We start from the raw sequence: 54,233 nt of genomic DNA, 5'->3' as shown, positions 1-54,233 counted from the left end.
TCGTCTTCACCGCGGGGGTCGGCGAGAACAACTCCCTGCTGCGACGAAGGACCCTCGCGCGCCTGGAGCACTTCGGGGTGCACGTCGACCCCGACCGCAACGAGGTCGCCTCGAAGGAGCCGCGCCGGATCTCCCCGGACGGCTCCCCCGTCGCCGTGCTCGTCGTGCCGACGAACGAGGAGCTGGAGATCGCCAGGCAGACCGCCGCCGTGCTCTGAGCGCAGCTCGACGGGGATCCTGGCCGTCGGCGCTGCAGGATCCCCTTCGAATCGCACCTACCGGCCGAGCAGGGCGTCCTCGAGCGTGCGCGGGGCGTGACCCGTGAGCCGGGCGACGTGGTCCGTCGTTCGTGCGAGCTCCCCCGAGCCGATCGCCGTGTAGGTGCTCACCCACGCGTCGAGCTGCCACTGCTCGGTGGTCCACACCCGGCGCGACGCGTACGCCTCCTCGAGGGTCTGGTCCACGAAGGTGAACGGCCGGCCGAGCGCCGCCGTCATCCGCGCCGCGGCCTCGGTGAACGAGATCGCCTCCCTGCCGGTGAGCGGGTAGGTCGCTCCCGCGTGCGCATCGGGATCCCGCAGCACCGCCACCGCCGCGTCCGCGACGTCCGTCCTGGCGACCGCCGCGACCCTGCCGTCGCCGGCGGGCCCGCGGATCGCGCCGTCCTCCCCCGCGAACAGCGGGAAGAAGTCGAGGTAGAAGCTGTCCCGGAGGAAGGTCCAGCGCATCCCCGACTCCCGGATCGCCTGTTCGGTGTGCCAGTGGTCGCGCCCGAGCGTGAAGTCCGCGTCCGGAGCCGCGCCGTCGAAGCTCGTGTAGACGACATGGCGGACCCCGGCCTCGGCGGCGGCCCTGACCGCGGTCCGGTGCTGCTCGAGCCGGTCCTGCGCCTCCGCGCCCGAGACGAGGAGGAGCACGTCGACACCCTCGAGCGCCGATCGCATCGCGGCGTCGTCGGCGTATGCGGCGACGCGCACCGCCGGGCGCCCCTCGATCTCCGGCGCCCGGGTCGCGTCGCGGACCACCATCCGGCCGAGGTCGGCGCCCAGGAGACGCGCGACCCGGCCGCCGACGGCCCCGGTCGCGCCGGTCACGGCGATGGTTCCCACGGGGGCCCCAGCGCGCGGGCGTCCTCCCGCATTCCCGGCGCGCTGCACCGGGTGCCGCGCGCGCGGCCGGTCGGCACCCGGTTGCCCCCGGTTCCGGTCATACTGGCGCGATGCTCCGCCGGATCGTGCTCGCCTCGGCCGCGCTCGCCGCGGTGCTGACGGGCGCCTCCGCGACGGCGGGGTCGGCCGGCACGGCCGCGATCGCGGCGAGGACGACCGGCGCGGATCAGCCGACGCAGACGACCACGGCGACCGGCCACGACGTGTCCTACCCGCAGTGCGACAGGAGCCTGCCGCAGGTGGGTGACATCGCGGTCGTCGGGGTCAACGCGGGGACCGGGACGACCACCAACCCGTGCCTCGCCGAGCAGCTCGCCTGGGGCGACCGGACGGGTCCGGGCGGGCGGTCCCTGCCCGCGGACGTCTACGTCAACACCGCGAACCCCGGCCACCTCGGCGACTGGTGGCCCACCAGCGACCTGACCCGGCTCGGCACGCCCGTGAACGACCCGGCCGGGACGTGCTCAGGCGCCGAGGACGCCGCCTGCGCCTACGTGTACGGCTACTCCGTGGGCGTCGACGACCTGACCTCCCGCGGGGTGACGGACCCGTCGACGCGCACCTGGTGGCTCGACGTCGAGACGATGAACTCCTGGAGCTGGGACCGCCAGTCGAACCTCGCGGTGCTCGAGGGCATGGCGGCCGCGATCCGCGACTCCGGCGCCGACGTCGGCATCTACTCCACCAGCCGGCAGTGGCACCTCATCGTCGGCGACGCGACGCCCAGCGTCGGCCTCTCCGGGGCACCGAGCTGGATCGCGGGCGCGACGAGCCGCTCCGGTGCGCTCGCGAACTGCTCCGCCGGATCGCTCACCCCGGCCGGCCGCGTGCGGATGGTGCAGTGGGTGGAGCACGGGATCGACCACGACATCGCCTGCGGCGTCGGCGTGCGGGGTACCCAGCCGGTGGTGGAGGGCGACCTGTCCGTCGGATCGCGCCTCCTCGTGTCCCCCGGAGCGTGGGGACCGTCCGGCGTGGCCTTCCGGTACGCCTGGACCCGGGACGGGACCCCGATCCCGGGCGCCACCGGTGCCGCCTACGTCACGACGGACGCGGACGCGGGGTCCGACATCGCGGTCTCGGTCACGGGCAGCAGGCTCGGCGCACCCTCCCTCACGATGACGAGCCCGGCAGTGACCGTCACCGACCCGGAGGCGGAGGCCACGATGAACGCCTACCGCGCGATGCGGCTGGGCGAGTGACGCGGCGCTGACGCGTCTCCCACCCGCCCATCGGGTCGCTCTGGGAGGCTCGCGGGATGAGCGATCCCATCGACGAGTCCAGGGCCGACGTCGCGGACGTGCTCGACCAGGCCGAGCCACCCGCGTCCGAGCCGATCGAGGAGGCGCTCGAGGAGCGGGAGCGGATCGATGCCCGCGACCCCGAGCTGACCGGGCTCGAGGCCGAGGAGGCGGACGACTCCGGCCAGGCCTGATCCGCGAAAACCGGGCGAAACATCCGCCCGACAGACTGGCGGCATGACGCTGCTGGTCGTGAACGCCCGCCTCATCACGCTCGCCGGCTCCGGCTCCGGCTCCGGCTACCGCGAGCGCGGGTGGATGCGCGTCGAGGACGGCCGGATCGCGGCGATCGGCGACGGGGAGCCGCCGGTGGTGCCCGGCGCGGAGCTGCTCGACGTCGCCGGCGCGTTCGTCGCGCCCGGGTTCGTGTCCGCGCACAGCCACCTGTTCACCAGCGGCGCGCGCGGTCTCGGGGCCGAGGCGACCCTCTACGGCTGGTGCGACTCGATGCTCGGTCTCATGAGCCACGCCTCCCCCGAGGACTACTACTGGTCCTCCCTCCACGGCTCGCTCGACTTCATCGTGAACGGCACGACGACGGCGTTCGACTTCACCGACCCGCGCCTGCCGTGGGAGCCGATGGTCGACGGCGCGAAGACGGGCGCCGGCGAGCTCCGTCCCCTCGCGCAGCAGCTCGCCCAGATCGACGCCAAGGTCGACAGCGGCATCCGCTTCATCAACGCGGCGAGCCTCGACGACGCCGTCGGCACGGACGAGGAGGTGCTGGACCGGTTCGGGCTCATGGTCGAGTACTGCCGCGCACTCGACCAGGACCAGTGCCTCGGCGCCGCGATCATGGGGGCGGTGCAGTGGTCGCCGCGCACGAACGCGGCCGAGCTCGAGGTCGCCGCGATGCGCCGGTACGGCGTCATCAACGAGGCCCACTTCCTCGAGACCCGCGACGAGGTCGAGCTGCAGCGCTCCAAGTTCGCCCGGTACCGCGACGCGGGCGCGCTCGAGCTCGGCCTGATCTTCGGCCACTTCATCCAGACGACCCCGGAGATCATCGAGCAGGCGGCCGCCGGCGGTGCGCGGATGTCGTGGCAGCCCGCCTCCAACGGCCGGCTCGCCTCCGGCACCGCGGACATCGTGCGCATCAGAGCGGCGGGCATGCCGATCGGCATCGGCCTCGACGACCAGGCGTGCACGGACGTCTCCGACCCGTGGCAGAACATGCGCATGGGCCTCTACGCCGTGCGGGCGGCGACGGGCGACCCTCGCTCGGTGCTCCCGGAGGAGGTGCTGCGGATGGCCGTGCTCGGCTCCGCGGAGGTGCTCGGCATCGCCGATCGGGTCGGGAGCCTCGAGGTCGGCAAGTTCGCCGACTTCCTGGTCGTCGACCCGACGCGGCCCGACATGGGGCCGCTGTGGCATCCGGTCCGCAACTACGTGCTCTCGACCTCGCTGCGCAACCTCAAGCAGGTGTACATCGGCGGCCGGCTGGTGGCGGAGGACGGCGTGTCCACGAACCCCCTGGCGCCCCGGGCGGTCGCCGAGGTGCACCGGCGCATGCCGGCCGTCGCCGCCGAGTGGGGCCACCCCGCCTGAGCCCGGGTCGGGACGGCTCGGCGCGGGTCACCAGGCGATGCCGTACCCCGTGGTCCAGAGCGCGGCGGTCCCGACGCCGAGCAGGAGCCCGAGCAGCGCGGGCACGAAGCCGGACCGTCTCGTCGAGGTGCGGGCCAGGCCGATCAGCCCGAAGAGGATCGCGAGCGCGGTCGGCACGAAGCTGAGCACGAGCCCGACGAAGAGCGGGATGATGCCGACCGCGATCCCCACGAGGCCGAGCACGAGCGACGCCACCGCGATCCCGTTGGGGCGGGGAGCATCCGGGTCCAGCACGACCGTGGCGCCGCGCGTCTCTTCCTGGATCATCGCCCGATGGTCACCGACCAGCCTCCGCACCGGCTGGGCGGCGGATCAGTGCTCGTGCAGCGCTACGGGTGCAGCCGCTTCGGGACGAGGCGTCCGAGCGGACCGATCCCGAAGGCGGTCCCGGCCAGCCGGCCGGCCCGCGTCTCCCGCAGCCGGTCCGCGTTCATCCGCATCGTGTGGCCGGTCCTGCCGAGCGCGGCCGCGAACCGCGGGACGGAGGAGATCGCGCGGGTCGACACGGCGACGGCGAGCCGGGGCTCGAACCGCACCCGGCGGGTCCGCCCCAGCCGCATGGTGAGGTCGAGGTCGTCGTACACGCCGGGATCGGTGCGGTGCACGTCGCCCCGCACCTCCTCCCACACCGCGCGGCGCATCGCGAAGTTGGAGCCGTGCAGCGGGATCTGCCCGAGGGCGAGGCCGAAGAACCCGTAGTAGACCCCGTGGTAGCCGGCGGAGGCGACGAGCCGACGTGCCGGGCTGAGGTCGGCGAACACGCCCCGCCCCGTCACGGCCGCGAGCGCCGGATCGACCGCGAACACGCCGCGGATCTCGCGGAGCCAGTCCATCGGCGGCATCGAGTCCGCGTCGAGCCTGGCGATCAGGTCGCCGGTCGCGAGGTCGTAGCCCCTGGCGGCGGCCGCGGCGATGCCCGGCATGGACTCCGCCACCACGATGGCGCCCGCCGCCTCGGCCACGAGGGCCGTCTCACGGCTGGCGCCGTTGTCGACCACGAGGACCTCGTGCGGGCGCACATCCTGCCGCGCGAGGGCCTCCAGGCACAGGCCGAGGTACGGCGCGTCGTCGCGCACCGGCACGACCACGGAGATCCGGGGCGGGGTCACGTTCTCATTCAACCGCGCTCGGCGGAAGAATGGGTGGCCGACACCTTGGAGGATCCCATCCCCGCTTCGTCCGACGGCCGCGTTGCGGTCTACATCGACTTCGACAACATCGTCATCTCGCGCTACGACGAGGTGCACGGCCGCGGCGACTTCCAGCGCGACCGCCAGCGTGCGGCGGCCGGCTCCCTGAGCGAGGCGGAGTTCGCCGAGCGGCTGGAGGCGGCCACGGTCGACCTCGGCGCCGCGATCGACTTCGCCTCGAGCTTCGGCACCCTGGTGCTCACCCGGGCGTACGCCGACTGGTCCGCTCCGGTGAACGCCCGCTACCGGGGTCAGCTGGTCGGCCGCGCGGTCGACCTCGTGCAGCTGTTCCCTGCCGCCGCCTACGGCAAGAACGGGGCCGACATCCGGCTCGCGGTCGACGCGGTGGAGGACATGTTCCGCCTCCCGGACCTCACCCACGTCGTGATCGTCGCCGGCGACTCGGACTACATCGCGCTCGCGCAGCGCTGCAAGCGGCTCGGGCGGTACGTGGTGGCCGTCGGGGTCGCCGGGTCGACCAGCCGGGCGCTCGCCGCCGCCTGCGACGAGCTGGTCACCTACGACGCGCTCCCCGGCGCGAAGGAGGCGCCGCGCCCGAGCGAGGACGCCGAGCCGAAGGGACGACGCCGCGCCAAGCGGGCCGCCTCCCCCGAGCCGGAGCAGCCGCAGCAGCAGGACGACGAGGAGGACGAGGACCCCCAGGCGTCCGCGACCGCGCTCCTCACCCGGGCGCTGCGACTCGGCCACGACCGGGGCGGGGACGACGCGGACTGGCTCCACAACTCGCAGGTGAAGGAGCAGATGAAGCGCCTCGACCCGTCCTTCAGCGAGCGGCGGCTCGGCTACCGGTCGTTCTCGGACTTCCTGCGCTCCCGCGGTGACCTCGTCGAGCTGGACGAGAGCAGCACGGCACGGCTCGTGCGGCTCTCCGCCTGAGGCGTCAGACCTCGATCTCGCCGCCCACCTCGCGGAGGTGCTGGCGGAAGGTCCAGGTCGGGTCCGTCGCGCGGCGGGCGAGGTAGTCGGCGAACCGCAGCTGCTCGCGCAGCGAGGTGCCCGCACGCATCCGCTCCGCCTGCGCCTGTTCGGCGTCGCGGATGGACCGCGCGGCCGCGAGCACGGCCTGGGCGTGCACCGCCTCCACGAGCACCACCCCGTCGTCGTCCGCGACGACGAGGTCGCCCGCCTCGACCTCCCACTCCCCCAGGTGCACGGTCCGGTCGCGGTGCACGTGCTGCGGGAGGGGGCCCGTCGGCAGCGAGCCGAGGCTGTGCAGCGGGAGGCCGATCGCGAGGAGGTCGGCGGTGTCGCGGTGCAGCCCCCACACGACGATGCCCCCGAGACCCGCGCGCGCGGCCTCGAGCACGACGAGATCGCCGAGGCAGGCCTCGTCGGCGCGCCCGTCGTCGTCGACGAGCAGCACGTCGCCGGGCGCGGCGGCGTCGATCGCCTCGAGCAGCCGGTCGACGCTGCCGAGGTGCAGCGCGGGCGCGGCCGGCCCGGCGAACACGGCACCGGGCGCGAGCGGCCGGAGCGCCGCCGGCCCGCAGCGCACCTCGAGGCCGACCCGCATGCACCCGTCGGCGATGTGCGCACTCGTCAGGCCCTCGAGGTCCATGTCGGCACGCTAGCGCCCGTTCGATTCGAAGGGGATCCGGTGCGGCGAGCGCCGCAGCCGGTCAGGCGCCCCCGAAGAGCGCGACGAGCCCGGGCAGGACGATCATCGACGATCCCGCGACCGCGATCACGGCGAGGCCGAGTGCCCACGCGACCCGGGTCCTCGCGGCCGCACGCACCTCGCGCGTGAGGCGCGAGAACGCGAGCAGCACCTCCGCGCCGGCCTCGACGGTCGGCAGCCATGCCCCGGGGTCCTCGAAGCGGGCGACGAGGGCGCGCACCTCGTCCGCGCTCAGCCGGTCGGGCTGGGCGAGCAGGAAGCGCGGCAGGTGCTCGGCGCGGAGCACGGTCACGACCCGCGGAGCACGCCGGACCCGCAGGCGCTTGGCGCCGACGACGGCGATGATCGGCCGCACCGCCGGCGGGTCGGCGAGCACCGGCGCGACGATGCGGTCGACGCGCCGGCCCTCCGCCTCCGCCTTCTGCAGGATCGGGCGGCTCGAGCCGTTCACGAGGACGGTGCGGCCGGCCACCCAGACGGACGCGTCGACGTGATGCTTCGTGTTCACGGTGAAGACCCCGCCCTGGCCGACGACGAGGTGGTCGATGTCCGCACCGTTGCGGCCGACCGGCAGCGAGTGCAGCACCGTCCAGCCCTCCGGCAGGCCGGTCAGCCGTGCCGCGACGGCCCGCTCGCCGATCGCCCCCGCGTACCAGGGACGGGCGTCGGGCTCGACCGGGTCGCGGCCGACGAGCCGCTCGAGCGCGGTGCGCGGGCGTGCCGCCGCCTGCCGCAGCAGCACCTGCTCGATGAGCGCCTGCGCGGGCACGCGGTCGCGCATCGTCCCCGACGGTGCGGGGACCGCGCCGGCCGGGGCGGGCGCGGGGACGAGCTGGGTCATGCCCTGACGGTAGGAACCACGCGCCGCCTCCGGCAGACCCAGAGCGAGCGCCCCGCACCCGGGTGTCCTCCAGGAGGAGGACACCCGGGTACCCGTCAGTAGGCGACCGGGTCGCGGAGCAGCGGGCAGGTCATGCAGTGGCCGCCGCCCCGGCCACGGCCGAGCTCGGCGCCGCGGATGGTGCGCACGTCGATGCCCGCCGCCGCGAGCAGGTCGTTCGTGCGCGTGTTGCGGTCGTAGGCGAACACGACGCCGGGGCGCACGGCGACGACGTTGTTCGCGCTGTCCCACTGCTGCCGCTCGGCGGCGAAGTCGTCGCCGCCGGTGTTCACGACGTGCAGCCGGTCGAGCCGGAGCGCCGTGCGCACCACCTCGAGGAACGGTTCGCGCTCGAGGACGACCCGGAGCCCGGCGTCGCGGTCGGGCAGCAGCGTGAACGTCGTGACCTCGTCGACGATGGCGCGGTAGACCGTGACGACGTCCTCGGCGGCGAACGTGAGCACCGTGTCGAGGTGCATGGCGGCCCGCAGCTTCGGCATGCCCGCGACGATCACGCGCTCCGCCTGGCCGGTCGCGAACAGCGTCGTGGCGAGCTGACCGATCGCCTGCCGGCTGGATCGTTCGGACATCCCGATGAGCACCACGCCGCCCGGCCCTCCGGACCCGTCCGCCGGAGCGACGGGCATCACGTCGCCGCCCTCGAGCGTCGCGGAGCCCCAGGAGCGCTCGGGGTCCCCCCACAGCAGCCGGTCCTCGACCGGCGCGAAGTCCGGGTGGAACCGGTACACCGCCTTCATCAGCAGCGTCTCGTCGCGCCGGGCCCCGAAGAAGAGCGGATTGAGCGTGTAGCCCCCGCCGATCCAGCAGGTGGTGTCCCGCGTGTAGAGCATGTTCGGCAGCGGCGGCAGCAGGTAGTCGCTCGGCCTCCGGTCGGGGCCGGTGGGGTGGAGGTAGACGGGCCGGTCGTCGCCGGGTAGGTCCTCGACGGCCATGCCGCCGATGAGCAGCTCCGCGAGCCGGGTGTCCGGGAGGGATTCGAGGAACGCGCGCGTCGGTTCGACGAACAGCGGACCGACCTCGTCCGGGGTGACCTTGCGGTCGAGGAGCCAGTCGCGGGCGCCCGGCACGGCGAGCGTCCGCGCGAGCACGTCGTGGAGCTCGAGGACCTCGACGTCCTCCGCCTCGAGCGCGCGGACGAACGCGCGGTGGTCGCGCTGCGCCTCCTCCACCCAGAGGACGTCGTCGAACAGGAGCTCGTCGCGGTTGCCAGGGGTCAGGCGCTCGTGCGCGAGGCCCGGCCTGCAGACGAGCACGCGACGCAGCCGACCGACCTCGGACCAGGCACCGAACGCGACCATCGCCCCAGCCTGGCAGAGCGGCGCCGCGGGTCAGACGGTCGCGTCGTGGTCGGCCGTGGTGGGCGTCTCCGTGGTGGCGGCGAGCTTCAGGATCTCGCCCTCCGCGCGCGCCGCCCACTCGGTCAGGTCCTCCTCGGAGATCGAGCCGCGCGACTTCGGCAGCACGTTCAGCACGCAGAAGGTGCCGACGTTCTCGCCCTGCTCGTTCCTGATCGGCGCACCCGCGTAGAACCGGAGCTGCCCGAGGTCGTTCATCGGGCTGTCCTTGGTCCGCTCGTCGCGGAACGTGTTCTCGATGATCAGGGGCTCGTCGCCCTGCACCGTGTACTGGCAGACGGAGAGCTCGGCGGGCGCGGCGCGACCCTGCGGCGTGGTGTTCGCGATGAAGAACTGCCGGTCGCCGTCCATGAGGCTGATCCAGGCCGCGTCGGCGCCGAAGTGGGCCTTCGCCTCCTGCGCCAGCCGGTTCAGGGCCTCGTGGCCGCCAGGAGCCGCCATCAGCCGCTCCCCCGGCTTCCACTGCCACTCGTGCTCGGCGAGCTCGTGCTGGAAGCGGTAGGGGTCGAGGGCGCGGGCCTCGTCGAGCGCGGGCGCGCAGACGTCGGCGAACACGTCGGACCACTGTGCGTACAGGGCGGGCGAGCCGTACGGCCGCCCGGGCTCCGCGGGCGGCGCCGTGTGCTCGAGGAACTGGAACCCGTCGTACCGCCCCACCAGCTCGCGCGTGACGGCGTTCAGCAGGTCGGCGCGGCGCTGACCGAGGCGAGCCGCGACCCCGCGGTACTCGGGCAGCGAGTCGACGTCCTGGATGCCGGCGATCACGACGCGGGCGGAGGGCTTCGTCTCCGACGCGAGCCGGTCGAGCAGGCGCGCCATGTCGGTGCGGTAGTCGTCGGCCGGCGTCAGCCGGATCGCGTCGTTCATGCTGAGCACGACGAGCACGAGGTCGTACGGGGCGAGCGCGGTGTCCCCCAGCCAGGCCTGGACGCCGGCGATCGGCATCATCTCGTCGCCGATGTAGCGGATGTCCGTGGGCCGGGTGGTGCGGCGCGTCAGCGCACGCGAGAGCTGTCCGGTCAGCGCGAGCTCGTGCGTGACCGTGCCCCACCCGTGCGTCGGACCGTTGCCGATCAGGAGGACGCGGTCGGGGTCGGCGGCGCCGGAGACGATCACCGGCGAATCCCTGGGCACGGGCACCGACTGCTGGACGTACAGCATCTTCGTGTACCAGAGCTTCGCGGCGGCGCGCGCGATACGGCTCTCGAGCATGGGGTGGGCCTCTTCCGTGCGATCGGCCGACACGTCCGGGCGGCCGGGCCGCTGCCATTCTCCTGAACGGAAGACCTGGACGACACGCCCCAGAGGGAGGGGCCGGGGTGGCCGGGGTACCCCCCGATCTGGTGGAATCACAGCGTGGGGATTTCGACGACGGTGACCGGCGTCGGCGGCTGGACGGTCGGGGCCGTCGTGGGGCGCCGGCCCGCGGGGGTCGCTCGCGACGCCGTGCATCCCGGCAGCGGCGCCAGGGCGGTGCTCGTCGTCGTCGACGACCGCTTCACGGGTCGCGGCCTGCCGGATGCGGAGACGGTCGGCCGCGCGGCGGCGGTCGGCTCCCCCGCGGTGATGCCGATGCTCGACGCGGGTCTGCTCGACGACGGCACCCGCTGGTACGTGACGCCGCCCGCGCCGGGCCCGGTGCTCGACCCGGGCGCGGGCTGCTCGCCCCGGCGCGCGGCGAGCATCGTCGAGTCCGTCGCCCGGGCGCTCGCCGCCGTGCACGAGGCCGGGCTGGTGCACGGCCTCGTCGGGGCGCGGTCGATCGTGCCCGCGCAGGGCCGCCACGCGGAGCGCCCGGTCAGCGCGACCCTCCTGCTCGACACCGGGGTCGCCCCGCTGCTCGGCGGGCGCGCTGCGGTGCTCGCCCAGGCCTCCGGCGTCTCCCTGCCGGCGGATCGGGGGCCCGAAGCCGACGTGCATGCGCTCGGCGCGGTGCTGCTGCGACTGCTCACCGCGGCGGCGCCCGCCGGCCCGGCGCTCGCCGCGCTCCCGGCCGCGCTGCGCGAGCTGCTGTCGGCGATGCTCGACGACGAGCCGGCGAACCGCCCCACCGCGGCCGCCGTCGCCCTGCGGCTGGCGGGCATGCGGGAGGTACTGCTCGGCACCGGGCCGATCGACGTGCCGGTGTCGTCGCGCCCCGCGCCGACGGCCGCCCTCGTGCCGGCCGCCGTCGTGCCGGCCGCGCCGGTCGTCGTGCCCGCGCCGGTGCCGGCGCCGCTCACGCTGGAGTCGCCGATCGTCGTGCCGCGCGGGGTGCAGCCGTCCGCGCCGTCGCTCTGGACGGGCCCCGTGGTCGTGCCCGCGGTCGAGCGGCCCCGCCGGCGCGCCCTGCGCCGCGTCGCGGTGCTCGCCGGCGGCGTCGGCATCGCCGGCCTGCTCATCGGGGTGGCGACGCATCTGCCGCTCGGTCACGGGACCGAGGAGCGCGCCCTCGCCGCGCCGATCGAGGGTGGCGTCCTCGCCGGCGCCGCGACCGGGTCGCCGTCCCTCGCGGTCTCCACAGCAGCTGCGCCGACGACCACGAGCGCCCCGGCGTCGGCTTCGGCCTCCGCGCGGGCCGCGATTGCGCCGGCGGCGTCCGGGAGGTCGTCGTCCACGAGCGCGTCGTCGGGCTCGACCGCGCCGACCCGGGCCACCTCGGCGTCCGCGACACCGAAGCGCAGCACCGCGACCTCCTCCGCGTCGCCCTCGCGCACGACGACGACGCGCGCCTCCTCGACGCCCGTCGCCACGTCGACCCCGACGGGCACGGCGACGGGCACGGCAGCGGCGACGACGCCGGCGGCGTCGTCGTCGTCATCGTCCACGACGCCGCCGACGACTCCGAGCAGTCCCCCGGCCACGTCGACGACCACGCCCCCGACCGCGACGAGCCCGGCGGCGTCCACCCTCGGGTCGATCCCCGCGACGTCCACACTGTCGTCGGTCGCGGCCGCGGCGACCTCGGCGACCCCCTAAGCCGCAGCGAGCGTCACGAAGCGGCGCAGCAGCAGGGCCGGTTCCGTCACCGTGGCGGAGCGGAGTCGCGCGGCGACGGCCTCGTACTCGGCCTCCGGGAAGTAGCCGTGGCGCTGGTACACCGCCGCCCGCCGGATGAAGTCGTCCGTCGTCGGCTCGGGGTGGAACTGGCTCGCGAGCACCGACCCGACCCGGTACAGCTGGACCGGGCTCACCTCGTTCGTCGCGAGCAGGACGGCGCCCGGCGGCGGGGCCGGCGCCGACTCCTTGTGCCCCGTGAGCGCGGTGAAGCGGTCCGGGAGCACACCGGCCACCTGGTCGTCCCGCCCGGCCGCCGTCAACCGGCTCTCGGCGGCGGACACGGGCTCGGGGTGCGTGCGGTCGACGACCCCGCCGAGCACGCGGGTGAGCACCCCGATCCCGTAGCAGGTGAAGAACACGGGCAGCCGCCGTTCGAGCGCGCGCTCCGCGAGCGCGGCGAGCTGCCGCTCCGCGAGCCGCTGCCCCGCCGACTTCGACGCCTCCGGATCCGAGACCGAGTAGGGGCTGCCGCCGACAATGACCCCCGCGCTCCGATCGGCGAGGTCCTCCGGCAGCACCTCGCGGTCGGCGCTGATCGCGACGAGGCGATCGCCGAGCCCGCTCGCGGCGCGCACCGAGGCGAGCTCGTCCCGCCTGGCATCCGCTTCGGGCCGCACCTGCAGCAGCACGAAGGGAACCGGCATGCCAGCAGGCTAGAACCGGGTGAGGGACGCGTGAGCGGCGAGCGCAACAGGAGGTCACACGTGCGGCGGGTGGAGCTCGAGCGACCGGCGGGCGGCGTGCTCCTCGGCTACGACACCGGGCCGACGGGTCGAGCGGACGAGCTGGTCGTGTTCTGGCACGGCGGGACGCCGAACACCGGGGAGCCGCCCGGGCCGCTGCTCGGCGCCGCCGGTGCGCTCGGCCTCCGGCTGCTCGGTGCCGACCGGCCCGGCTACGGCGGCACCTCCCGGGACCCGGACGCCGACGTCGCCGACGTGGTACCCGATGTGCTCGCGGTGGCGGACGCGGTCGGCGTCACCCGGTTCGCGGTGCTGGGCCACTCGGGCGGCGGGCCGCGCGCGCTCGCCTGCGCCGCGCTCGCCCCCGATCGGATCCTCGCCGCCGTCGCGGTGTCCTCGCCCGCACCCCCCGATGCGGACGGGCTCGACCGCTTCGCCGGCATGGCGCCCGGCATCGCGGCGGAGCAGCGTGCGGTCGCGGCCGGTCGGACGGCGCTCGCGGCGCACCTCGCCCGCGACGAGTTCGACGAGCGCGCGTTCACCGCGGACGACCGGGCCGCGCTGCAGGGCCGGTGGTCGTGGTTCGGCCCGAACGTCGCCGCCGCGACCCCGCCCGGCTCGCAGGGGCAGGCGGACGACCTCCTCGCCGCCGGTCGCGACTGGGGCTTCGATCCGCGGACGACGCGGGTGCCTGTGCTGCTCGTGCACGGCGGCGCGGACCGCATGGTGCCCGCCGCCCACAGCGCCTGGCTGGCTGCCAGGATCCCGGGGGCCGAGCTTCGTGTCGTGCCGGAGGCAGGGCACCTGTCGGTGCTCCTGGACGTCGACCGGCTGCTCGCCGACCTCCGCCGGCTGGCGGAGCGCGCGACCGCCTGACCGCCCGCATGGACGACCCGGGCGGCGTCCAGGGCCTGCCGACCCGCGGCGATCGCGTCGCATCGGGCGGCCGGGCGTCCTGCACGCGACGCGCCGGGGTCGTGCGGCGTGGGTACTCCGCGGCCCGGGGCCCCCCCGCGGGCCACGCCGGATCAGCCGCGCACGCGGCGGACGCGGATGCGGCCCCTGGGCGGCTGGAGGGTCGCGAGCTCGATCCGGATCCGCTCGTCGAGTCGACGGAGCACCCGGGTCCTGCCGACGAGGTCCGGATCCCGCGCGAGCCATCGCACGAGTGCGGCGCACGTCTCGAGGCGGTCCCGCGCCTCGTCCACCGGCCGCGGCCGGTACAGGGGGTCGACGAGGTACCGCTGCAGCACCGTCGGGAGCGCGGTCACCGGCAGCACGCGGCCGACGGCGGCGACCGGGTCGAACTGCCGTTCCAGGTCGACGAGCACCCGGTCGTCCGGGGCGAGCGTCTCGGGTTCGGTGAGCTCGACCGCGAGGCGCAGGTCCGCCTCCGCCCGGTCGATCCTGTCGCGGCGGACACCGGCCGCGCCGCGACGGCGGTCGGCGAAGAACGCCGAGAGGACGAGGTCCGCGGTGGGGAGGGCGCGCACACCACGAACATGGCCGATCCGCCCGGGAGACCCCTGAGCGCGCGGCGCGGCGCTCGCAGGGCGACCCGCGATGATGGAGGCGTGCGCTCGCTGGACCGGCACGACGACTACGACCGCGGGACGATCCCGGACGGCTCCCTCGATGCGGACCCCATCCGGCAGTTCAGGAGCTGGCTCGCGGAGGCGGAGGCCGCAGGCCTGCCGGAACCGAACGCCATGGTGCTCTCGACGGTCGGCCACTCCGGCCCGACGTCCCGGACCGTGCTGCTGAAGGGCCTGATCGGCGGCCGGTTCGAGTTCGTCACCAACGCCGGCTCGCGGAAGGGCGCCGCGCTCGCCTCGGACCCGCGCGTGGCGCTCCTGTTCCCCTGGTACGGCCTGCAGCGGCAGGTCCTCGTCGACGGCGACGCGGTGGCCGCCCCCGAGACGACGAGCGACGCCTACTGGGCGACGCGGCCCCGCGGCAGCCGCATCGGCGCCTGGGCGAGCCGCCAGTCCGAGCCGATCGCGGACCGCGCGGCGCTCGAGACCAGGGTCGCCGCGGCCGAGGCGCGGTTCGCGGGCACCGTGGAGGTGCCGCGGCCGCCGTTCTGGGGCGCATGGCTCGTGACGCCGCGGCGCATCGAGTTCTGGCAGGGGCGGCCGTCCCGCATCCACGATCGGTTCGCCTACACCCCCGCGGGTGACGGCTGGGAGCGCGTCCGCCTCCAGCCGTGAGCGCTTTCTCAGCGGATCGATGGGTTGTATCCAGCTCCGCCTGGGCGGGTCGGCAGCGTCCGCCGAGCGCGCGCCCGCAAGGTGGATGCATGCCGATCGAGCTCCGGGACAGGATCCAGCGTCCTTCGACCACCGCGCAGGTGTGCGCCGCGGACGGCATGCCGCTCTACCCGACGATCGTCGGGCCGCGCTGCCCGGTCTGCGGAGCGGCGACGCCCCGCTGATCGCGCAGACTGGGGCCGATGACGCCCGACGAGCTCCGCTGGTGGTTCGAGGACTACCTCGACGCCTGCAACCGGCACGATCTGGCCGGCATCCGCGAGCTCGTCGCCCCCGACGTCCGCCGTGCGGGCGCGCCGGGCGGTGCGGACGCCTGGGTGCGGGACGTCGAGACGGTGCTCACCGCCTTCCCCGACTACCGGTGGAAGCGCATCGCGGTCCTGGTGGAGGGCGATCGGCTCGCCGCCCACCTCCGCACCCGCGGCACGCACCGCGGTGCGTTCCACGGCGTCCGCCCCACCGGTCGGCACGTCGGGATCGCGGCGTTCGGCTTCTACCGGATCGCCGGCGGACGCGTCACGGAGTACGCCGGCACCGGCGACGACGCGGCGCTGCTCGCGCAGCTGCTCGCCTGATCAGGCGAGGCCGAGCACCTTCAGCAGGCGACGGCCGGGGCCCTGCGTGACCGCGCCGCACCCGGCGAGGGCGAGCTCGATGCGGTGGGTCGCCGGGAGCACGTCGAGGTGCCGCAGCTCCCGTGCGAGGTGCCGGGTGAGCGCCGCGCAGGTGTCGAGCTCGATGCGCCGTGCGGCACCCCGCGTCGGACGCACCTCCAGGTGCGCGAGGTACGCCTCGAGCACGAGCAGCAGCCCGGACGCCGGCATGACGCGGGCGACCGCGCCCTCGACCCCGAACTGACGCTCGGCGTGCACGAGCACCTGCTCGTCGTCGGTGAGCACGAGCTCCGCCGTGCGCTCGACGGCGAGCCGCAGTGCCCGCTCGGCACGGTCGATGCCGGCCAGCCGGTGCCCCGTCGCGCCCCGCCGCCGGTCGGCGAAGAAGTCGTCGAGGGACTCGGCGGCGGAGAGGGTGCGCGGCATGCGGCCATCATGGCGTATCCCCCACGTGGGGGTCACGTCACGATCTCGTCGCGAACGGGGGACATGGCGTGTCGGGCAGGCGAGGTGCAGGAGGAACCGCGATGGGACGACTGGACGGCACGGTGGCGCTCGTGACGGGCGCGAGCAGCGGCATCGGTGCGGCGACGGCGGAGGTGCTCGCCGCGGAGGGCGCGCGGGTGGTGCTCGCCGCGAGGCGGCGGGACCGGCTCGAGGCCCTCGCCGCGACCCTCGACGGCGACCCGGTCGTGCTGGAGGCCGACATCACGGAGCCGGGGCAGGCGGCCTCCGTCGTCGCGCAGGCGGTGGAGCGGACCGGTCGGCTCGACATCGTCGTGAACAACGCCGGCGTGATGCTCCTGGGGCCGGCCGTCGGCGCGCCGCTCGAGGAATGGGACCGGATGGTCGCCCTGAACGTCCAGGCCGCGCTGCACGTCACCCACGCGGCGCTCCCCCACCTCCTCGAAGCCGCCGCCACCGCCCCCCGCGGGGTGAGCGACCTCGTGATGGTGAGCAGCACGGCCGGTCGCGCGGCGCGCTCCGGTTCCGGCGTCTACAACCTCACGAAGTTCGGCCTCGGGGCCTTCTCGGAGGCGCTCCGCCAGGAGGTGACCAGGCGTCATCTGCGCGTCGGGCTGATCGAGCCGGGCGCGACCGCCACCGAGCTCCGGAGCCACCTCCGCGAGGAGCAGCGCAGGGCGCAGGAGGAGCGCTTCCGCACCATGGAGCCGCTGCAGGCGGCGGACGTCGCGGACGCGGTGCGCTACATGGTGACGCGGGACCGCCGCACGGCGATCAGCGAGCTGACGATCCGTCCGACGGAGCAGGAGAGCTGAGCCCGGTCAGCGGCCGAGGAGGCGCTGGAGCAGGCCGCGCCGCGGTGCGGGCGCGTCGACGGGCACGTCCGCAGGTGCGGGCACGGTCGGAGCGGCGGCCGCCTCCGGCGCCGCCTCCTGCACCGCCGTCGGCGCGGCGGTCGGGGTCGCGGCTGCCGGAGTCGGCACGGGCGGCCTGGACGCGGTCCTGAGCCGTCGGCCGAGACCCGCGATGTGCCCGCTCGCGTCGAAGCGCACCTGGAGGGAGCCGTCCGCGAGGGTCAGCTCCTCCACGCCCTCCCCCACCGCGGTGATGCCGACACCGCGCTGCTCGGCCCAGGCCGTCAGGGCCCGGTGGTGGTCGCTCGCGCCGCCGCCCGCGAGCGCGCTCGTGACGACCCCGACCGCGCGGGCCACGGTCGGGGCGGGCAACGCCAGGGACGCGTCGTCGAGCAGCAGCCACGCCCGGGTGTCCCCGTTGCCGATCGCCGTCGCATGGTGCGCGGTCACGCCCGTCACGGCCTTGACCGCGTCGACCAGCCGCTCCGCGAGCCCGTCCTCGAGCGGGAGGGAGGCGGTCGTGAACTCGGGGATCGTGTAGCGCTCGCCGAGCGCGCGCACGCGCTCGCTGCGGCGGACGAACGGGGCCGGGAACCCGGTCGGGTTCTCCCACCCCCACAGCCAGGTGCCGTGCTCGGGCGAGGACGTCCCGATCAGGTGCGCCCGGACGCTGCGCTCGACGCCGTCGGCACCGGCGAAGACGAAGCGGGACGCCGCCGTGTCCACCCGCCAGCGCCGGATCCCGAGCGCGTCGGCGAGATGCGCCTGGTGCTCGCGGGAGACGAACGCGCCGGCGTCGGCGAGCGTGGCGAGATCGACCGCGGGCACCGGCCGACCGTACGTCACCTCGGGTCGGCCGGGGCGCCTGCCGCGCGGACGGCGGTCAGACCGCGAACCGCGCGCCGGCGACCACGCCGAGCAGCCGCATCCGCTCCGCCGCCTCCGCACCGCGCGGCGTGAGCACGAGCAGGGTCTGCGCCTGGTCCTCGGTGAACAGGGCCTGGCAGTCCACCTCGATCGGGCCGACCTCCGGGTGCATGAGCGTCTTGCGGTCGTCGAACCGGCGGTGCACCTCGTGCAGCGACCACAGGTCGCGGAACTCCGCGCTCCGGTCGAGCAGGTCGTCGAGGACCGCCTGCCCCCGCGCGCCCGCGGCCATCGCGGCGCGCAGCTGCGCGACCTGCAGGCGGCTCTGCCGGTCCCGGTCCTCCTCCGGGTAGCGGAGCCGCTCGCCCGGGTCGGTGAACCAGCGGTGGATGGCGCTGCGGGCCAGCCCCGTGTGGCGCGTCCCGTCCCCGAGCAGCGCGATCGCGAGTCGGTTCTGCGCGAGTGTCTCGCCGAGATCGGAGAGCACCAGGGCTGCGGCGTCGTCGAGCCGGTCGAGCACCCGCAGCAGCGGGGGTGCGACGTGGTCCCGGCGCAGGGTCCGCGCGGGCGGGGTGTGGCCCGCCAGCCGGTACAGGTGGTCGCGCTCGTCGAGCGTGAGCCGGAGCCCCCGCGCGATCGCGGTGAGCATCTGCTCGGACGGCTGCGGCCCGCGCTGCTGCTCGAGTCGCGTCAGGTAGTCCGCGGACATGCCGACGAGCTGGGCCACCTCCTCCCGGCGCAGGCCCGGGGTGCGGCGCCGGACCCCGTCCGGCAGGCCCACATCGGCCGGGCGCAGCGCCTCGCGGTGCCGGCGCAGGAAGTCGGCGAGCTGCGGGCGGTCCATGCTCCGATGCTGGCCGACACCCGGCCGGACCGCGAGCGCCGTCCTGGGACCGCCGATCCCCCGATGACCGCTCCCTTCCGCCCGCGCCGGGCCGCGAGCAGGCTCGAGGCATGCGCGACACGGACAACACGATCTTCCTTCCCGGCGGCACGAGCGGACTCGGTCGCGGGCTCGCCGAGCGGTTCGCGGCACGAGGCGACCGGGTCGTCATCGGCGGCAGGCGGCAGGACCTGCTCGAGCGCATCGCGGCCGGCTCGGACCGGATCGAGGCGGTCCGCATCGACATGAGCGACCCGGCATCGATCCGCGACGCGTCGGCGGAGGTGCAGGAGCGGTTCCCGGAGACGAACGTCCTGCTGGCGATGGCAGGGATCATGCGGCCCGAGGACGTGACGACCGGCGCGTTCCTCGAGACCGCGGAGGCGACGATCGCGACGAACCTGCTCGGCCCGATCCGGTTGTGGGCCGCCTGGGCGGACTTCCTCACGGCGAAGGACGACGCGACGCTGATCACCGTGTCGTCGGGCCTCGCCTTCACCCCGCTGGCCCTGACGCCGACGTACGACGCCACGAAGTCGGCGATCCACGCCCTCTCCGACGCCTGGCGGCTGCAGCTCGTGGGCCGCGTCCAGGTGATCGAGCTGGTCCCGCCCGCCGTGCAGACCGACCTGATGCCGGGGCCGAGCACCGCGCAGGCCATGCCGCTCGAGGCCTACCTCGACGAGACGATGCAGCTGCTCGAGACGCGACCGGACGCGGAGGAGATCCTCGTGGAGCGGGTGCTGCCCCTCCGGTTCTCCGAGCGGGACGGCGCCCGCGCCGACCTCATGCGGATGCTCGCCGGCACCCACTGAGCCCTCAGGCGAGGGCGGCGGTGTCGCGGACGAGCTGCGCCACGAGCGCCGGACGCTCGAGCATCGGCAGGTGGGCGACGCCCTCGAGCACGCGCACGCGGGCGTTCGGGAGACGGTCCGCCGCGAGGGCGTAGAAGGGCTGGTCGGGCGGCAGGTCCAGCTCGCCCCAGGTCGCGAGGACGGGCGCGGCGACCTCCCCGAGCCGGTGCCAGGCGTCGATGCCGGCTCCGCCCGCCTCGAGGTCGACCCCTGCGGCGAGCAGCGGCCGGTTCATGGCTGCGGCGAGCTCCCTGGCCGGGCCGCCGACGCGTCCCTCCTGCGCCGTCGGCCCGTCGAGCCAGAGGTGCAGCTGGAGCCGGACCTGCTCCTCCACGTCGTCCGCCTGCTCCGCCCGATCGATGGCGGACAGCAGGGTGCCGGTCGCCCCGTCCGGCGTCCACGCGATCGCCTCGCCCTCGTCGGTCATGCCGCTCACGGCCGCGCCGATCAGCAGCACCGCGCCGACCCGCTCCGGCGCGGCGAGCGCGAGGTCCAGGGCGAGCGCCCCGCCCATCGAGCTGCCGACGATCACGGCGCGCTCCGCGCCCGCGGCGTCGAGCACCGCCAGCAGGTCGTCGAGGTGGGTGGCGCTGCCGCCCGACGGCGTCTGCCCGTATCCGCGCCGGTCGTAGGCGACGAGGTCGAGCGCGTCGTCCGCCAGCTCGTCCATCACGCCCGACCAGGCGCGCCGGTCCGCCACCCCGGCGTGCAGGAGGACGACGACCGGCGCGCCCGGCCACCGGCGTCGTTCCCCGGCGAGGACCGCGCCGTCCGGGGCGTGCACATCGAACCGTTCGGTCGTCATGAGGCGACCCTGCCACCACGCGCCGACGACGCGAACCGGCCGTGGGCGCTCGCGGGTCCGCCAGGTGCGGCAGAGTGGGCACGCGCCCCCGTGGGGGCGCTCCGACGAGAGGATCCGCGTGCCCAGCCCGATGCTGTTCCTGCTGCTCGACGCCGGGCTGCCCTCCTGGCGGTGGGACGGCGTCGCCGCAGCGCTCGGCGACCGCTTCGAGGTCGTCGTGCTCGACGCCCAGGACGCCGAGCAGGTCGCCGACGCGATCCGGCGCCGTGCACCGGACGCGTGGCTGATCGCCGGCGCGGGCGCCGGCGCCCGCGTGGCAGCGGTGGTGACGGCGTGGGGCGAGGGAGCCGAGCACGGGCTCATCCCGCCTGCGAGCCTCCTGCTCGTCGGATCGGCTGCGACCGAGGACGACCTCGCCGGCGTGCGGCGCACCCCGACGACCCGTCTCGACGACGAGCACGACCTCGTCGACCGCATCGACGCGGTCTGGGCGGAGGCGCGCGATCACCAGGCGCTGCCCGCCGCGTTCGCCCGCCTGATCGCCTCCGACCGGGTGGCCGCGCGGACCCGCAGGGCCATGATGCGGCGCTTGGATCCGCCCGGGGACGCGCCGCGAGCCCTCTCCGCGGCCCAGCGCGAGCTGCTCAGCGCGGTGCTCGCCCGCGTGCTGCCGCAGCGGGGCACCGATCTCGACCTCGCGGACCGCATCGACGTCGGGCTCGCGGCCGGCCCAGGCGACGGCTGGCGGTACGCCGAGCTGCCGCCCGACGCCGAGGCCTGGCGGCGGGGGCTCGACACGATCGCGGCCGTCGTGCCCGGATTCGCATCCCTCCCTGCCGCGGAGCAGGACGCCGTCATCGACCGGATCGCGGACGGCGGCATCGGTTCGGAGGCGCAGGGGCTGCTCACGGGACGACAGATGGCCCTCTGGTGCACGGACCTGCAGGCGGAGGCGGTCAGGGCCTGGCTGTCGCACCCGGCGGCCCAGGCGTGGATCCGCTACGACGGGTTCGCCGACGGCGGCGACGGCCCGGACAAGGAGGGCTTCCGCACCACGCACGCGGGCGAGTGGGAGCCGTGGCAGCGCGACTGGCGCACCGGAGAGGAGCTGCGGGCGTGAACCTGACGGGGATGCGGCGGTACGCCGAGACCGAGGAGGTCGACGCGGTCGTCATCGGCACCGGCGCAGGCGGCGCACCGATCCTGGCGCGGCTCGCGCAGGCCGGGCTCGCGGTGGTCGCGCTCGAGGCGGGGCGGAACTGGGATCCGGCTGACCACACGCCCGACGAGGTCGATGCGGGGAGCATCTACTGGCTCGGCGAGCGGCTCTCCGGCGGCACCGATCCGGAGGCGTTCGGCGGCAACAACTCCGGGATCGGGGTCGGCGGCTCCACCCTGCACTGGGGCGCGTTCTGCCCGCGGCCGGACGAGCGCGACCTGCGGCTCGCGACCGATCAGGGCGTGGGCGTCGACTGGCCGCTCACCCATGCCGAGCTGCTGCCGTACATCGAGGAGGTCGAGCGGTTCATCCAGGTCTCCGGACCGGCCGACTACCCGTGGGACCCCGCCCGCCGCTACCCGCTGCCGCCGGTCGCGAGGAACGCCTCCGCCGACGCGATGGCGCGCGGCTGCGAAGCGCTCGGGATCCGGTACACGGACTCCCCCGCCGCGATCGTGTCGCGCGATGTCGACCAGCCGCACTTCGGCCTGCGGCGGGGCGCGATCAACAGCGGCGCCACGCATCAGGGCGACCGCGTCGCCTCCAAGGCCTCGATGGATGTGACGTACCTGCCGCTCGCGGTGGCGCACGGTGCCGAGATCCGCCCGGAGGCGATGGTCCACGGTCTCGAGCGTGACGCCGCCGGCCGCATCACCGCGGTGGTGTACCGCCAGGGCGGCGTGGACCACCGGCAGCGGACGCGGAACGTGTTCCTCTGCGGGGGCGGCGTCGAGTCGGCCCGGCTCCTCCTGAACCTCGGCCTCGCGAACTCGAGCGGGCAGGTGGGGCGGAACTACCTGGCGCACCCCGCCGCCCAGGTGTGGGGCCGGTTCGAGGAGCCGATGCGGATGTGGCGCGGGTGGCCGTCGTCGCTGATCTCCGAGGACACCGTGCGGCCGGAGGGCGCCGACTTCGCCGGCGGGTACCTGATGCAGAGCCTCGGCGTGCTGCCCGTCACGCTCGCGACGACCATGGCCCGCTCGGGCATCCGCGGCGAACGGCTCATGGACCTGCTCGACGGCTACGACCACTTCGCCGGCATCGGCGTGAACGGCGAGTGCCTGCCGAGCGAGGCGAACCGCCTCACCCTCGTCGACGAGACCGACGAGGTGGGGCTGCGCAAGGCGCGCATCGACTTCTCGTACGGCGACAACGAGCGCGCGCTCGAGGCGCACGCGATCGCGACGATGCGCGCGATCTGGGAGGCGGCGGGCGCGAAGGACGTGTTCGTGCTCGCCCGGTCTGCGCACGCCGAGGGCACCCTGCGGATGGGCGACGACCGCGAGTCGGCGGTCGTCGACCGGAACGGGCGGTCGTTCGACATCGACAACCTCTACGTCTGCGACAACTCGGTCTTCCCGAGCTCGCTGATCGCCAACCCGGCGCTCACGATCATGGCGCTGGCCCTCAGGACCGCGGACCGCTTCCTCAGCCGGTAGCGCGCATCCGGGGTGGTCTCGAGGCTCGCTGGCGCTCGCACCTCGACCAGCGGGGTGCGCGCTCGCTCCCAGGGCCGGTGTCGGCGGGATGCGGGATGCTCGAAGGCCCCTGCGAGGAAGGACGATGCATGCACGAAGCGCGCGAGGACCGGTACGACGGCACGATGCGGTACCGGCGGAGCGGCCGGTCCGGCCTGGACCTGCCGATGCTGTCGCTCGGGCTCTGGCAGAACTTCGGCGACGACCGGCCGTTCGCGCTCCAGCGCGACATCGTGCTGCGCGCCTTCGACCTCGGCATCACGCACCTCGATCTGGCGAACAACTACGGCCCTCCCTACGGCGCCGCGGAGCGGAACGCCGGCCGGCTCCTCGCGACCGACCTGCGGCCGTACCGCGACGAGCTGGTCGTGTCGACGAAGGCCGGCTGGGACATGTGGCCCGGCCCGTACGGGCAGGGCGGCGGCGGCCGGAAGTACCTGCTCGCCTCCCTCGACCAGTCGCTCGAGCGGCTGGGGCTCGAGTACGTCGACATCTTCTACTCGCACCGGTACGACCCCACGACGCCGCTCGAGGAGACCGCGGCGGCGCTCGCGACCGCGGTGCGGCAGGGCAAGGCGCTGCACGTGGGGATCTCCTCCTACACCGCGGAGGACGCGAGGACGATGGCGGGGCTGCTGCGGGAGCTCGGGACGCCGCTGCTCATCCACCAGCCGTCGTACTCGATGCTGAACCGCTGGATCGAGACCGAGGGGCTGCTGGACGCCGCCGCCGACGAGGGCTTCGGCGTGATCGGCTTCACCGCTCTGGCGCAGGGCCTGCTCACCTCGCGGTACCTGGGCGGGATCCCGGAGGGGTCCCGTGCGGCGGCCGGCGGCTCGTTCGATCCCGCATGGCTCGACGACGCGATGGTCCAGCGGCTACGCGGTCTGCACGCGATCGCCGAGGAGCGCGGGCAGACCCTCGCGCAGCTCGCCCTCGCGTGGGCGCTCCGCGACGAGCGCGTCACGAGCCTCGTGATCGGCGCCTCCTCGGTGGCGCAGCTGGAGCAGAACGTCGGCGCGCTCGAGGCGCCGCCGCTCACCGCCGACGAGCTCGCGCGGATCGACGCGCTCCTGCCCGACGACGCGGGCGTGGACCTCTGGCGGGACGCGCGGCTCGGGCGGCTGTGAGGACCCGCCGCGCGCAGGTCGGTCGCAAGCGGCGCGGCTAGCGTCGCCGGGTGGTCATCTGGGGCGTCGCGGCGGCGCTCGTCGGGGCCGTGATGCTCGCGCTCGGGGCCCAGTTCCAGGGCAGGGGCGTCCGGTCGTTCGAGCGCGAGGAGGAGCGGTTCGGGCTGCACCGGCTGCTCCGGCTGTTCACGAGCGGCGGCTGGCTGCTCGGCTCCGGGTTCCTCGCGCTCGCGGTGCTGCTGCAGCTCGTCGCCCTGCTGCTCGCCCCGCTGCCCGTGGTGCAGCCGGTCGGGGTGCTCTCGCTCGTCGTCACGGCGCTGCTGAACCGGCGGCTGGCGCACGCGCGCCTGCCCCGCACGGGCATCATCGGGGTCGCCCTCGCGATCGTGGGGACCGCTGCGTTCGTCGCGACGGCGTCGGTCGCGACCACGAGCCCGCCCCAGCCGCCGCAGCGGGTCGTCCCCGTGCTCGTCCTCGTCGGCGTCGTGCTGCTCGTGCTGCTCGTCGGCTACGCCCTGCTCCGGAACCGCGTGCCCACGGTGGCGTTCGCAGTCGCCGGCGGCATCTGCTTCGGCTTCGTCGTCACGCTGATGAAGGTCGTGCTGGATCGCTGTTCCACCGCGGTGCAGCACGGGAACCTGTTCGACGCGACCGCCCCGTTCACGGCCCTCGTCGGCGCGGGCGCCGCGCTCGCCGGGATCGCCGGCATCTCCCTCGTGCAGCGCGCCTACGCCTCCGGGTCCGCGGACATCGTGGTCGCCGCGCTCACCGTCGTCGACCCGCTCGTCGCGGCCTCGCTCGGCATCGCCCTGCTCGCCCAGGCCCGCAACGCGCCGCTCTGGAGCTTCGCGGTGTTCGGGCTCGCCGAAGCGGTGGCCGTGACCGGGGTGGCCCTGATGGCCACGCACCCTCCGGTCCCGGAGGCCGAAGCCGTCCCGACACGCCCGGACCCTGCTGCTGCGCGCCCCTGAACCGGAGGGCAGCGGCTCGGCACCGCGGGCGCGAGCGGCCACGATGGAGCCGTGACGACGGTGCCGGACGCCCATGCTCGCCCTCGTCGAGGGCTCTTCCTGCCCCCGTTCGACGCGTTCGCGGACCCGCGGGTCGTCGCGGACGTCGCCGCCCTGGCCGAGGAGGCCGGCTGGGACGGCGTCTTCGTGTGGGACCACGTGCGCTACTCGCCGCCGGTCGCCGCGATCGCGGACCCGTGGATCTGCTGCGCTGCGATCGCTGCGCGCACCGAGCGCATCCTGTTCGGACCGATGGTGACCCCGCTCCCCCGCCGCAGGCCGCACGTCGTCGCCCGCCAGGCCGCGAGCCTCGATCTGCTGTCCGGCGGGCGGCTCGTGCTCGGGTTCGGCAGCGGCGACGACTGGCTCGGGGAGATGAGCCGCTTCGGCGACGAGGCGGACGCGAAGGTGCGCGGCGACATGCTCGACGAGGGCCTCGACGTGCTCACGGGGCTGCTCTCCGGACACCTCGTCGAGCACCTCGGCCGCCACTACCGCGCGGAGGATGTGCGGTTCCTGCCCGCGCCGGAGCGGCCGATCCCGATCTGGATCGCGGGCCGCTTCGGCCGCACCAAGCCGCTTCGGCGCGCCGCCGGCTACGACGGCGCGTTCGTCATCGGCTACCCGGGGCCGGAGGGGGTGGCGGTCGTGCGCGAGACGCTCGCGGCGGAGCGGCACGACCTCTCCGGGTTCGACGTCGTGGTCGACGTCCCGGCCGACACGGACGTCGAGCCGTGGCTGGCGAGCGGCGCGACCTGGGTGCTGACCCGGTTCGGCCCGTACGGCCTCGACGTCGACGCCGTGCGCGCGGTGGTGGCCGCGGGGCCGTGAGGCTCAGCCCTCCTCGGTCTGCAGCTCGTCCTCCCGGTGCGCTACCTGCCGCTCGACGCGGCGGTCGGGGATGAGCCACATGGCCGCCACGACGGCGTAGACGAGGACGCCGAGCCACGGGGCGACGTACGAGAGCCCGATGCCGAGCACGTAGAGCACGGGCGACGCCTTGCCCTTGACGTCCCGGCCGACCGCCGCCGCGAGCCTGGAACGGGGTCCCTCCGCGTGGATCAGCGTCCGCTGCAGCAGAAAGTAGGCGCCCGCCGCGAGCAGCAGCACGACGCCGTACGCGGCGACCGGCACGGGCGACACCGCCTCCCGATGCGCCGTCTCGGCGATCCACTCCTCGCTCATCCAGCCGGTGATGAACGGGACGAGCGAGAGCCAGAACAGCAGGTGCAGGTTGGCCCAGAGCACGCCCCCGCTGACCCGGCGGACGGCCTGGAACATGTGGTGGTGGTTGTTCCAGTAGATGCCGAGGTAGACGAAGCTCAGCAGGTACCCGAGCAGCACCGGCACGTCGTGCCCGAGCGCACGCCAGTCCGCGCCCGCCGGCTTCGGCAGCTCGAGGACCATGATCGTGATCAGGATCGCCAGCACGCCGTCGCTGAACGCCTCCACCCGGCCCGTGCGCATGCCGTGACGCTAGCGGTGACGCGGGCGCACGGTGCGCGGCGCGTACGCTGGATCCGTCGACCGCCGGGACGGCGGAGGGAGGCGGCATGGCCGCCGGAGTGGACGCGCTGCAGACGCGACCGGGTGTTCTCGCCCGGCTCGGCACCGTCGTCGTGACCGCGGTGCGCTGGGTCGGACGCCTGCGCGGCGACCGCGTGCTGCCGGGAGCGGCGCTGCTCGCCGCCGTCGTCCTCGTGCTCGTCGAGACGTTCCTCGTCGCGGCGCCGTACCTGCCCCTGCCGCTCGCGTTCGCCATCGTGATCGTCCATGTCGGCGCCGTTCCGGTGGCGCTGCGGATCCCGAACGTCGCCGCGCCGCTCTCCCTGGTCGCCGCGCTCACGCTCCAATGGCTGTCGGCAGGCACGGGCTCGATGCTCTGGCCGTGGTCGCCGGTGCTCATCGTCACGCAGTGCCTCGTGCTCGGCGCGGTCGCGGCCCGCACGACGCTGCCCGTCGCGCTGCTGCACTGGCTCATCGCCGTCGTGCTCTCGGCCGTGCTCGCCGCGGTCCTGCGCCCCGCGTCCGGCGACGAGACCTCCGCCGACGTCGCCGTGTTCGGCAGCATCTCCGCGGCCCTCATCGTCGTCGCCCTGCTGCTCCTGCAGTGGCGGCGGGTCCGCTCCGAGCTGGTGCACGAGCGGCGGATGGCCGCCGAGGAGGCGGAGCGGCGCCTCCTCGCGGAGGAGCGCACCCGGATCGCCCGCGAGCTGCACGACGTCGTGGCGCACAGCCTCTCCATCATCACCGTGCAGTCCTCGACGGCGCGGTTCCGCCACCAGGGCTTCAGCCCCGAGGCCGCAGCCGAGTTCGACCGCATCGCCGCGCAGTCGCGGGAGGCGCTCGACGAGATGCGGGGGCTGCTCCGCGTGCTCCGCGGTGCGGACGAGGATGCGGAGCGACGGCCGCAGCCCGGCCTGCTCGACGTCGAGGAGCTCGTCGCGCAGGCGCACCGCGCCGGCACCTCGATCGTCTTCGAGCAGCCCGCAGGGCCGTGGACGGCCGGCGTCGGGCCGCTCACCGGCCTCACCGCCTACCGGATCGCGCAGGAGGCGATGAGCAACGCCATCCGGCACGCTCCCGGCTCCGACGTCGTGGTCGCGCTCGCGCGGATGGGGGACGACATCACCGTGTCGGTGGTCAACACCGCGACGGGCGAACCCGCCGTCGACAGCCGGTCCGGGCACGGGCTCGTCGGCATGACGGAGCGGGCCGCGATCGCGGGCGGGACCGTCCGGTTCGGGCCGACGGAGGAGGGCGGCTTCGCCGTCGAGGCGCGGCTGCCCGTCTTCGTGCGGTCGGGGGTCCCCGCGTGAGCGTGCGGGTCCTGGTCGTCGACGACCAGGCGATGGTGCGCGCGGGCTTCGCAGCGCTGCTCGATGCGCAGCCCGACATCGAGGTCGTCGGGCAGGCGGCCGACGGGGCGGAGGGCGTCCGGCTCGCAGCCGAGACGCGACCCGACGTCGTGCTCATGGACGTGCGCATGCCGGTCCTCGACGGCATCGAGGCGACCCGCACGATCCTCGCGGACCGGGGCGCGCCGCCGCCGAAGATCGTCGTGCTGACGACCTTCGACGTCGACGACTACGTGCTCGAGGCGCTCCGCGCGGGCGCGAGCGGCTTCCTGCTCAAGGACGCGCTGCCGGACGACCTCGTCGAGGCCGTCCGCATCGTCGCCCGCGGGGACGCGCTGCTCTCGCCGAGCGTCACGCGACGCCTCATCGAGCGCTTCGCGGCGCGTCCGACGGGGACGACCGCGATCGGCTCGGACCTCGACGTGCTCACGGATCGGGAGCGGGAGGTGCTCCGCGAGGTGGCGCAGGGCCGCAGCAACGGCGAGATCGCCGCGGTCCTCTTCATCGCCGAGCAGACCGTGAAGAGCCACGTCAGCCGAGTGCTGACGAAGCTCGGCCTCCGCGACCGCGCGCAGGCCGTGGTCGTCGCATACGAGTCCGGTCTGGTCGTCCCCGGCGACTGACGCGCAGGACGCGCCGGAGGCAGTACCCCGGTACGGGCCGCAGGACGGCTCCGCGGAGGGATTCGTCGCGGTCGCCGGATCCGTACCGTCCGGAGTGTGACCACCACCGCACCTCCCCCCTTCCGCACGACGCTCCCCCGCCGGGCGCCGAAGGGCGGCGCGCAGGCGGCGCACGCGAGCGACTACACCGAGCTGTCCCGCCGCGTGAAGGCGGCCGGGCTGCTCGAGCGCCGCCACGCCTCGTACGTGCTGCGGACCGTCCTGCTCGCGGTCGCGCTCGGCGTCGGCATCGCCGCCGCCGTCCTCGTCGGCCACTCCTGGTGGCAGCTCGGCGTCGCCGCCTGGTTCGGCGTCGTCTTCGCCCAGGCCGGGTTCCTCGCGCACGACGCGGCCCACCGCCAGGTGTTCGAGTCCGGGAAGCGCAACGAGTGGTTCTCGCGGATCGTCGCGAACCTCGTCGTCGGGCTCGGCTACGGCTGGTGGATGCAGAAGCACACGCGCCACCACGGGAACCCGAACACGCTCGGCAAGGACATGGACCTCGACCCGAACCTGATCGTGTTCACGGAGGAGGACGCCGCCGCCCGATCGACCGGCGTCGGCGCGTGGCTGCGCCGCCGGCAGGGCTGGCTGTTCCTCCCCGCGATGACGCTGACGGGTCTCGACCTGCACGTGAAGACCATCCGCATGCTCCTCTCCGAGGAGAGCGTGAAGCACCGCGGCGTCGAGGCGCTGCTGCTCACCGTGCGCCTCCTGGGCCTGCCCGCGCTGCTCGTCCTGAGCGCCGGGCCGGTCATCGGCCTCGTCGCTCTCGCCGTCCAGGTGCTGCTCTTCGGCTTCCTGCTCGGCGGCGCCTTCGCCCCGAACCACATCGGCATGCCCACCATCGCCCGCACGCAGAAGGTCGACTACCTCCGCCGCCAGGTGCTCACCTCCCGCAACATCACCGGCGGCCCCGTCGTCGACTTCCTGATGGGCGGGCTGAACCACCAGATCGAGCACCATCTGTTCCCGAGCCTGCCGAGCGCGAACCTGCGGCGCGCGCGCACGATGATCCGCGAGTACTGCCTCGAGATGGGGCTGCCCTACACCGAGCGGGCACTGCCCCGCGCGATGGCGGACGTGGTCCGCTCCGTGCACCGCATCGGCCTGAAGGCGGCGGACCCGTTCGACTGCCCCGCCGCCGCGGCCATGCGCATGGCGTAGGACGCGGACATGCCGAAGGGCCCGGGAGCGATGCTCCCGGGCCCTTCGTTCAATTCGTGGGACGAATCAGAAGCGCCCCGAACCCGATGGGTTCAGACCGCGCGGATGTTCGCGGCCTGCGGGCCGCGGTCGCCCTGCGCGATGTCGAACTCGACGCGCTGGTTCTCCTCCAGGTTGCGGAAGCCCTTGCCCTGGATGGCGGAGAAGTGCGCGAAGAGGTCGGCGCCTCCGTCGTCGGGGGCGATGAAGCCGAAGCCCTTGTCGCCGTTGAACCACTTCACGGTACCGGTAGCCATGTCTGCCTGCTTTCTCGAATCGATCGACCCGGAGGTCCCGGATCGGCGCCACGCTGAACACACGCGTTCGAGATCGCCGGCTTCCACCGTCGAAAGTCAATCCACCTGCTACAACACAACTGCGGGACCCACCGTAGCCCAGTGCTCGGCCCACGCCTACGGTTGAGCGGAAATGCGTCCGCTCCGCTTCCGGAGCCGCTCAGACCCAGACCGGCGTCGAGGCCTCCGGGTACCGGGAGCCGGAGGCCCCTTCGGGGACGATCTCCTGGATGCGGGCGAGGTCCTGCGGGGTCAGCTCGACGCCTGCGGCGCCGATGTTCTCCCGGATCCGGGCGACGCTTCGGCTGCCGGGGATCGGGACGATCTCGTCGCCCTGGGCGAGCAGCCAGGCGAGGGCGAGCTGCGGGGTCGTGATCCCCTTCTGCTCGGCGAAGGCGTGCAGCTCGTCGACGATCCGGCGGTTCGTCACGTAGTGCTCCCCCTGCCAGCGCGCGTTGTGGCGGCGGAAGTCGTCCTCGGCGTACTCCTCCGCGGGCCGCACGTCGCTCGTGAGGAACCCGCGCCCGAGCGGCGAGTAGGGCACGAACCCGATGCCGAGCTCCTCGACGACCGGCAGCACCGCCTCCTCGACCTGCCGCTCGAAGATCGAGTACTCCGTCTGCAGGACGGAGACCGGCTGCACCGCGTGCGCCTTCCTGATCGTCTCCGGGCCCGCCTCGCTCAGGCCGAAGAAGCGCACCTTCCCCTCGTCGATCAGGCCGCGCACGGCGCCCGCCACGTCCTCGATCGGCACGGCCGGATCGACGCGGTGCTGGTACAGCACGTCGATGACGTCGGTGCCCAGAGCGCGGAGGCTGTCCTCGACCACGTCCCGGATGTGCTGCGGACGGCTGTCGAGCCCGTTCGGGCGGCCGTCCGGACCGAAGCGGAAACCGAACTTCGTCGCGATGACGACGTCCTTCCGGTACGGCGCGAGCGCCTCCCCGACGATCTGCTCGTTCAGGTGCTTCCCGAGCCCGTAGAGCTCGGCGGTGTCGAAGAAGGTGACGCCGAGCTCGAACGCCTTCGCGATCGTGCGGACCGCCTCGTCCCGGTCCGGGCCGGGGCCGTAGGCCATGGTGAAGCCCATCGTGCCGAGCCCGATGGCGGAGGCCTCGAGGCCGTGGGTGCCGAGTGCGCGCGTCTGCATGCCGCCGACGCTACGTCCACCCGCTCGAAAGCCGGGTGGGTGCCGGTCAGGTCAGCCGTCGGGCGAGGAGGGCGGCGCCCTGGGCCGGCCCGAGCAGCGGAACGCGCAGATCGAAGCCGTCCCCGAGCGCCGTGGTGAACGCCGAGAGCAACCGGGGCGCCTGGAACACGCCCCCGGAGTACGAGACCGGGACGACGCCGTCCGCGCCGAGCGCCCGACGCACGGCGTGGACGAGCGCGGCGAGCTCCCGCCCCGCCTCCGTGACGATCGCGGCCGCAGCGGCGTCGCCGTCCTCCGCCGCCCCCACGACCACGCGGGACAGGGCGGCGATGCGCGCGCGGTCCCCCGCCCACTCCCCCATCACGACGCCGATGACGTCCAGGTCGGTCGTCGCGCCGACGATCTCGCGGATCCGTTCGTGCAGCAGGCCGCGCGGGAGGCGTCCGTCGCTCATCCGGGCGAAGGCGTTCAGCCCGCGCACCGCGATCCAGTGGCCGGAGCCCTCGTCGCCGAACACCTCGCTCCAGCCCCCGGCGCGTGCGGAGCGGCCGGCCCACTCGCCGTAGGCGATCGATCCGGTGCCCGCGACGACGTCGATGCCGTCCGCACCGCCGAGCGAGCCCGCCCAGCCGGCGACCGCGTCGTTGCCGACGGCGTAGCGGTCGTGTCCGAGCACCTCCCCCGGTACCCGGTCGAGCACCGCGAGGTCCGCCGTGGACTCGCCGTACCCGGGCAACGCGAAGAAGGCGCGGTCGACGGACGCCGGGTCGATCCCCGCAGCCGCGAGCCCCTGCTGCAGCACGGACCGGATGAGGGCGGCGTCGGCGGGCAACGCGAAGAGGCTCGGCGTCGTCGCTTCGGCGAGCACCGCGCCGTCGTCGTCGACGAGGACGAACGCCGTCTTCGTCCCGCCGCCGTCGACCCCGAGCCAGCCGCCCACGGTCAGCCCTCGAGTGGGTGGATCGTCACGCCCTGGACGACGCGGTTCACGCTGCCGCCCGGGAACGGGTTGTCGGTCGGGACGCCCGCGTTCACCGACGCGGTGAGTGCGAGCAGCTGGCCCACCACGACGAACGGCACGGCCAGCCAGCCGTCGTCGAGCCCGTCCAGGCCGTCGAGCACCCAGTCCGCGTCGCCGCCGCCGGACGCGCGCACGGTCAGTACCGCGTCGTCGCCGATCGCGGCGCGCAGCTCGCGCGCGATGTCGTCGTCGTAGCGGCTCGTGTACGGGTCCGCGGAGGCGTAGACGACGACGAGCGTCGCGGCGTCGACGACCGCCTTGGGACCGTGCCGGAAGCCGAGCGCGGAGTCGAAGTAGGTGTCGATCCCGCCCGCGGTGAGCTCGAGCACCTTGAGCGCCGACTCCCGCGCGATGCCCGCCAGCGGCCCGCTGCCCAGGAACACGATGCGCTCGGGCGCCCGCGCCGCGAGCGCCTCGATCCGGCCGCGGGCTGCGAGCACCTGCGCGCCCGCGTCCGCGACCGCGGCGAGGACGTGCTCGTCGTCGCCGAGCAGCACGAGCAGCACCGACAGGAGCATCGACGTGAAGCTCGACGTCATCGCGAAGCCCTCGTCGTTCGACCGCTCCGGGGTGAGGAGCACGAAGGACCGGGGCCGATCGGCGTGCACCCGCGCGAGGCGTCCCTCCGCCGCGCACGTGATGACGAGGTGGTGCACCCGGCTCAGGACCCGGTCCGCGGTCTCGGTGGCCGCGAGGCTCTCCGGGCTGTCGCCGGATCGGGCGAACGACACGAGGAGGGTCGGGACGTCCTCCGCGAGACGGCCGGCAGGGTCGGAGACGAGGTCCGTCGTGGCCACCGCCTCGATCCGCCGGTGCAGGCGCCGCGACAGCGCCGGTGCGGCGACCTCCCCGACGAAGGCCGAGCTGCCGGCACCGGTCAGCACGATGCGCAGGTCGGGGGCGGCGAGCAGGGGGCCGAGGAACGCGTCGAGCGCTGCGCGGCGCCCCGCGACGATGCGACCGGCCTCCCGCCACACGTCGGGCTGGCGGGAGAGCTCGCGCTCGGTCGCGGTGCCCTCGCCGAGGCGAGCGGTGAGCAGGGTGTCGTCGGTGTCGTGCGGTTCGCGGAGGGTCATCGGCGGACTCCAGTCGGGGCGGAGGCGAGGTGGTCGCCGGCGCTGGTGGCGGCGGCGTACGGGCGGAGGGCGTCGCGCACCCGGTCGAGCAGGAGCGCCCGGGGCTCGTTCGGCAGCGATCCCCGGCGGACCCGTGCGTACTGGGCGGGCAGGTACTGGCTGAGCAGCGGTTCCGCGATGCCGGCCGCCCCGAGGTTGGTGAGGAGGCGGTCGACCGCTTCCTCGATCCGTGGGTCGGGCAGGAAGTAGCGCATCCGGTCGCTGTAGCTGAAGCGCCGTGCGATGCGCTGCTCGTCCGGGGTGCCCTCGTAGTAACGCTCCCAGCGGCGCGGATCGCCCCGCATCACACGCTCGATCACGTCGAGCAGGTCCGATCGCGCAGCCGGTGCGATCAGCTGGTCCTCGATCGCCGCGAGGGCGAAGAGGCCCTCGCGGAGCGCGAAGGTCAGGCCGGGACCGACCTTGAGGACGGCCCAGTGGTCGCGGACGAGCGCGGTGAGGCCCTCCTCCAGCTGGTAGTCGGTGGAGTGCGCCTCGAAGACCGTGTGCGGCTCGTCGTCGAGGACGCGCTGCAGGTCCGTGGTGCGCGACGGGTCGTAGTCGAACACGCGGACGTGGTCGAACTCGACGCCGGGCTGCACGACGAGCGCCATGACCCGCGGCCACGCGTCGGCTCCACCCACGGCCTCGAAGGCCCTGCGGTGCGCCGCGAGCGTCGCCCGGGCCGCGTCCGCCGGGGTAGGGGCGAGCGCGTCGATGGTCTCGTGCGCTCCCCCGGGCACCGGGACCTCCGTGCCGATCACGTAGCGGACGGCATCGCGGTCCGGCGCGGCATCCTCCGCCGCGGCGAGGAGCCGTGCGGCGCGGGCGGCGACGACCTCGTCGGTCAGGGGCGTCGCGTCGCCCGCGAGGGGCATGCTGCAGTCGAGGTGCAGCTTCGTGTACCCGGCGGCCGCGTAGGCGCGGACGAGGTCCTCCGCGTGGCGCATCGCGGGCTCCTCCGCCTCGCCCTGCCAGGTGTTGGGGCCGAGGTGGTCGCCTCCGAGCACGACGCGCTCGATCGGGAAGCCCTCCTCGTCCGCGATCCGGTGGACGAGATCGCGGAAGTCGGCGGGCCGCATGCCCGTGTATCCGCCGAACTGGTCCACCTGGTTCGAGGTCGCCTCGATGAGGACGAAGGTGCCGTCGTCGGAGGCCTGCCGCATCGCGGCCGTGAGCACGAGCGGGTGCGCCGAGCAGACGGAGGTCACGCCGACCGCGCGCCCGGCCTTGTGCGCGCGGAGCACGGCTCCGAGGTGGTCCATCATGCGTCGCTGCTCCTCACCGCGGTCGGCGTCGCGGCCATCGTGCGCCATCGGCCGTCCCAGAGACGAAGCGCGCAGGCAAACGAGCGGATGGACTGCGCGATCCGCGCGATCCGCGCGATCCGCGCGATCTGCGCCGTCATCGCCCCGCTCGGCGCACGTGGGCGAGGTGCGCGGCGCCGATCGCCGCGGCCGCGGTGCCGTGCGCGGCGGGGAGGACGACGGGCTCCGGGAAGCCCGCGAGCCGCTCGGCGAGCGAGGCGCGCAGCGGCTGGAGCAGGGCGTCACCGGCTCGTGCGAGGCCGCCGCCCACCACGACGGTGCCGGGGGCGATGAGCGCGACCGCCCATGCGAGCACCTCGGCGAGCGCGTCGACCGTCTCCTGCCACCGCGCTGCGGCTGCGGGGTCACCAGCCTGCATCGCGGCGAGCACCGGCGCCGCCTCGGCGGCGCCGAAGCGGCGAGCGAGCCCGCCGGCCGAGGCGACCTCCTCGACCCGGAGGCCCCGATGCGGACCGGGCCCGAAGCGCAGCTGCCCGACCTCGCCCGCCCACCCCGTGCCGACGGGGCGCGCATCGGCGTCCACGATCGCGAGGGCGAGGCCCGTCCCGGCGGGCGCGAACACGAGCGCGCCCGGCCGGCCGGCGCCCGCCCCGCTCAGCCGTTCCGCGACGGCGCCGGCGCGCACGTCGTGCGTCAGCGCCACCGGCAGACCGGTCCGCCGCTCCAGGAGGTCCCTGACGGGAACGTCGCGCCACCCCAGGTTGACCGAGATGCGGCAGACGCCGGTGTCGTCGTCGACGATGCCCGGCGTCGCGACGCCGATCGCGCCGACCCCGGCGAACCGCCCCCCGAGCGCCGCGAGCAGGTCGGCCGTCCGCTCCCCCGTCGCGTCGTCGCGCGGCGTGGGCACCGTGGGCCCGGCGGCGCCGCGCCACCACGTCTTGATCGCGGTGCCGCCGACATCGACCCCGAGCACGTCCTCGTCCATGGCGTCAGCATCCCGGATCGGACCCGCCGGCGAGCGATCGGATCGCGCGAATCGCGCTGTCGGACTGCGCACTTCCGGCCGGATCGATCACCGCTGCGCGCCGCGGCGCCAGACTGCCGCCCACCGACGACGGGAGGCGGCATGGGCGACGCGAGGACGACGGGCACCGCGGGGACGACGGCGCTGCGGGTCGGGGTGATCGGGGTCGGCCAGCGCGCCGAGATCGCCCAGCACGTGGGCTCCACGGACACCCCGGCGCGGCTGGTGCTGGCCGTCGACCCGACCGAGGCGGGCCGGGCTCGCGCGGTGCGCAGCTTCGGCCGGGACGTCCGGGTCGTCGCGTCCGTCGGCGACGGGATCGGCGACGAGCTGGACGCCGCGATCGTGACGACCCCGGACGACACCCACGCCGCCGTCGCGATCCCGCTGCTCGAGGCCGGCGTCGCCGTCTACCTCGAGAAGCCGATGGCGATCACGCTCGAGGACTGCGACCGCCTGCTCGACACTGCGGCGCGGACCGGAACGCCGCTCTACGTCGGGCACAACATGCGGCACATGTCCGTCGTCCGGCAGATGAAGGCGCTGATCGACGATGGCGCCATCGGCGAGGTGAAGTCGATCTGGTGCCGCCACTTCGTCGGCAACGGCGGTGACTTCTACTTCAAGGACTGGCACGCCGAGCGCCGGCACGTGAACTCGCTGCTGCTCCAGAAGGCCAGCCACGATCTCGACGTCATGCACTGGCTGGCCGGCCGGTCCACGAAGCGGGTCACCGCGCTCGGGGCCCTGACCGTCTACGGCGCCGTGCAGGACCGGGGCATGCACGAGGGACAGGTGATGCCCGATTGGTTCTCGCACGACAACTGGCCACCGGAGGCCCAGACCGGCCTGAACCCCGTCATCGACGTCGAGGACGTCTCGATGATGCTGATGGACCTCGGCGACGGGGTCACCGCCAGCTACGAGCAGTGCCACTTCACGCCCGACTACTGGCGGAACTACACGGTGATCGGCACCCGCGGCCGGCTCGAGAACTTCGGCGACACCCCGGGCGGCGTGATCCGGATCTGGAACCGCCGCCACGACTGGCAGCTCGCCGGCGACGTCGAGGTACCGATCGAGGGTGAGGGCGCGGGGCACGAGCAGGCCGACGTGCGCACCATGGCCGAGTTCCTCCGGCACGTCGCGACGGGCGCACCCACCGAGATCTCCCTGATCGCCGCCCGCGACGCCGTCGCCGCCGGCGCGCTCGCGGCTGATTCGCTTCGCGACGGCGGCAGGCCACGCGATGTGCCGCCCCTGCCGGCCGACCTGATCGCCCGGCTCGACGCCCGATCCCAGAGCTCCTCCTCCCGCACCACTCCCGTACCACGCAGCTGAATGGACACGACCATGCATCGCACACCCCATCGACCGATCACCCGACGCGCGCTCGCCGGTTTCGCCGGCGTCGCCGCAGCAGGGCTCCTGCTCGCAGGATGCTCGAGCGCCGGTGCCGCCGGAGGCGCGCCTTCCGGCGGCTACACCCCCGCGCCGAAGGACCTGAAAGCGACCATCACCTATGCGCTCTGGGACCAGACCCAGGTGAAGGCCATCAAGGCGAACCTCGCCGGCTTCAACAAGGAGTACCCGGGCGTCACGGTCAACGTCGACGTGACGCCATACGACACGTACTTCACGAAGCTGCAGACGGAGGCGTCGAGCAACACGATGCCGGACCTGTTCTGGCTGAACGGCCCGAACTTCCAGCTGTACGCCGACAACGGCAAGGTGGAGCCCATCACGGGTGAGATCAAGGCCGGTGCGATCGACCCCGCGAACTACTCGAAGGCGCTCGTCGATCTGTACACCGCGAACGGTGTGCACTACGGGGTCCCGAAGGACTTCGACACCATCGGGCTCTGGTATAACAAGGCGCTCCTCGCCAAGGCCGGCGTCGCTGCCCCGACCGCGGACTGGACGTGGAGCGACTTCCAGCAGGCCGCGAAGGCGGTCTCGGCGAAGCTGAACGGTCAGGGCGTCTACGGCGCCGTCGCCGGCATGGACGGGCAGACGACGTACTACGACACGATCTTCCAAGCGGGCGGCAGCGTACTCTCCGCCGACGGGAAGAAGTCGGAGTACGCGAGCCCCGCGACGAAGCAGGGCATCGCCTTCTGGCGGGACCTGATCGCCTCGAAGGGGTCACCGTCCATCAAGCAGCTGACCGACACCCCGGCGGACCAGTGGTTCGTCAGCGGCAAGGCCGCGATGTACATCGGCGGCGACTGGGCGCGCTCCGAGATCGCCGATTCGCCGATCGCGAAGGATGTGCAGGTCGCGCCGCTGCCGAAGGGCGTGGAGCGCGCCACCGTCATCCACGGCGTCTCGAACGTCGTCGCCGCGGGCAGCAAGAACAAGCAGGCGGCACAAGCGCTGCAGGTCTACCTCGCGAGCAAGGCGGCGCAGCAGCAGCAGGGCGACATGGGCGCGGTGATCCCCGCGTTCAACGGGACACAGGCTTCGTTCGCGAAGTCGATGCCCGGCGTCGATCTCCAGGTCTTCCTCGACGAGGTCGCCTACGCGAAGCCGTTGCCGGTATCGAAGAACACCGCCGCCTGGAACGCGCTCGAGGCGAAGTACCTGCCCGGTGTCTTCGCCGGCTCCTCGCCGGTCGACTCCACGCTGCAGGCGCTGCAGTCGGACATGGACACGGCGCTCGCGAAGGAATGACCGAGCTGGACCGCGCGGTACCCCGCGCAGCCGGCCGCCCCGCCCGCCGGCGGGGCGGCTCCGGCGTGCTCAGCGACGGCTGGTGGCCCATCCTGTTCGTCGCTCCGCTGCTGATCGGCGTCGCCGTGTTCTACCTGTGGCCCATCCTGCAGACCTTCTGGTTCTCCTTCACGACGTTCGGGGTGTTCGGCGGCCAGACGTTCAGCGGCGTCGCGAACTATGTCGCGCTCGTGCAGGACCCCGAGTTCTACTCGTCGCTGATCAACACGCTGATCTACACCGCGATCGTGCTGCTCGGCGTACCGCTCGCCGTCTGGCTCGCGGCGCTGCTGAACACGCCCGGGCTGCGGTTCGCCTCCTTCTACCGGGTCCTCTTCTTCCTGCCGTACGTCGCCATGCCGACCGCGGTCGCGCTCGTCTGGCGGCTGATCTACAACGGCGACTACGGGATCCTGAACTGGGTGCTGTCGTTGGTCGGCATCCCGAGGCCGTACTGGATCAGCACGCCCGGGTTCGCGATCGTCGCGGTCTCGATCGTCGGGCTGTGGTCGTCCCTCGGCTTCTCCATGATCGTGCTCGCGGCCGGGTTGAAGGCGATCCCGCCGGAGCTGTACGAGGCGGCGGAGCTGGACGGTGCCTCCCCCGGCCGCCGGTTCCGGGCCGTCACCGTGCCGCTGCTGACGCCGACGATCTTCTTCGTCACGGTCGTGACGGTGATCTCGAGCTTCCAGCTGTTCGACCTGCTCTACGCGCTCATGGGGCCGCGGAACCCGGCGATGCCCTCCTCCATGTCACTCGTCTTCTACTTCTTCCAGGCGGGGTTCGTCGACAATCAGCAGGGCTTCGCGGCGGCTATCGCGATCGCCATCTTCGTGCTGATCGGGCTCGTGACCCTCGTGCAGTTCCGGCTCCAGCGGAGGTGGGTCGCGGATGTCTAGCGCCGTGTCGACGAGGGCCGCCACCGTGGCCCGCACCGGGAATCCTGCGACTCGGAGCCGGCGGCGTCCTCGGCACGTGCTCGCGCACGTCGTGCTCGGGGTGGGCGGCTTCCTGATGGCCTTCCCGTTCCTGTGGCAGATCATCATGTCGCTGTCGACGAACAGCCAGGTCCGCAGCGTCGTCCCGACGTTCTGGCCGGGGACGCTGCAGTGGCACAACTACGTCGACGTCTTCGCGCAACTGCCGTTCCTGCCGCAGCTCGGGGTGTCCGTCACCATCACGGTCATCCGGACCGTCGCGCAGATCGTGCTCTGCACCCTCGCGGGCTACGCGTTCGCCAGGATGCGGTTCCGGGGCCGGAATCTCCTGCTCGGCCTGGTGCTGTCGATCCTGCTCGTGCCGTCGCAGGTGTACCTGCTCTCGCAGTACCAGATCGTGCAGTCGCTCGGCTGGCTGAACACGATCCCGGGCATCGTCGCCCCCGGCCTGTTCAGCGCGTTCGGGACCTTCCTCATGCGCACGGCGTTCCTGAACCTGCCGAACGAGCTGGAGGAGGCGGCCCGCATCGACGGCGCGAACCCGTGGCAGATCTTCTGGCGCGTGATGGTGCCCCTCGTGCGGTCGAACATGAGCGTCCTCGCGATCACGACCGTGCTGTTCAGCTGGAACGAGCTGCTCTGGCCGCTCGTCGTGACGACCTACGCCGACCTGCAGCCGCTCGCCGCCGGCCTCGCGACCCTCTCGGGCAGCGTGACCGTCGACTACCCGGTGGTGATGGCCGCGAGCCTGATGGCGACCGCGCCGGTGCTCATCGCGTTCATCCTCCTGCAGCGCCGGGTGATCGACGGGATCGCCTCCTCCGGGCTGAAGTAGCCGACGGCGACGCGGACTCGAGCCGAGCGCTCCGGCAGGCTCTCCTCGCTTCGGCAGGTCAGAAGGCGCCCTCGCGGCCTGCCGAAGTGAGACGAGCCTGCTGAGGTGCTCGTGATCAGCGACTGGGGCTCGATGAGGTCGGCCGCACCGTCCGCCGCCGGTGCGCCTCCGCGCAACCACTGAGCAGGCTCTCCTCGCTTCGGCAGGTCAGAAGGCGCCCTCGCGGCCTGCCGAAGTGAGACGAGCCTGCTGAGGTGCTCGCGCACCACCCCGGCCGGGACGGGGCGCCGGGCGCGCACGACGGCGGGTCAGGAGCCGCCTCCTGGCCCGCCGTGTTCGTGAGGAATCCGGTCAGCGGATGCGCACCGTCTGGTGCAGGTCGTTCAGGCCGCTCGACGCGCGCCAGGTGCCGATGTTCGCGGTGCGGATCGCGTACCGCGGATCCTTCGCAGTGGATCGGTCGGCGGCCGGCATCGCCAGGTACACGGAGTACGTGCCGCGCGGCAGGTGCCGGATCGCGGCGCGCACCGTCGTGGTGGTCCCCGCCGCCCAGCGGCGTACGTCCGTCTTCAGCGTCACCGTGTACCGGTGCTTGCCGCTGACCAGCACGAGCCGCGCGGGCCGCGGGTTGTACGGCGCCGCCCAGCCGGTGTTCCGCACGCGCACGACGACATCGGGGGTGCGGCCGCCTTCGACGGTGCTCGAGACGAGCGCGAAGCGGTAGCCGAGCCGCCGCTCGGTCATGGCGATGCCGGCAGCTCCCCAGGAGTCGAGCACGTCGGTGTTGTACTCGCGGTTGAGGTAGCTGTAGTGGAAGCGCGCCATCTGCCGCTCGGCGGTCGGGAACGCCGAGCGCGGCGGGTCGACGTTGCAGGTCTCGCCGCCGACCGGGACGAAGCGGCTGTCGGCCGCCAGGTAGTCCTCGTCGAGGGTGATCGGGTCCGACAGATAGGTGCCCCAGTCGTCCGCGGCGGCGAGGAAGCAGTCGTTGTGATGCCCGATCCGTGCCGCCAGCGTGTTCCGGTAGGCCTCTCGCGGCGTGAGCGCGCCCGCCGTCCCGGTCGTCCGGCCGGCGATCTTCTGCTTCATGAGCGGCGTCCGCACCTGCACGGTCCGGGTCGGCAACGCCTTCAGCTCCGCTTCGACGACCGCGCGGCGCTTCGCCCAGTCCGCGTCGGACACCTCCTGGGTCTTCGGGTCGGCGAAGTGGTCGGTGTAGTAGCCCTCGCCCCACAGCCCGATGAAGCCCTGCTGCGGGGTCGCGATCACTCCGGCGTTGCGTCGGAGGAGCGGCGTGAGCTGGCGGATGTCCTTCAGCACCGTCGGCAGGTCGGCGTCGCCGAAGGGCGCGACGTACGGGCCGGAGCCGCCCTCCACGTAGGCGAAGCGCAGGACCTCGGTGAAGCCGTTGCGCCTGACGACGTCGAAGTCGTGCTGCAGCTTCGTGAGCAGGTCTCGGCTGAGGTCCGCGCCCTGCGCGAAGTCGTCGAGGTAGTAGACGCGGTTGATCTGCGTGTCACCGAGCTTGCGCCAGGCGCGCAGCTGCGTGTCGGTGAGCGCCTGCCAGCCCTTCCCGCCGTCGCGGTAGTGGGTGTCGGTCTCGTGGTCGAACCCGCGCTCCGGGTTCGCGATGTTCGCGGTGCTCGCCCGGTAGGTCACGGTGTGGCCCGGCGCGGGGTCCGGATGGGCGGAGGCCGCGGTCGCGGGCACGGCGAGCGCGGCGGCCGCGGCGACGGCGGCCGCGGCGAGCACGACCCGGCGGCGTCGCCGGGGTGCTGGGGTGGAGTGGATCATCCGGCCATCGTGGGAACGAGTTCCTGGAGCTGTCGAGGCGCCTCGCCGATCGCGCAGCCCGACTGCGCGAACGCGGTGCATCCCGCTGCCGCGTTCATCAGCGTCGCGGCTCGACGAGGTGGACCGTGATACCCGCTGCGCGGAGGTTGTCCAGGGCTGCCGAGTCGGCGGTCGTGTCGGTGATCAGCAGGTCCACCTGCCGCGTCTCCGCCATCTGCGCGAACGTGATCCGGCCCACCTTCGAGCCGTCCGCGACGACCATGACGCGCTGGGCGTGCTCGACCATCGCGTTGTTCGTCCGCGCCTCCACCTCGTCGTGCGTGGTGGCGCCGCCCACCGCGCTGATGCCGTCGACGCCGAGGATGGCGGTGCCGACGTTGACCGCCTTGAAGGTGTTCTCCGCGAGCACGCCCACGGCCTCGAACGAGGTCGACCGGACCATGCCGCCGGTCAGGATCACCTTTGTCGTCGGCCTCGCGGCCAGCTCGAGCGCGATGGTCAGCGCGTTCGTGATGATGGTCAGCTGCGTCCGGCGGGACAGCGCCTTCGCGATCTCCGCCGTCGTGGTACCGCCCGTCAGCGCGACGGCGTACGGGCCGGACGGGATCAGCTCCGCGGCCCGCAGCGCGATGCGGTGCTTCGCCTCCCGCGCCTCGAGGTCGCGGAGGTGCACCGGCACCTCGTCGTGCATCGCCTGCGGCCGCGCACCGCCGTGCGTGCGGATGAGCAGGCCCTGGTCCTCCATGTCCGCGAGGTCGCGCCGGAGGGTCGCCGCCGACACCTGCAGCTCCCTCGCGAGATCGGCGAGCGAGACCGCGCCGCGCGCGTTCACGCTCTTCAGGACCGCGAGCATGCGGTCGGCCCGCTTGGCCGACGACGCGTGCGGCAGTCGCAACCCGGTCGCCTGCGCCATCAGGTCCTCCTCGGTGCCGAACCGAGCAGCAGAATTGCGCAATTCGAGCGATTCATGCAATGACCGACGAGGAAACGCGCAGTCCGGTTGTTGCATCGAGAGATGCCCTCCGTCGCGTTCATCGGCGCCGGCAGCGTGGTCTTCACGCGCCGACTGCTCGCCGATCTCCTTCGCTTCCCCGAGCTCACCGATCTCGACATCCGTCTGCACGACATCGACCCCGACCGACTCGCCGTCGCCGAGGGGACGGCCCGGCAGGTGAACGGGCGCCTCGGTACGAGAGCCGCGATCGTGGCCACACCGGACCGCCTCCGCGCCCTCGACGGGGCCGACTTCGTCGTGAACATGGTCCAGATCGGCGGTATCGCGGCCACCCGGCTCGACCTCGAGATCCCAGCCCGGTACGGCCTGCTGCAGACGATCGGCGACACCACCGGCGTGGGCGGTGTGTTCCGAGCACTCCGCACCTTCCCGTTCCTCACGACGCTGCTGGACGACATGCGACGGCTCTGCCCGGATGCGCTGTTCATGAACTACACGAACCCGATGGCGATGAACGTCTGGTGGGCGTCCGTCGTCGCGCCCGAGATCCGGACGGTCGGGCTCTGCCATTCCGTCCACTGGACCGTGCACGACCTCTGCGAGCTGATCGGAGTGCCACTCGAGGGCACCACGTACCGTGCGGCGGGCGTGAACCATCAGGCGTGGCTGCTCGAGTGGAGCCGCGACGGTGAGTCGCTCTACCCTCGGCTGGACGCCGCCATCGACGCCGATCCCGGGCTGCTCCGGAGGGTGCGGGTCGAGATGTACCGCCGGCTCGGCTTCTACCCCACGGAGACGAGCGAGCACTCGAGCGAGTACCTCTCCTGGTTCCTGCGGTCACCGGAGCAGGTCGCCCGCTACCGCATCGATCCGCTGCAGTACATCCGTATCAGCGAGGAGAACGTCGCGGAGTTCGAGCACGCCGAGCGTGCGCTGGCACTGGGGCAGCCGCTCGAGCTCGAGGAGGGCGCGGTCGAGTACGCGCCGCAGATCATCCATTCCGTCGTGACGGGGACGCCTCGGGAGATCCACGGCGATGTCGTGAACCGGGGCTGGATCGATGACCATCCGGATGGCGCGGTGGTCGAGGTGCCGTGCAGGGTCGACGCGGACGGCATCCATCCCGTCGCGATGGGCGCGCTCCCGGCCCAATGCGCCGCCGTCAACCGGCCCTACCTGTCGGTCGCCGCACTGACCGTCGAGGCCGTGAGGACCGGCGATCCTCGGCTCGTGCGGCAGGCCGTCCTCCTGGATCCGAACGCGAGCTCGTCCCTCACGCCCGAGGCGATCTGGGCGATGTGCGACGAGCTGACCGCAGCGCACGGCGACCGGATCCCGAAGCCACTCCGCTGAGCGGCCCACCGGGGGCGCTCCGCTCGCCCCACTCGGCCGCGTAGCGTCGGAGGGTGAGCGATGCCGACGACCTGATCGCCTGGGAGCGGATGCGCCTCGAGGCGGAGCTGAGCGGGCCCCTGGGCGGTGTGCGGTCCGCATCCCGGCGTGCCGACGCCGACCGGGAGCGCGCCGTGCGCCTCGCCGCCGACAACCTGCTCGACAAGGCGCTCCGCCGTGTGGTGGCGGGTGATGACGGGGCGGCGCGTCGACTCGTCGACCGGGCGCTGCGGCTGACGGTCGACGAGCTCGAACCGGCCGTGGACGCCGCCCTCGCCGTGCACCTGTTCGTGTGGGACGCGCTCCGCGCCGCCGCGCTCGAGGGCGGGCACGAGTCGTGGCTCGACCGCGCGGAGGCCGTCGCGCTCGGTGGCGTCGCGGAGCGGGAGTGGCGCTCGGCCCTCCGGTCGCTCGCGGCGGAGGGCGATCTGCCGCAGCCGGATCTCCGGCGCCTCCGGGCCCTGGTCGGCGCCACCGGCGAGCAGATGGTGCTCGCGACGGTCGAGCACGACGACCGGGTCGACGCGACGGTGCAGCTCCTCCACGCGATCCGGGACGTCACCGCCTGACCGGGACGATCCGCACTCGGCGGGCGCCGCCCGCACCGCTACGGTCGTGCCGTGAGCACGGACGAGGCGATCCGGTCGGTCGGGGAATCCTTCGATCGGATCGCGGTGGGAGCGCGCCGCTCCACGCGGCTGGCCGCCGCGGCGCTGGCGCCCGACCTGCAGCCGGCGGCGTGGCCCGTGTTCCGGGAGGTGGCGACCGTCGGCCGTGTGCAGGCGAGCGCCATCGTCGCCGCCCTCGGCATGGACAAGAGCGCGGTGAGCCGGCACCTCAAGGATCTGCGCGAGCACGGCCTCGTCGACGCGGAGCGGGACGAGCAGGACGCCCGGGTCTTCTGGATCACACCGACACCGGAGGCCGTCGCGCGGCTCGCGCGCATCACCGCAACCCAGCAGGCCCGGCTGCAGGAGCGGTTCGCGAGCTGGGACGACGACGACGTGGCCCGGTTCGCGACGCTGCTCGCCCGCTTCTCCGGGGCGCCGGACACCGACTGACCGCCGGACCGGCCGCGGAGCGCAGGCGACAGCGGTCAGGCCGCGCGCTGCGCCTCCTCCGGCCACCCGTGCACGTGGGTGACCCCGCCCGCGACGTCGACGAGGCGAGCGGGGAACCGGGCGACGTCGAGCCGGTGCAGCGCCTGCGAGCCGTCGAGGATCGCGGCCGCGGCGAGCGTGCCGGCGCGGACCGCCGTGTCCGCGAGCACGGACACGGTGCGCCAGACCGGCACGGGTGACCGCCTGGTGCGCGGATGGATGGCGACCGGGAGGTGCACGGTCACGAGGGCTCCGTCGGCGGGCAGGGCGATCCGGCATCCCGGGTCGCCGACGCGGGCCGCCACGGTGATCGGCCAGCCGCCGTCCGGGGCACCTCCCCTCGAGGCGATGTGGGCACCGATGCGGACGAGCACGCCGCAGCCGAGGCTCGCGGCGGCGGTCGCGACGATCGCATCGGCCGTGCGGGCCCGCGCTGCCGCGTCGAGGTCGAGCGCGACCCCGACCGGCACGACGAGCACGTCGTCCTCGAGCCGGACGGTGGTCCAGCGGGCGGCCGCCCCGGAGGCGCCGTGCGTCGGCGCCCCGCCGTCGACGACGAGCCGCAGGCGCCCGTCGCGCGCGGCGCCGTCGGGCCCGACGCCGACCGTCGGATCGACGACGCCGTCGGAGCCGGCGGCCGCACCGAGCGCGACGGCGACGAGATCGGCGAGCACCGGGGAGATCCGGACGCCCCGCTCGGCCCTGCCGGTGAGGGCGGAGAGCTCCGAGTCGGGCCGGGAGCGGTCGCAGGCGTCGCCCACGAGGGCGATCCGCCGATCGGCGATCGCGTACGCGCGATCGAGGGACGAGGGGTCCGTGACGGACACGTCGACCGTCGTGCCGAGGGCCTCCCAGCGCCGACCCGCGGGGGTCATGACCCGCTCGAGGACGTCACGCCGCCCCCGCTCCCGCCCGTGATCCCGCTGCCGCTGGACGAGGAGCTCCCCGTCCCCGTGCCCGTCGCTGCCGCGCTCGAGGAACTCGAGCTCCCGGAGGCGCTGACGGATGCGCTCGTCGACGCCCCGACGGCCGTGGACTGCGCGATCGCGACCCAGGCACCGACCGACGCGACCCCGGTCACGCCGAGGCTCGTGAACACGAGCGCCGTGGTCCAGCGGCGCACGGCCCGCCGTCCGCTCTCCCTCATACCCATGGTCCGAGGATGCGCGGGGCGCCGATGCGCCGCCGATGTCCTCTCGATGCGCCCGCTCTGCGTTACCCGAGTGCGGGCTGGTGGGTCCCTCGGAGCCGGCGGTGGGTGGCAGGAGGCGTCCCGACCGCGCCGATCAGGCGGGGACGACGGGGTCGCTCAGGTGCGCCCGCACGGTGCGGGTGTACTCGTCGGCGAGCACCTCGAGCGCGCCGGCTTCGAGCCCGTCGTAGGCCTGCCGGACCACGTCGACCGGGCTCCCCTTGGGCACGTCCATCCCGGCGGTCATCGGGGTGTCCGTGAACGCCAGGTACAGGCCGAGCACCTGCACTCCCTCCGGTCCCAGCTCCGCCCGGAGCGAGTCCGTGAGCGACCAGACGGCGGCCTTCGTCGCGCCGTACGCGGCCAGCTGGGGCCGGGAGCGCCAGCTCGCGACGGACGCCACATCGATCAGGGCGCCCCGCGACCGCCGCAGGGCGGGGGCGAAGGCGCGCGTGACCGCGAACAGCCCGACCGTGTTCGTCTCGAGGAGACGGCGGAGCTCCTCCACCGGCGTCTCGAGCAGGCTCGGGGTGGCCGCCGCGACGCCCGCGTTGTTGATCAGCACGGTGGTGTCCGCGGCCTGCTCCGCGGCGCGGGCGATGGAGCCGGGATCCGTCACGTCGAGCGCCAGCGGGACGATCCTCGGGTCGTCCCAGGTCCGCGGGGCGCGCGCGGTGGCGTACACCTTCGCGGCGCCGCGGTCGAGCGCCTGGTGGACGAACTCGGTGCCGAGCCCGCCGTTCGCGCCGGTGACGAGGACGACGGCGGAGTGCAAGGAGGTCATGCGGGGTTCCCTTCGGTGGTGGGGTGGACGACCGCGCGACGGGCGCGGACGAGCGGGGCGGCGCCCGCGACGAGCGCGAGCACGGCGAGCACGACGGCACCCGTGGTGATCGCGGGCAGCAGGCCCTCGGCCGTGGCCAGCTGGCCGAGGCCGATCGCCGCGACGGCCTGGACGGCGTAGCCGACGAAGTAGACGGCGGAGACCGTGGCGGCGCGGTGCGCGGCCGGTGCGAGCGCCGCGGCCACGCCGACGCCGGCCGAGAACAGCAGGCTGTAGCCGATGCCGGTGAGCACGATGGAGGCGAGCAGCACGGGCAGCGATGCCGCGGCGCCCGCGAGCACCAGGGTCGCGAGCCCCGCGACCATGACGACGGCACCGGCGGGCGCGGCGCGGGACGCCCGCACGTCGCGCGCCAGCAGGGCGGTCGCACCGATCGTCACGGCCGAGAGCGCGAGCACGGCGCCGACCGTCAGCGGCGCGCCGGTGCCCACGAGGGCGACCACGACGTCCGCTCCGAGTGCGAGCACCACGCCGCCGGTTGCGAAGGCCGCGGCGACGCCGAGCGCGCCCTGCATCACCACGCCCCGCATCGACGGCGGCACGCGGAGGAGCTGGACGAGCGCCCCGCTCCCTCCTGCTCCCCTCGGCAGCCGGAGCGCGAGCAGCAGCACGACCAGGATCGCCGCGAGCAGCGGCCAGTAGGAGGCGTGGAGCGGGTCGCCCAGCACCGTGAGGAAGGTGCCACCGAGCAGCAGTGCGACGGTGAGGCCGGCGGCCGTCGACGCGGTGGCGACGGCGCCGGCGACCCGTGCTCGACCGGGCGCGGCGTACTGCGCGAGCCCCGCGGTCGCGGGGCTCAGCGCGAAGCCGACGCCGGCGCCGGTGATCACCCGGCCCACGACCAGCACGCCCACGCCGGGCGCGAGCGCGAAGGCCAGCGTGCCCGCGGCCATGAGCGCGAGGCCGAGCACCATCGCGGCCCGGCCGCCGATGCGGTCCGCGATGCCGCCGAACAGCCCGAGCACCAGCAGCAGCGCCAGTGGGTAGGCGCCGAACACCAGCGTCGTGAGGGCCGGGGCGACGTGCCAGACGCGCCCGTACGCGGGGTAGACGACGGAGGGGGCACCGCTGGTCCACAGGGCGAGCGCTGCGGTGAGCGCGGCCGTCCTGAACGCGGTGCGGCGGGAGGCGGTGCGCATCGAGATCTCCGTCCCTAGCTGAGTTGGTCCGGCCAACGTAGCACCTGGATCCGGAACTCCAAGTCAGGAGTAGGATCGCCATATGCCCCTGACCGATCCGACCGGAGGGACCTGCTCGGTCGCCCGCACCATCACCGCGCTCGGCGACCGCTGGTCGCTGCTGCTGCTGCGGGAGGCGGCGCTCGGGACGACGCGCTTCTCCGACTTCCGGGATCGGCTCGGGATCGCGAGCGACGTGCTGACCGACCGGCTGCAGCAGCTCGTCGACCGCGGGGTGCTCGAGCGGGTCGCCTACCGCGAGGAGGGCAGCCGGGCGCGGACGGAGTACCGCCTCACGGCTGCGGGCCGGGACTTCCAGGTCGTGCTCGGCGCCCTCGGCGGCTGGGGCAGGGAGCACCTGCCGACCGATCCCGATCGCGGCGTCCGCTATCGGGACGAGGAGGGGCGGCCGGTGCGCGTCGCGTTCGTCGGCGAGGACGGGCGGGTGATCGCGCCCGACCGCGTCGCCGTCGAACGCGGCTGACCCGGGCGACCGCGAGCGGCGCGGCGACCGCACGTGCGGGCGGCACACTGGTGCCGTGGTGCGCGACGACGCGGAGGAGCTGCGGAGGCGCCTCTACGCGCCCGGCGCCTCCGACGCGGACGTCGAGCGGTACCGCCGCGTCGAGCCCGCGGTCGTGGTGGCGGAGCGCACGCCCCCGCCGCCTCCGCCGGCCCCGCCTCGCCGCTCGCGGCTGCTGGCGGTCGCGGTCGTGGTCCTCGTGGTCGTCGTCGCGCTCGTGGTCGTGGTCACGCAGGCCCGATCGACGCCGCCCGTGCCGCAGCCGACACCGGTCCCGATGACCGCGGCGGACCGCCAGGACGCGCTGACGGACCTCGCCGCCGGGAACGGCGGCGGGATCGCCGCGTTCCTGCTCACCCACCGCGCCCCGCCCGGGCTCGAGCACGCGACCCGGTTCTACACGCTGGAGGACGCCGGGATCGGCCCCGGCACCTTCGAGGTCGCCCCGGTCACGGCCGAGACGTTCCGCGGCAGGGCGACCGTCCTGCTCGTGGTCGACCGGCCCGCGGACGTGCAGTGGACGACCTTCCGGCGCGCGATCGGCCCCGACGGCGTGCAGCGGCTGGTCCTGCAGGAGCAGCGGGGCGGGGAGCAGGCCGCCGGCTCGCTGACGAGCGCCACCTTCCGCTACGGCAGCGGCGACCGGCCGGTCGAGCTGCGGGTCGCGGCGCCGGACGGGGTGCGCTGGGGCGTCGCGATCGTGCTGTCCGACTGAGCGCCTCCTACCCTGGCCGCATGCTCGACCTCGCGCCCGCCCGCCTCGACGACCCCGCCGTGCTCGAGCTCGTGGCCGAGGTCCAGGACTACTACGTCGAGCTCTACGGCGGACCGGACGAGGACCCCATCATGGTCGACGAGTTCCTCCCGCCCCGGGGCGGCTTCCTGCTCGGCACGCACCACGGCGAGCCGGTCGCGATGGGCGGCTGGTCGTTCCTGGACGGCCGCACGGTGAAGATCCGCCGCATGTACGTGCGGCCCGCGGTGCGGCGGCTGGGCTACGCGGCGCAGCTGCTCGACCGGCTGGAGGCGGAGGCGCGCCTCGCCGGGGCGGAGCACGTCGTGCTGGAGACCGGGCAGCCGCAGGAGGACGCGATCCGGTTCTACCGCGCCCGGGGCTACGGCGACGTGCCGCCGTTCGGGTACTACGCCGACCAGCCGCTGTCGGTCTCGCTCGGGAAGGCGCTCTGATCCCGCCCGTTCGGAGCAGGATGGCTGCCGGACGGGCGGTGCGGGATGGCGGGAGCGGTCGAGCCGGTCGAGATCGACACGGCGGCTGGCGTCCTCGCCGTGCACGTCTTCGGCGCGGGACGGCCGACGATCCTCTGGCACGGGCTGTACGCGGACGGGTCGAGCTGGGGATACCTGCTGTCCGCGCTGCTCCCCGGCAGGCACCTGCTCGTGCCGGACGCGCCCGACTGGGGGCGCAGCGGTGCGCTGCGGCGCGGTGCGGGCTGGACCGAGGTGGTGGACGCCGCCGACCGCATCGCGGAGGACCTCGCTCCCGGCACGCCCGTCGACTGGGTCGGGGTCGGGTGGGGCGGCCGCATCGGCCTCGAGCTCGCCGCGCGCTTCCCGCGACGCGTCCGCAGCCTCGTCGCCGCGATGGCCGACCCGGGCCCCATGCCGGAGGACGAGCGGCGCCGCGTCCGGGCGGTGCTGCGGCGGCTGCGGATCGTCGGGCCCGTCGGCGGGGTCGGGCGATCGATCATGGCCGATCAGCTGTCCGCCGCATCGGCGGCCGAGCCGCAGACGGTCGGCGCGATCCTCGACGCGCTCCTGCTCGCAGGCCGACGGCGCGCGGCCGCGTCGGCGATGCGCTTCGACGTGCTGCGTCCCGATCTCACCGCGCTCCTCCCCCGCATCGCCGCGCCGGTGCTGCTCGTCGCCGGCGACGCCGCGAGCCCGTGGCCGGCGGCGCGGGCCGAGACGGTCGCCGCGCTCTCGCCGTTCGCCCGCGTCGCGACGGTGCCGGAGTCGCGCACTCAGATCGCGCTCGACCGCCCGGAGGCGTTCGCGGCCGCGGTGCGGGCGTTCTGGTCGTCCCTCGAGTGAACCGCGGAGGGGCGGAGGGCTAGCGTCGAGCCATGTCCAGCCTCACGCGAGCGGAGGCGGAGGCGCGCGCGGCGCTGCTGACCGTCGACCGCTACGACATCGACGTCGACCTCACGGGCCTCCTGGACGGTGACACCGTCCGCACCACCTCGCGGATCACGTTCTCGGCCGCCGAGCCGGGCGCGGCGACCTTCGTCGACGTGGTCGCGCGGGTGGAGTCCGCGACGCTGAACGGTGTCGCCGTCGACCCCGCGACGGCGGTCGACGGGCGCCTGCCCCTCACCGGCCTCGCGGCGGACAACGTGCTCGTCGTCACCGCCTCCCAGTCCCGCACCGCGCAGGGCGAGGGGATCCTGCGGACCGTGGACACGGACGGGCTCGTCTACATCTGGACCACCTTCGAGCCCGACGAGGCGCGGAACCTGTGGGCCTGCTTCGACCAGCCCGACCTCAAGGCCGTGCACCGCTTCACGGCCCTCGCGCCGGAGGCGTGGACCGTCACGAACAACAGCGCGCCCGAGTCGGTCGAACCCGAGGGCGATGCCGCGCGCCGATGGACCTTCGCGCCGACGCCGCCGCTGTCCACCTACGTCACGGTGGTCAACGCCGGCCCCTTCCACGAGGTCCGCCGTCGCATCGGCGGTCACGACCTCGGGCTGTACTGCCGGCGCACGCTCGCGCCGATCCTCGATCGCGACGCGGACGAGCTGTTCGACCTCACCGCGGCGGGCCTCGCCTGGTTCGGCGAGCGGTTCGCCTTCCCCTTCGCGCAGGAGCGCTACGACCAGGTGTTCGTGCCGAACATGGGCGGCGCGATGGAGAACTGGGGCAGCGTCACGCACACCGACGCGTTCCTCGTGCGCAGCGAGCCGAGCTACCGCGAGCGCTCCGACCGCGCGAACGTCGTGCTGCACGAGATGGCGCACATGTGGTTCGGCGACCTCGTCACGATGCGCTGGTGGGACGTCCTGTGGCTGAACGAGGCGTTCGCCTCCTGGGCCGCGGGCTGGGCGATGGCCGGCGCCACGGGGTTCACGGACGCGTGGGCGACCGATCTGCTCGATTCGAAGCTCGTGGGCTACCGCCAGGACATGAGCCCCGCGACGCACCCGATCCGCGGCGACGTGCCGGATGTGCAGCAGGCGATGGCGAACTTCGACGCGATCACCTACGACAAGGGCGAGGCGGTGCTGCACCAGCTCTCGGCGTACGTGGGCGAGGAGGCGTTCGTCGAGGGGCTCCGGGCGTACTTCCGCGCGCACGCCTGGGGCAACACCGTCCTCGGCGACCTCATGTCCGCGTTCGCGGCCGCCTCCGGCCGCGACCTCGCGCGGTGGACCACCGACTGGCTGGACCGGGCGGGTACCGACACGCTCGTGCTCGAGGGCGGGACGGTGACGGCCACCGCCCCGGACGGCGGCGAGCCGCGGCCGCACCGCCTCCGGATCGCCGGCTACACCCGGTCGGGCGACGCGCTCGTCCCGGCCGGGACGAGCGAGGTCGAGATCACCGGCCGCAGCACCGCCGTGGACCTGCCTCCCGGCGACCTCCACCAGGTGAACGCGGGCGACCTCGCCTACGCGGCGGTGCGCGGACCCGCCGACGCGGAGCTCCGGCGCCGCGCCGGCGCGCTGCCCGACCCGGTCGACCGCACGCTCGCGATCACGACGGCGTGGGACGGGCTCGTGAAGCACGAGCTGCCCGCCGACGAGGTGCTCGACGCGGTCATCGGGCTCGTCCGCACCGAGCCGAGCCCCGCCGTGGTGGAGGCGCTGCTCGACCGAGCGCTGCAGATCGCGGAGCTCTGGACGCCGCTCCCCGCGATCCCGGGAGCGCTCGCGCGGCTCGCCGACGCGGCCGCCGGGCTGGCGGGCGTCGCGGAGCACCGCCTGCCGGCCCTCAGGACCCTGGCGGCGACCGCGACCGAGGACGCGCACCTCGCCCTGCTCGACGCCGCCGCGACCGGCGACGTCGACCTCGCCTGGCGGGTGCTCGCGAGGCGCGCGGAGCTCGGCGGGTTCGACGCGGCCGCGGTCTCGGCCCTCGAAGCGCGCGACCCGGATCCGGAGGCGCGGTTCAGCGCCCTCGCGGTCACCGCCTCCCGGGACGACGCGGAGGCGAAGGAGACGGCCTGGAACGCGCTCATGGTCGATCGCGTGGTCCCGGCCGGGGCGACGCGGCGGACCGTGATCGCGCGGTTCTGGCGCCCCCTCCAGGTCGACGTGCTCGCCCCGTACCCGGACCGCTACCTGCAGGTGCTCGACGGGTTCGGCACCGCGGGGCTCCTCGGCCAGCTCGGGCTCGTGCGCGGCATGTTCCCGTACGCCGCGGTCGATCCCGCCTTCCTCGAGCGCGCGACCGCCGCCGGCACCGCACCGGGCGTGACCCCGACGGTCCGGACCGCGCTGCTGCTCGGCGCGGACGTCGGCGCCAGGATGCTCGCGGCCCGCACCGCCTGAAGGGGTTCGGTGGCAGAGTCGGCGCGTGGACGCCGACGCGGAGCGCGAGGCGCTGCGGCGGCGCCTGTACCGCCCTGGCGCGACGGAGGAGGACCGCCTCCGGTACGCGCAGCTGCTGCCGAGTGAGCCTCCGGCTCCCCCGACGGCCCGCGCTGCGACGCCGCGCCGTCGCCGTGCCGCGCTGCCGTTCGCGCTCGGGGCGGCCGTGCTGCTCGTGCTCGGCGGGGGCCTGTTCGTCGTCCACGGGCTCGCCGCTCCGGAGGTGCCGGTGGTGACCGCGCAGCCGGCGGCCGTCGCGCGCCGGATCCTGCCGACCCAGGGG

At 74.3% G+C, this 54,233-nt stretch carries 60 protein-coding genes (1 of these 60 running past the window's edge); 33 read left to right on the top strand and 27 right to left on the bottom strand.

The features are described 5' to 3' along the window. On the top strand, positions 1-218 hold the 3' portion of the coding sequence (locus ACTHLI_RS01650) for an acetate/propionate family kinase (protein WP_440181062.1). Its footprint begins 901 nt before the window's first position; the window shows 218 of its 1,119 coding nt (coding positions 902-1,119); its start codon lies off the left edge, out of view; the stop codon is at positions 216-218. Positions 219-275: 57 nt separating this feature from the next. Here ACTHLI_RS01650 and ACTHLI_RS01645 read toward each other — a convergent pair whose 3' ends face one another. Continuing rightward, entirely contained in the window at positions 276-1,094 is an 819-nt protein-coding gene (locus ACTHLI_RS01645) for an SDR family oxidoreductase (protein ID WP_440181060.1), read from the bottom strand. 125 nt (positions 1,095-1,219) lie between these two features. Here ACTHLI_RS01645 and ACTHLI_RS01640 point away from each other — a divergent pair, with 125 nt between their 5' ends. The 3 genes from ACTHLI_RS01640 to ACTHLI_RS01630 are packed head-to-tail and all read left to right on the top strand — an operon-like array spanning position 1,220 to position 4,018. After that, positions 1,220-2,371, top strand: coding sequence for a hypothetical protein (locus ACTHLI_RS01640; RefSeq protein ID WP_440181059.1), 1,152 nt, complete (start codon positions 1,220-1,222; stop codon positions 2,369-2,371). A gap of 56 nt (positions 2,372-2,427) precedes the next feature. After that, the gene (locus ACTHLI_RS01635) at positions 2,428-2,604 is read left to right on the top strand and encodes a hypothetical protein (protein WP_440181057.1); all 177 of its coding nucleotides are present in this window, start codon (positions 2,428-2,430) and stop codon (positions 2,602-2,604) included. Positions 2,605-2,647: 43 nt separating this feature from the next. Further along, positions 2,648-4,018 (top strand): amidohydrolase family protein, encoded by a 1,371-nt coding sequence (locus ACTHLI_RS01630; RefSeq protein ID WP_440181055.1) that lies wholly within the window; start codon positions 2,648-2,650, stop codon positions 4,016-4,018. A 27-nt stretch (positions 4,019-4,045) separates the two neighbouring features. Here ACTHLI_RS01630 and ACTHLI_RS01625 read toward each other — a convergent pair whose 3' ends face one another. Both ACTHLI_RS01625 and ACTHLI_RS01620 read right to left on the bottom strand, forming a co-directional pair. Beyond that, the gene (locus ACTHLI_RS01625; RefSeq protein WP_440181053.1) at positions 4,046-4,345 is read right to left on the bottom strand and encodes a hypothetical protein; all 300 of its coding nucleotides are present in this window, start codon (positions 4,343-4,345) and stop codon (positions 4,046-4,048) included. A 62-nt stretch (positions 4,346-4,407) separates the two neighbouring features. Then, positions 4,408-5,187: a glycosyltransferase family A protein gene (locus tag ACTHLI_RS01620; RefSeq protein ID WP_440181051.1), complete on the bottom strand. Its 780-nt coding sequence runs from the start codon at positions 5,185-5,187 to the stop codon at positions 4,408-4,410. Between the two features lie 57 nt (positions 5,188-5,244). On the opposite strand from ACTHLI_RS01620, the gene ACTHLI_RS01615 reads away from it, so the two are divergent. Beyond that, a complete protein-coding gene (locus tag ACTHLI_RS01615) occupies positions 5,245-6,165 on the top strand; it encodes an NYN domain-containing protein (protein ID WP_440181114.1) in 921 nt (306 codons plus the stop codon). A gap of 4 nt (positions 6,166-6,169) precedes the next feature. On the opposite strand, the gene ACTHLI_RS01610 is transcribed toward ACTHLI_RS01615, so the two are convergent. The 4 genes from ACTHLI_RS01610 to ACTHLI_RS01595 all read right to left on the bottom strand — a co-directional run bounded on the left by ACTHLI_RS01610 (position 6,170) and on the right by ACTHLI_RS01595 (position 10,375). After that, positions 6,170-6,847, bottom strand: a complete 678-nt coding sequence (locus tag ACTHLI_RS01610; protein WP_440181049.1) for an RraA family protein — start codon at positions 6,845-6,847, stop codon at positions 6,170-6,172. A 61-nt stretch (positions 6,848-6,908) separates the two neighbouring features. Next, positions 6,909-7,748, bottom strand: coding sequence for a nuclease-related domain-containing protein (locus ACTHLI_RS01605; RefSeq protein WP_440181047.1), 840 nt, complete (start codon positions 7,746-7,748; stop codon positions 6,909-6,911). Positions 7,749-7,843: 95 nt separating this feature from the next. Then, complete coding sequence (locus tag ACTHLI_RS01600; protein WP_440181045.1) at positions 7,844-9,106, bottom strand: arginine deiminase; 1,263 nt, start codon at positions 9,104-9,106, stop codon at positions 7,844-7,846. Positions 9,107-9,136: 30 nt separating this feature from the next. Beyond that, on the bottom strand, positions 9,137-10,375 hold the full coding sequence (locus ACTHLI_RS01595) for a GAF domain-containing protein (protein ID WP_440181043.1): 1,239 nt from the start codon (positions 10,373-10,375) through the stop codon (positions 9,137-9,139). A 144-nt stretch (positions 10,376-10,519) separates the two neighbouring features. Here ACTHLI_RS01595 and ACTHLI_RS01590 point away from each other — a divergent pair, with 144 nt between their 5' ends. Beyond that, complete coding sequence (locus ACTHLI_RS01590; RefSeq protein ID WP_440181042.1) at positions 10,520-12,121, top strand: hypothetical protein; 1,602 nt, start codon at positions 10,520-10,522, stop codon at positions 12,119-12,121. Here ACTHLI_RS01590 and ACTHLI_RS01585 read toward each other — a convergent pair. Next, positions 12,118-12,846 carry a glutamine amidotransferase-related protein gene (locus ACTHLI_RS01585; protein ID WP_440181040.1) on the bottom strand — a complete coding sequence of 243 codons (729 nt, stop codon included), beginning with the start codon at positions 12,844-12,846 and terminating at the stop codon, positions 12,118-12,120. The genes ACTHLI_RS01590 and ACTHLI_RS01585 overlap by 4 nt on opposite strands. A 60-nt stretch (positions 12,847-12,906) precedes the next feature. On the opposite strand from ACTHLI_RS01585, the gene ACTHLI_RS01580 reads away from it, so the two are divergent. After that, on the top strand, positions 12,907-13,761 hold the full coding sequence (locus ACTHLI_RS01580; protein WP_440181038.1) for an alpha/beta fold hydrolase: 855 nt from the start codon (positions 12,907-12,909) through the stop codon (positions 13,759-13,761). A gap of 152 nt (positions 13,762-13,913) precedes the next feature. Here the strand turns inward: ACTHLI_RS01580 and ACTHLI_RS01575 are convergent, their stop codons facing one another. Continuing rightward, entirely contained in the window at positions 13,914-14,378 is a 465-nt protein-coding gene (locus ACTHLI_RS01575; protein WP_440181036.1) for a hypothetical protein, read from the bottom strand. A gap of 81 nt (positions 14,379-14,459) precedes the next feature. Here ACTHLI_RS01575 and pdxH point away from each other — a divergent pair, with 81 nt between their 5' ends. The 3 genes from pdxH (at position 14,460) to ACTHLI_RS01560 (ending at position 15,730) form a co-directional block, all read left to right on the top strand. Continuing rightward, positions 14,460-15,095 (top strand): pyridoxamine 5'-phosphate oxidase, encoded by a 636-nt coding sequence (pdxH, locus tag ACTHLI_RS01570; protein WP_440181034.1) that lies wholly within the window; start codon positions 14,460-14,462, stop codon positions 15,093-15,095. 89 nt (positions 15,096-15,184) lie between these two features. Then, positions 15,185-15,319 carry a hypothetical protein gene (locus ACTHLI_RS01565; protein WP_440181033.1) on the top strand — a complete coding sequence of 45 codons (135 nt, stop codon included), beginning with the start codon at positions 15,185-15,187 and terminating at the stop codon, positions 15,317-15,319. An 18-nt stretch (positions 15,320-15,337) separates the two neighbouring features. Continuing rightward, complete coding sequence (locus ACTHLI_RS01560; protein ID WP_440181031.1) at positions 15,338-15,730, top strand: ester cyclase; 393 nt, start codon at positions 15,338-15,340, stop codon at positions 15,728-15,730. Here ACTHLI_RS01560 and ACTHLI_RS01555 read toward each other — a convergent pair whose 3' ends face one another. Further along, entirely contained in the window at positions 15,731-16,195 is a 465-nt protein-coding gene (locus ACTHLI_RS01555; RefSeq protein WP_440181029.1) for a hypothetical protein, read from the bottom strand. Positions 16,196-16,296: 101 nt separating this feature from the next. Between ACTHLI_RS01555 and ACTHLI_RS01550 the strand changes: the two genes are divergently transcribed. After that, positions 16,297-17,049 carry an SDR family NAD(P)-dependent oxidoreductase gene (locus tag ACTHLI_RS01550; protein ID WP_440181028.1) on the top strand — a complete coding sequence of 251 codons (753 nt, stop codon included), beginning with the start codon at positions 16,297-16,299 and terminating at the stop codon, positions 17,047-17,049. A 6-nt stretch (positions 17,050-17,055) separates the two neighbouring features. Here ACTHLI_RS01550 and ACTHLI_RS01545 read toward each other — a convergent pair whose 3' ends face one another. After that, on the bottom strand, positions 17,056-17,916 hold the full coding sequence (locus ACTHLI_RS01545; RefSeq protein WP_440181027.1) for a DUF6882 domain-containing protein: 861 nt from the start codon (positions 17,914-17,916) through the stop codon (positions 17,056-17,058). Between the two features lie 55 nt (positions 17,917-17,971). Continuing rightward, on the bottom strand, positions 17,972-18,799 hold the full coding sequence (locus tag ACTHLI_RS01540) for a helix-turn-helix transcriptional regulator (protein WP_440181025.1): 828 nt from the start codon (positions 18,797-18,799) through the stop codon (positions 17,972-17,974). 110 nt (positions 18,800-18,909) lie between these two features. Here ACTHLI_RS01540 and ACTHLI_RS01535 point away from each other — a divergent pair, with 110 nt between their 5' ends. Beyond that, positions 18,910-19,653: an SDR family oxidoreductase gene (locus ACTHLI_RS01535; protein WP_440181023.1), complete on the top strand. Its 744-nt coding sequence runs from the start codon at positions 18,910-18,912 to the stop codon at positions 19,651-19,653. A gap of 4 nt (positions 19,654-19,657) precedes the next feature. Here ACTHLI_RS01535 and ACTHLI_RS01530 read toward each other — a convergent pair whose 3' ends face one another. Beyond that, on the bottom strand, positions 19,658-20,497 hold the full coding sequence (locus tag ACTHLI_RS01530; RefSeq protein ID WP_440181022.1) for an alpha/beta fold hydrolase: 840 nt from the start codon (positions 20,495-20,497) through the stop codon (positions 19,658-19,660). Positions 20,498-20,615: 118 nt separating this feature from the next. Between ACTHLI_RS01530 and ACTHLI_RS01525 the strand changes: the two genes are divergently transcribed. The 5 genes from ACTHLI_RS01525 (at position 20,616) to ACTHLI_RS01505 (ending at position 26,165) form a co-directional block, all read left to right on the top strand. Then, a complete protein-coding gene (locus ACTHLI_RS01525; protein WP_440181020.1) occupies positions 20,616-21,617 on the top strand; it encodes a gluconate 2-dehydrogenase subunit 3 family protein in 1,002 nt (333 codons plus the stop codon). Continuing rightward, entirely contained in the window at positions 21,614-23,155 is a 1,542-nt protein-coding gene (locus tag ACTHLI_RS01520; RefSeq protein ID WP_440181018.1) for a GMC family oxidoreductase, read from the top strand. The genes ACTHLI_RS01525 and ACTHLI_RS01520 overlap by 4 nt, the downstream gene beginning before the upstream one ends. Before the next feature lie 128 nt (positions 23,156-23,283). Then, positions 23,284-24,324, top strand: coding sequence for an aldo/keto reductase (locus tag ACTHLI_RS01515; RefSeq protein WP_440181017.1), 1,041 nt, complete (start codon positions 23,284-23,286; stop codon positions 24,322-24,324). A gap of 50 nt (positions 24,325-24,374) precedes the next feature. Further along, on the top strand, positions 24,375-25,295 hold the full coding sequence (locus ACTHLI_RS01510; RefSeq protein WP_440181015.1) for a DMT family transporter: 921 nt from the start codon (positions 24,375-24,377) through the stop codon (positions 25,293-25,295). Positions 25,296-25,346: 51 nt separating this feature from the next. Continuing rightward, positions 25,347-26,165 (top strand): LLM class flavin-dependent oxidoreductase, encoded by an 819-nt coding sequence (locus ACTHLI_RS01505; protein ID WP_440181013.1) that lies wholly within the window; start codon positions 25,347-25,349, stop codon positions 26,163-26,165. 3 nt (positions 26,166-26,168) lie between these two features. Here the strand turns inward: ACTHLI_RS01505 and ACTHLI_RS01500 are convergent, their stop codons facing one another. Beyond that, a complete protein-coding gene (locus tag ACTHLI_RS01500) occupies positions 26,169-26,801 on the bottom strand; it encodes a TMEM175 family protein (RefSeq protein WP_440181011.1) in 633 nt (210 codons plus the stop codon). 86 nt (positions 26,802-26,887) lie between these two features. On the opposite strand from ACTHLI_RS01500, the gene ACTHLI_RS01495 reads away from it, so the two are divergent. The 3 genes from ACTHLI_RS01495 to ACTHLI_RS01485 all read left to right on the top strand — a co-directional run bounded on the left by ACTHLI_RS01495 (position 26,888) and on the right by ACTHLI_RS01485 (position 30,021). Further along, a complete protein-coding gene (locus ACTHLI_RS01495; protein ID WP_440181009.1) occupies positions 26,888-28,153 on the top strand; it encodes a sensor histidine kinase in 1,266 nt (421 codons plus the stop codon). Next, entirely contained in the window at positions 28,150-28,815 is a 666-nt protein-coding gene (locus tag ACTHLI_RS01490) for a response regulator (protein ID WP_440181007.1), read from the top strand. The genes ACTHLI_RS01495 and ACTHLI_RS01490 overlap by 4 nt, the downstream gene beginning before the upstream one ends. A 96-nt stretch (positions 28,816-28,911) precedes the next feature. Next, entirely contained in the window at positions 28,912-30,021 is a 1,110-nt protein-coding gene (locus ACTHLI_RS01485) for a fatty acid desaturase family protein (RefSeq protein ID WP_440181005.1), read from the top strand. Between the two features lie 92 nt (positions 30,022-30,113). Here ACTHLI_RS01485 and ACTHLI_RS01480 read toward each other — a convergent pair whose 3' ends face one another. The 7 genes from ACTHLI_RS01480 to ACTHLI_RS01450 form a co-directional block, all read right to left on the bottom strand. Continuing rightward, entirely contained in the window at positions 30,114-30,317 is a 204-nt protein-coding gene (locus ACTHLI_RS01480) for a cold-shock protein (protein WP_119482067.1), read from the bottom strand. Between the two features lie 199 nt (positions 30,318-30,516). Next, the gene (locus tag ACTHLI_RS01475; protein ID WP_440181002.1) at positions 30,517-31,506 is read right to left on the bottom strand and encodes an aldo/keto reductase; all 990 of its coding nucleotides are present in this window, start codon (positions 31,504-31,506) and stop codon (positions 30,517-30,519) included. A gap of 46 nt (positions 31,507-31,552) precedes the next feature. After that, entirely contained in the window at positions 31,553-32,446 is an 894-nt protein-coding gene (locus ACTHLI_RS01470) for an N-acetylglucosamine kinase (RefSeq protein WP_440181000.1), read from the bottom strand. Between the two features lie 2 nt (positions 32,447-32,448). Continuing rightward, complete coding sequence (locus ACTHLI_RS01465) at positions 32,449-33,603, bottom strand: SIS domain-containing protein (protein WP_440180998.1); 1,155 nt, start codon at positions 33,601-33,603, stop codon at positions 32,449-32,451. Continuing rightward, the gene (locus ACTHLI_RS01460) at positions 33,600-34,910 is read right to left on the bottom strand and encodes a D-tagatose-bisphosphate aldolase, class II, non-catalytic subunit (RefSeq protein WP_440180997.1); all 1,311 of its coding nucleotides are present in this window, start codon (positions 34,908-34,910) and stop codon (positions 33,600-33,602) included. Before ACTHLI_RS01460 ends, ACTHLI_RS01465 begins: the two co-directional genes overlap by 4 nt. Beyond that, on the bottom strand, positions 34,907-35,050 hold the full coding sequence (locus ACTHLI_RS01455; RefSeq protein WP_440180995.1) for a hypothetical protein: 144 nt from the start codon (positions 35,048-35,050) through the stop codon (positions 34,907-34,909). Before ACTHLI_RS01455 ends, ACTHLI_RS01460 begins: the two co-directional genes overlap by 4 nt. After that, positions 35,047-35,898, bottom strand: coding sequence for an ROK family protein (locus ACTHLI_RS01450; RefSeq protein ID WP_440180993.1), 852 nt, complete (start codon positions 35,896-35,898; stop codon positions 35,047-35,049). Before ACTHLI_RS01450 ends, ACTHLI_RS01455 begins: the two co-directional genes overlap by 4 nt. Positions 35,899-36,039: 141 nt before the next feature. On the opposite strand from ACTHLI_RS01450, the gene ACTHLI_RS01445 reads away from it, so the two are divergent. The 4 genes from ACTHLI_RS01445 (at position 36,040) to ACTHLI_RS01430 (ending at position 40,422) form a co-directional block, all read left to right on the top strand. Further along, a complete protein-coding gene (locus tag ACTHLI_RS01445) occupies positions 36,040-37,278 on the top strand; it encodes a Gfo/Idh/MocA family protein (RefSeq protein WP_440180991.1) in 1,239 nt (412 codons plus the stop codon). 12 nt (positions 37,279-37,290) lie between these two features. Beyond that, positions 37,291-38,610 (top strand): ABC transporter substrate-binding protein, encoded by a 1,320-nt coding sequence (locus tag ACTHLI_RS01440; RefSeq protein ID WP_440180989.1) that lies wholly within the window; start codon positions 37,291-37,293, stop codon positions 38,608-38,610. Beyond that, positions 38,607-39,548 (top strand): carbohydrate ABC transporter permease, encoded by a 942-nt coding sequence (locus ACTHLI_RS01435; RefSeq protein WP_440180988.1) that lies wholly within the window; start codon positions 38,607-38,609, stop codon positions 39,546-39,548. Before ACTHLI_RS01440 ends, ACTHLI_RS01435 begins: the two co-directional genes overlap by 4 nt. Before the next feature lie 76 nt (positions 39,549-39,624). Next, entirely contained in the window at positions 39,625-40,422 is a 798-nt protein-coding gene (locus ACTHLI_RS01430; RefSeq protein ID WP_440180986.1) for a carbohydrate ABC transporter permease, read from the top strand. 351 nt (positions 40,423-40,773) lie between these two features. Here ACTHLI_RS01430 and ACTHLI_RS01425 read toward each other — a convergent pair whose 3' ends face one another. Together ACTHLI_RS01425 and ACTHLI_RS01420 are read right to left on the bottom strand one after the other, a co-directional pair. After that, on the bottom strand, positions 40,774-42,216 hold the full coding sequence (locus ACTHLI_RS01425; protein WP_440180985.1) for a DUF4832 domain-containing protein: 1,443 nt from the start codon (positions 42,214-42,216) through the stop codon (positions 40,774-40,776). Positions 42,217-42,313: 97 nt separating this feature from the next. Next, entirely contained in the window at positions 42,314-43,129 is an 816-nt protein-coding gene (locus ACTHLI_RS01420) for a DeoR/GlpR family DNA-binding transcription regulator (protein WP_440180983.1), read from the bottom strand. 102 nt (positions 43,130-43,231) lie between these two features. Here ACTHLI_RS01420 and ACTHLI_RS01415 point away from each other — a divergent pair, with 102 nt between their 5' ends. From ACTHLI_RS01415 to ACTHLI_RS01405, 3 genes are read left to right on the top strand one after another with little or no spacing between them, the layout of a single operon-like run. Further along, on the top strand, positions 43,232-44,524 hold the full coding sequence (locus tag ACTHLI_RS01415; protein ID WP_440180982.1) for an alpha-glucosidase/alpha-galactosidase: 1,293 nt from the start codon (positions 43,232-43,234) through the stop codon (positions 44,522-44,524). 53 nt (positions 44,525-44,577) lie between these two features. Then, positions 44,578-45,132 (top strand): hypothetical protein, encoded by a 555-nt coding sequence (locus ACTHLI_RS01410; RefSeq protein ID WP_440180980.1) that lies wholly within the window; start codon positions 44,578-44,580, stop codon positions 45,130-45,132. 51 nt (positions 45,133-45,183) lie between these two features. Beyond that, on the top strand, positions 45,184-45,624 hold the full coding sequence (locus ACTHLI_RS01405; RefSeq protein WP_440180978.1) for a MarR family winged helix-turn-helix transcriptional regulator: 441 nt from the start codon (positions 45,184-45,186) through the stop codon (positions 45,622-45,624). 35 nt (positions 45,625-45,659) lie between these two features. Here the strand turns inward: ACTHLI_RS01405 and ACTHLI_RS01400 are convergent, their stop codons facing one another. From ACTHLI_RS01400 to ACTHLI_RS01385, 4 genes are all read right to left on the bottom strand, one after another. Then, a complete protein-coding gene (locus ACTHLI_RS01400) occupies positions 45,660-46,538 on the bottom strand; it encodes an FAD:protein FMN transferase (protein ID WP_440180976.1) in 879 nt (292 codons plus the stop codon). Next, positions 46,535-46,816 carry a hypothetical protein gene (locus ACTHLI_RS01395; protein ID WP_440180974.1) on the bottom strand — a complete coding sequence of 94 codons (282 nt, stop codon included), beginning with the start codon at positions 46,814-46,816 and terminating at the stop codon, positions 46,535-46,537. Before ACTHLI_RS01395 ends, ACTHLI_RS01400 begins: the two co-directional genes overlap by 4 nt. A 133-nt stretch (positions 46,817-46,949) precedes the next feature. After that, positions 46,950-47,639 carry an SDR family oxidoreductase gene (locus tag ACTHLI_RS01390; protein ID WP_440180972.1) on the bottom strand — a complete coding sequence of 230 codons (690 nt, stop codon included), beginning with the start codon at positions 47,637-47,639 and terminating at the stop codon, positions 46,950-46,952. After that, entirely contained in the window at positions 47,636-48,838 is a 1,203-nt protein-coding gene (locus ACTHLI_RS01385) for an MFS transporter (RefSeq protein WP_440180971.1), read from the bottom strand. The genes ACTHLI_RS01390 and ACTHLI_RS01385 overlap by 4 nt, the downstream gene beginning before the upstream one ends. Positions 48,839-48,920: 82 nt before the next feature. On the opposite strand from ACTHLI_RS01385, the gene ACTHLI_RS01380 reads away from it, so the two are divergent. The 6 genes from ACTHLI_RS01380 to ACTHLI_RS01355 form a co-directional block, all read left to right on the top strand. Beyond that, positions 48,921-49,361, top strand: coding sequence for a winged helix-turn-helix transcriptional regulator (locus ACTHLI_RS01380; RefSeq protein WP_440180969.1), 441 nt, complete (start codon positions 48,921-48,923; stop codon positions 49,359-49,361). 55 nt (positions 49,362-49,416) lie between these two features. Beyond that, the gene (locus ACTHLI_RS01375) at positions 49,417-50,115 is read left to right on the top strand and encodes a hypothetical protein (RefSeq protein WP_440180968.1); all 699 of its coding nucleotides are present in this window, start codon (positions 49,417-49,419) and stop codon (positions 50,113-50,115) included. A 20-nt stretch (positions 50,116-50,135) separates the two neighbouring features. Next, positions 50,136-50,588 carry a GNAT family N-acetyltransferase gene (locus ACTHLI_RS01370; RefSeq protein ID WP_440180967.1) on the top strand — a complete coding sequence of 151 codons (453 nt, stop codon included), beginning with the start codon at positions 50,136-50,138 and terminating at the stop codon, positions 50,586-50,588. Positions 50,589-50,633: 45 nt separating this feature from the next. Beyond that, positions 50,634-51,452 carry an alpha/beta fold hydrolase gene (locus tag ACTHLI_RS01365; protein ID WP_440180966.1) on the top strand — a complete coding sequence of 273 codons (819 nt, stop codon included), beginning with the start codon at positions 50,634-50,636 and terminating at the stop codon, positions 51,450-51,452. Positions 51,453-51,484: 32 nt separating this feature from the next. Beyond that, complete coding sequence (pepN, locus tag ACTHLI_RS01360) at positions 51,485-53,911, top strand: aminopeptidase N (protein WP_440180964.1); 2,427 nt, start codon at positions 51,485-51,487, stop codon at positions 53,909-53,911. Positions 53,912-53,936: 25 nt separating this feature from the next. After that, a partial coding sequence (locus tag ACTHLI_RS01355) for a hypothetical protein (protein ID WP_440180962.1) occupies positions 53,937-54,233 on the top strand: 297 nt, incomplete at its 3' end.

Origin of the sequence: Amnibacterium sp., from assembly GCF_051956055.1 — a bacterium.
Lineage (GTDB): Bacteria > Actinomycetota > Actinomycetes > Actinomycetales > Microbacteriaceae > Amnibacterium.
Note: the sequence above shows the minus strand (reverse complement) of the source record. Positions and strands in the feature narration are given on the sequence as shown.

Bases quoted from the DNA above. Each gene is read 5' to 3' on its own strand.
- ACTHLI_RS01640 (WP_440181059.1), top strand. From the start codon at position 1,220: ATGCTCCGCCGGATCGTGCTCGCCTCGGCCGCGCTCGCCGCGGTGCTG.
- ACTHLI_RS01635 (WP_440181057.1), top strand. From the start codon at position 2,428: ATGAGCGATCCCATCGACGAGTCCAGGGCCGACGTCGCGGACGTGCTC.
- ACTHLI_RS01630 (WP_440181055.1), top strand. From the start codon at position 2,648: ATGACGCTGCTGGTCGTGAACGCCCGCCTCATCACGCTCGCCGGCTCC.
- ACTHLI_RS01625 (WP_440181053.1), bottom strand. From the start codon at position 4,345: ATGATCCAGGAAGAGACGCGCGGCGCCACGGTCGTGCTGGACCCGGAT.
- ACTHLI_RS01610 (WP_440181049.1), bottom strand. From the start codon at position 6,847: ATGGACCTCGAGGGCCTGACGAGTGCGCACATCGCCGACGGGTGCATG.
- ACTHLI_RS01605 (WP_440181047.1), bottom strand. From the start codon at position 7,748: ATGACCCAGCTCGTCCCCGCGCCCGCCCCGGCCGGCGCGGTCCCCGCA.
- ACTHLI_RS01600 (WP_440181045.1), bottom strand. From the start codon at position 9,106: ATGGTCGCGTTCGGTGCCTGGTCCGAGGTCGGTCGGCTGCGTCGCGTG.
- ACTHLI_RS01595 (WP_440181043.1), bottom strand. From the start codon at position 10,375: ATGCTCGAGAGCCGTATCGCGCGCGCCGCCGCGAAGCTCTGGTACACG.
- ACTHLI_RS01585 (WP_440181040.1), bottom strand. From the start codon at position 12,846: ATGCCGGTTCCCTTCGTGCTGCTGCAGGTGCGGCCCGAAGCGGATGCC.
- ACTHLI_RS01565 (WP_440181033.1), top strand. From the start codon at position 15,185: ATGCCGATCGAGCTCCGGGACAGGATCCAGCGTCCTTCGACCACCGCG.
- ACTHLI_RS01560 (WP_440181031.1), top strand. From the start codon at position 15,338: ATGACGCCCGACGAGCTCCGCTGGTGGTTCGAGGACTACCTCGACGCC.
- ACTHLI_RS01555 (WP_440181029.1), bottom strand. From the start codon at position 16,195: ATGCCGCGCACCCTCTCCGCCGCCGAGTCCCTCGACGACTTCTTCGCC.
- ACTHLI_RS01550 (WP_440181028.1), top strand. From the start codon at position 16,297: ATGGGACGACTGGACGGCACGGTGGCGCTCGTGACGGGCGCGAGCAGC.
- ACTHLI_RS01540 (WP_440181025.1), bottom strand. From the start codon at position 18,799: ATGGACCGCCCGCAGCTCGCCGACTTCCTGCGCCGGCACCGCGAGGCG.
- ACTHLI_RS01535 (WP_440181023.1), top strand. From the start codon at position 18,910: ATGCGCGACACGGACAACACGATCTTCCTTCCCGGCGGCACGAGCGGA.
- ACTHLI_RS01530 (WP_440181022.1), bottom strand. From the start codon at position 20,497: ATGACGACCGAACGGTTCGATGTGCACGCCCCGGACGGCGCGGTCCTC.
- ACTHLI_RS01515 (WP_440181017.1), top strand. From the start codon at position 23,284: ATGCACGAAGCGCGCGAGGACCGGTACGACGGCACGATGCGGTACCGG.
- ACTHLI_RS01500 (WP_440181011.1), bottom strand. From the start codon at position 26,801: ATGCGCACGGGCCGGGTGGAGGCGTTCAGCGACGGCGTGCTGGCGATC.
- ACTHLI_RS01495 (WP_440181009.1), top strand. From the start codon at position 26,888: ATGGCCGCCGGAGTGGACGCGCTGCAGACGCGACCGGGTGTTCTCGCC.
- ACTHLI_RS01480 (WP_119482067.1), bottom strand. From the start codon at position 30,317: ATGGCTACCGGTACCGTGAAGTGGTTCAACGGCGACAAGGGCTTCGGC.
- ACTHLI_RS01475 (WP_440181002.1), bottom strand. From the start codon at position 31,506: ATGCAGACGCGCGCACTCGGCACCCACGGCCTCGAGGCCTCCGCCATC.
- ACTHLI_RS01465 (WP_440180998.1), bottom strand. From the start codon at position 33,603: ATGACCCTCCGCGAACCGCACGACACCGACGACACCCTGCTCACCGCT.
- ACTHLI_RS01460 (WP_440180997.1), bottom strand. From the start codon at position 34,910: ATGATGGACCACCTCGGAGCCGTGCTCCGCGCGCACAAGGCCGGGCGC.
- ACTHLI_RS01455 (WP_440180995.1), bottom strand. From the start codon at position 35,050: ATGACGGCGCAGATCGCGCGGATCGCGCGGATCGCGCGGATCGCGCAG.
- ACTHLI_RS01450 (WP_440180993.1), bottom strand. From the start codon at position 35,898: ATGGACGAGGACGTGCTCGGGGTCGATGTCGGCGGCACCGCGATCAAG.
- ACTHLI_RS01445 (WP_440180991.1), top strand. From the start codon at position 36,040: ATGGGCGACGCGAGGACGACGGGCACCGCGGGGACGACGGCGCTGCGG.
- ACTHLI_RS01440 (WP_440180989.1), top strand. From the start codon at position 37,291: ATGCATCGCACACCCCATCGACCGATCACCCGACGCGCGCTCGCCGGT.
- ACTHLI_RS01435 (WP_440180988.1), top strand. From the start codon at position 38,607: ATGACCGAGCTGGACCGCGCGGTACCCCGCGCAGCCGGCCGCCCCGCC.
- ACTHLI_RS01425 (WP_440180985.1), bottom strand. From the start codon at position 42,216: ATGATCCACTCCACCCCAGCACCCCGGCGACGCCGCCGGGTCGTGCTC.
- ACTHLI_RS01420 (WP_440180983.1), bottom strand. From the start codon at position 43,129: ATGGCGCAGGCGACCGGGTTGCGACTGCCGCACGCGTCGTCGGCCAAG.
- ACTHLI_RS01415 (WP_440180982.1), top strand. From the start codon at position 43,232: ATGCCCTCCGTCGCGTTCATCGGCGCCGGCAGCGTGGTCTTCACGCGC.
- ACTHLI_RS01400 (WP_440180976.1), bottom strand. From the start codon at position 46,538: ATGACCCCCGCGGGTCGGCGCTGGGAGGCCCTCGGCACGACGGTCGAC.
- ACTHLI_RS01395 (WP_440180974.1), bottom strand. From the start codon at position 46,816: ATGGGTATGAGGGAGAGCGGACGGCGGGCCGTGCGCCGCTGGACCACG.
- ACTHLI_RS01390 (WP_440180972.1), bottom strand. From the start codon at position 47,639: ATGACCTCCTTGCACTCCGCCGTCGTCCTCGTCACCGGCGCGAACGGC.
- ACTHLI_RS01385 (WP_440180971.1), bottom strand. From the start codon at position 48,838: ATGCGCACCGCCTCCCGCCGCACCGCGTTCAGGACGGCCGCGCTCACC.
- ACTHLI_RS01380 (WP_440180969.1), top strand. From the start codon at position 48,921: ATGCCCCTGACCGATCCGACCGGAGGGACCTGCTCGGTCGCCCGCACC.
- ACTHLI_RS01370 (WP_440180967.1), top strand. From the start codon at position 50,136: ATGCTCGACCTCGCGCCCGCCCGCCTCGACGACCCCGCCGTGCTCGAG.
- ACTHLI_RS01365 (WP_440180966.1), top strand. From the start codon at position 50,634: ATGGCGGGAGCGGTCGAGCCGGTCGAGATCGACACGGCGGCTGGCGTC.
- pepN (WP_440180964.1), top strand. From the start codon at position 51,485: ATGTCCAGCCTCACGCGAGCGGAGGCGGAGGCGCGCGCGGCGCTGCTG.